Source organism: Ralstonia sp. 1B3, from assembly GCF_036631435.1.
Window position 1 is genome coordinate 1 of record NZ_JAPNUG010000012.1, and the last position, 43,582, is coordinate 43,582.

Here is a 43,582-nt window from a genome sequence, read left to right on the forward strand (position 1 = left end):
TACGGCCCCTTCCCCGGCGCTGAAAACGTAGGCGGCGTGACCTACGACGGTCAGCACGTCTGGTTTGCTGCCGGCGGCCAGTTAAAGGAACTCGACCCCGAGAGCGGCCAGACGCAGCGCTCCATCGACGTGCCCGCTCATGCCGGTACCGCGTTCGACGGGCGCCACCTGTTCCAGATTGCCGAAGACCGCATTCAGAAGATCGACCCGCAAACCGGCACCGTGCTCGCCACGATTCCAGCGCCCGGTGCGGGCGGAGACTCAGGCCTCGCCTGGGCCGAAGGCACGCTGTGGGTCGGTCATTACCGCGAGCGCAAGATTCGCCAGATCGATCCGGACACCGGCAAGGTGCTGCGCACCATCGAATCCAACCGCTTCGTGACCGGCGTCACCTGGGTCGACGGAGAACTCTGGCACGCGACGTGGGAAGGCGATACGAGCGAGCTGCGCCACATTGATCCGCAAACCGGTGAAGTGCTGGAGCAGCTTGATATGCCGGCCGGCATCACTGTGTCGGGGCTGGAATCGAACGGTGCCGATCAGTTCTTTTGCGGCGGCGGCACCACGGGGAAGATTCGCGCGGTACGGCGGCCCCGCAAGCAGGCGGCATAGGCGAGCCGTGGCGCATGCGTTTAGCCGAAAAACCCCGCGATGCGGGGTTTTCTTGGCAGATGAACGACCGATCAGATCGCTTCGATCTTCGTGGCAGCCGGGCCCTTCTGGCCAACGCCTGCAACGTAGCGAACCTTCTGGCCCTCTTGGAGGGACTTGAACCCGCTGCCCTGAACTTCAGAGAAGTGAGCGAAGAGATCGTTGCCGCCTGCGTCCGGGGTGATGAAGCCGAAGCCCTTGGAGTCGTTGAACCACTTTACTGTGCCGGTTTCCATGTTGGATATCCTAAAAAGTTCTGTATGAGCCTGTGCTCACCAGGCACGACAATCAAGGAAGAAACATGGAGCAAAGGAAGTACCGCGTGGCGTGACGACCCAGAACATCGGAGTAACTGCTTGAAGATCCTGCGGGGATTGGTTCTACAGGTGTTCCGTGGATGTGTCAACAAATATTACATAGCGCGCCGCCGTCGGCCGTCCCGGCGCAGATGCTGGACAGAAAAAGCCCGCGTCATGCGGGCTTCTTTCCACTTGGGGAGAAAACCTCACTCCCACTCAATCGTCGCAGGCGGCTTGCCCGACACGTCGTACACGACGCGGCTCAAACCACGCACTTCATTGATGATGCGGTTCGACACGCGGCCCAGCAGCGTGTACGGCAGATGCGCCCAATGTGCGGTCATGAAGTCGGTGGTCTGCACGGCACGCAGCGCCGTCACGTAGTCATACGTGCGGCCATCACCCATCACGCCGACGGACTTGATCGGCAGGAACACCGCAAACGCCTGGCTGGTCAGGTCGTACCAGCTCTTGCCCACATCGCCTTCGCCGCAGAGGCCAGCGGCAGCGTCCTGCGCCGTGGCCTTGGTACCGCGCAGCTCTTCGATGAAAATGGCGTCGGCACGGCGCAGCAGGTCTGCATATTCGCGCTTGACCTCGCCCAGAATACGCACGCCCAGGCCCGGCCCCGGGAACGGATGGCGATAGACCATTTCGTGCGGCAGGCCCAGCGCCACGCCCAGCTCGCGCACTTCATCCTTGAACAGGTCGCGCAGCGGTTCGAGCAACTTCAGGCCGAGCGTTTCCGGCAGGCCGCCCACGTTGTGGTGGCTCTTGATCGTCGTTGCCTTCTTGGTCTTGGTGCCGCCCGATTCCACCACGTCCGGGTAGATCGTGCCCTGCGCCAGCCACTTGGCGTTGCTGAGTTTCTTGGCTTCGGCCTGGAACACCTCAACGAACTCGCGGCCGATGATCTTGCGCTTGGCTTCAGGGTCCGTCACACCGGCCAGATGGCCGAGGAACTGCTCAGACGCGTCCACGTGCACGACCTTGGCGTGCAGGCGGCCGGCGAACATGTCCATCACCATCTTGCCTTCGTCCAGGCGCAGCAGGCCGTGGTCGACGAACACGCAGGTCAGCTGGTCACCGATCGCGCGGTGAATGAGCGCCGCCGCCACCGACGAATCGACGCCGCCCGACAGGCCAAGGATCACCTCCTCATCGCCCACCTGCTCGCGGATGCGCTTGACGGCTTCCTCGATGTGGTCGCGCATGATCCAGTCTGGCTTGGCACCGGCGATCTCCAGCACGAAGCGCTCGAGCATCGCGCGGCCCTGCACGGTGTGCGTGACTTCCGGGTGGAACTGCACGGCGTAGTAGCCACGCGCCTCGTCGGCCATGCCGGCGATGGGGCAGCTTGGCGTCGAGGCCAGCAGCTTGAAGCCCGGGGGCAGCTCGGCCACCTTGTCGCCGTGGCTCATCCACACCTTGAGCATGCCGTGACCTTCCGGCGTAGCGAAATCCTGGATGTCCTTGAGCAGGCGGGTGTGGCCATGCGCGCGCACTTCGGCGTAACCGAATTCGCGGTGGTCGCTCCACTCCACCTTGCCGCCCAGCTGCACGGCCATGGTCTGCATGCCGTAGCAGATGCCCAGCACCGGCACGCCCAGGTCCCACACGGCCTGCGGAGCGCGCAGCTGATGGTCTTCGTAGGTGCTGGCGTGGCTGCCGGACAGGATGATCGCCTTGGGCGCGAACTCGCGCACGAAGGCGTCGGACACGTCGTTCGGATGGATCTCGCAATAGACGTGTGCTTCACGCACGCGCCGCGCAATCAGTTGCGTGACCTGCGAGCCGAAATCAAGAATGAGGACTTTGTCGTGCATGTTGTGGAGGAATGGAATCGGCAATCGTGTCGACTTCAGTGCCGGGGCCGTAGCCCGGAGGCGGCATGTAGCCAGGTTCTTTGCGTTGCGCCTTTTCTGCGCGTTCGCGTTCGCGCGCGGCCGCGGCATCTTCACGGGCCTTCTGCGCGCGCACGCGCTCATGGGTGCGCACACGGCGCGAGGCGGGAATCTGCACTGCGGAAAACGCCGCGAGCACCGCGGCAAACGTCGGCAGCCAGATGCGGCCTGCGCCGTCCACCGGCAGGTGGAAGAACAGCAACCAGGCGATCACCAGCACGGCGACCGCCAGGTTCACATGACCGACCACCTGCGCCACGGCGGTCGTCAGTTGACCGTTGACGGTGGCGTGCCACAGCAGCCAAGCCACGCCAATCAGCGTGACGCCGAGCAGCTGACCGTACATCGCAGGCTCCGGCTGCGGCAATTGCAGCGCGCCGAAGATGGACGTCATCGGTGAAGCCAGCAGGACGAGACCGACGCACAGTGCGACAGCCGCATCCAGAAACAGAACGAGTCGCAAAAGCGCTTTCATCATCGTCTCCAGTTGCGGGCGGCCGCCCGTGCTTCGGCCGCCGGTTGATTCAGCCGGAGCGCCCGCGCACCCCGGCGGCAGTACTGCTTGCCTTCTATCTTGTTTGCGAAGATCGACAAGCGATCAGTCGCGGTGATAGTTCGGCGCTTCCTTCGTGATCTGCACGTCGTGCACGTGCGATTCGTTCATGCCGGCAGCGGTGATCTCGACAAACTGCGCCTTCTCGTGCCATTCGGCAATCGAGGCGCAACCGCAGTAGCCCATCGACGAGCGAACGCCGCCAGTGAGTTGATGCACGATCGGCAATGCGGAGCCCTTGTAAGGCACCCGGCCCTCGATACCTTCGGGCACCAGCTTGTCGACGTTGGCGGTGTTGTCTTCCTGGAAGTAACGGTCGGCAGCGCCGTCCTTCATCGCGCCCACCGAGCCCATGCCGCGGTAGCTCTTGTACGAGCGACCCTGGAACAGGAACACCTCACCCGGCGATTCGTCCGTACCGGCAAACATGCCGCCCATCATCACGGTGTGTGCGCCGGCAGCCAGCGCCTTGGCGACGTCGCCCGAGTAGCGGATACCGCCGTCGGCGATCAGGGGAACGCCGGTGCCCTTCAGTGCCTCGGCCACATTGGACACGGCAAAGATTTGCGGCACGCCCACGCCAGCAACGATCCGCGTCGTGCAGATCGAGCCCGGGCCGATACCGACCTTGACGCCATCCGCACCGTGGTCGACCAGGGCCTTGGCCGCGTCGCCCGTGGCGATGTTGCCGCCAATCACCTGCACTTGCGGGTAGTTGTCCTTGATCCAGCGCACGCGGCTCAGCACGCCCTGGCTGTGACCGTGCGCGGTGTCCACCACGATCACGTCCACGCCGGCCTTGACCAGCAAGTCGATACGCAGATCGTTATCCGGGCCCACGCCCACCGCCGCACCCACGCGCAGCGAACCGCGCTCGTCCTTCGACGCCAGCGGGTATTCGGTGGCCTTCTGGATGTCCTTGACGGTGATCAGGCCGCGCAGCTCGAAAGCCTCGCCCACCACCAGCACACGCTCCAGGCGGTGCTTGTTCATCAGGCGCTTGGCCTCTTCCAGCGAGGCGCCTTCCTTGACGGTGACGAGCTTCTCGCTCGGCGTCATCTTGGCGCGCACCGGGGCGTCCAGTTCCTCTTCGAAACGCAGATCGCGGTTGGTGATGATGCCCACAACCTTCTTGCCTTCCAGCACCGGGAAGCCCGAAATGCCGTGCTGGGCCGACAGCGCCATCACGTCGCGGATCTTCATGTCCGGACCGATGGTGATCGGGTCACGCAGCACGCCCGATTCAAAGCGCTTGACCTTGGCGACTTCGCGCGCCTGTTCTTCCGGCTTCAGGTTCTTGTGGACGATACCGATGCCACCTTGCTGCGCCATGGCGATGGCGAGCCGCGCTTCCGTGACCGTATCCATGGCGGCGGAGACGAGCGGAATGGCGAGTTCGATCGAACGGGTGAGCTTGGTGCGAAGGGACGTATCGCGGGGCAGGACGGCCGAGTAGGCCGGGACGAGCAGCACATCATCGAACGTGAGTGCTTTCTGGACAAGACGCATAGCAATTTCCTCTAGGCGCAAAATCGGATTATACGGGAATTCGCCCCACGGTTGTAGAGACCCGTGCTATGCTCGATAAATTTTTCTTCGCGCACGCACCTCCAGCGCCCTGCGCCGCCAGCGGCCGCGCCGAATCAGCCTCGCGAGTGTTCGAATGGGAATTGGCGTATTGTGCGCCCTGCTGGCCGGGGCGAAGTGGGGCATGGTCTTTATTGCGCCCCGCGCGCTGCCCGCCTTTTCACCGTGGGAACTGACCCTCGGCCGGTACCTCGCCTACGGCCTCATCGCCGCCATTGCGGCCGGCCCGATCCTCCCCCGCATTGCCCGCAAGATAACGCGCGCCGATTGCCTGGCGCTCGTCCGGCAATCCTGCAGCGGCAACCTTGTCTATTACGTACTTCTGGCCTTCGCCGTGCAACTGGCCGGAGTCGCGCCCACCTCGCTGATCATCGGCATCTTGCCCATCACCGTCACGGTTCTGGGGCGGCGCGACCACGGCGCTGTGCCGCTTTCCCGGCTGATCTGGCCGCTTCTCGTGGTAGCTGCCGGCATTGTCTGCATCAATGTCGACCTGTTTGGACATCAGGCCACGGCCGCGGCGGCCAATGTCCGGCCGATCTGGCAGCGCATTGCCGGCATCGTCTGTGCGGCCGGCGCGCTGTGCAGCTGGACGTGGTACGCCGTCGACAACGCCCGCTACCTGCAGCGCAATCCGCATTTTTCCAGCAACGAATGGTCTGCCCTATATGGCATTTCGAGCGGCATTCTGTCGGCAGCGTTGATCACGGTGGCTCTGCTCACGGTCGGCACAGCATGGATGAGCGCCGGCGGACGTATCTGGGGCACGTTCTGGGCGGTCAATGCGGCCGTGGCGCTCGGCGCGTCGCTGATCGGCAACAACCTGTGGAACATCGCCTCGCGGCGGCTGCCGCTCACGCTGTCGGGCCAGATGATCGTGTTCGAGACGCTGTTTGCGCTGGCATATGGCTTTGTGTACGACAGCCGCTGGCCACGCCCGCTTGAGATCGCCGCAATCGCCTTGCTGATCCTGGGCGTCGGCTGGTCGGTGCGCTTGCATGCCAACGACAAGTCTGCATAAACTGGGCGCCTTGCCGGGGGCGAGTCGACAGGCCGAGCCAGGCCGTCGGCGTAGATTGGCGAGTGGCGATCACGCCACCGGGCTCCCGTGCGCGTCGAGGGGCCGTCGTCGGGTCGGCCAGCGCGCCGTCGGCAGTCCACGAACGAGAACTCCATGAAACGACTGCACGTCCTGTTGCCTGCCACTGCGGCCCTGATCGCCCTTGCCTGCCCGGTTGCCCAGGCGCAATGGGCCTGGCAATGGCGCGACGACAAGGGCCACATGGTCTACAGCGACGCTGCACCGCCGCCGTCGGTGCCGCCCAGCCGCATCATCCGCAACCCGAACAGCCGCACGGCCACGGCCTATGAAGCGCTGTCCGCACCTGCCTCGGGCGTCAAGGCGGCAGACCCGAACGCAGCCGCGAAACCCCGCCAGCCGGCCTCCGGCGTCGCCGCGTCCAACCCAGACGAAGAATTGCGCAAGCGCATGGCCGACCGCGCCAAGAAGGAACAGGACGAGGCCAAGCAGGCGGAGCAGGCCCAGCGCAAACAGGCAGAATGCCAGCGCCTTCGCGCCGACACCGCCTACCTCCAGGGCGGTCGCCGCTATGCCACGCCGCAGCCGGATGGGTCGCTTTCGTATATGGATGACAACCAGCGCGCCCAGGCCATTCAGCGCAACCAGGCCGTGCTGGACCAGAACTGCGGCTAAGACTAAGACTTACTCGAGGACGTCGTCTTTGGGCGGCGCCTCGTTGCGCAGCCACTTCAGCCCTTCGCGCGTGCCCGTGGCCCGCACCTTCTGCACACGCCGCCGGCGTGCGGTCTTCGGATCGGCGATCAGCGGACCCAGGATTTCCACCCGGTCACGCGCATGCAATGCGGCATCGGGGGTCTTGCGCTTGCCGTAAACACCCAGCCGGCAGGTCTCGATCGTCAGATCCACGCCGCTGAGCAAGCCGGACGCCCGCACGGCGTCGGCCACCGTCGCCTGCGCCGGCACTTGCACGTTGACAAGCCGCGGCGGCGTGACCGTCGCCAGGCAGACCATCACGTCAATCACGGAATTGGGTTCAGGACTCGCCATACACAGCCTCGGCGCGTTTGACGAATGAGTCGACGAAGGTGTTGGCGATCATGCTGAACACCGGGCCGATGAGCTTTTCCAGAATCACACTGGAAAACTCGTAATGCAGGTGGAAATTGATCTTGCAGGCATCCGCGCGCAGCGGCGTGAAGATCCAGAAACCGGTGAACGACTTGAAAGGCCCGTCTGCGAACGTCATATCGATGCGGGTGGGCCGCGTTTGCACGTTGCGCGTGCGAAAGAATTGATGGATGCCCTTGAAGGCGATATCGACACGCGCGTCGAGTGACGTTTCCGTCTGCTCGTAGATTTCCACGCCGCCGCACCAGGGCAGAAAGTTCGGATAGTCCTTGACGTCGGTGACCAGGTCGAACATCTGTTCGGCCGAGTAGCCAATCAACACGGTTTTTTCAACGTCTGCCATGCGTCATCCGAAAGCTTTGCGCGCCGCGCCCCGGTTGGGATTGCGGCGGATTTGTTAAACTCGCCATTTTATCGCAGCGCATGCAGGGATCATCACCCCAATGCGCGCACCGCATATTCCAACGTATGACCATCGCCGACAACAAGAAGGCCTTCTTCGATTACTTCATCGAGGAGCGCTACGAGGCAGGCATGGCTCTCGAGGGCTGGGAGGTGAAAGCCATCCGAGCCAACCGTGCGCAGATCAAGGAAGGCTACGTCGTCATTCGTAACGCCGAGCTGTTCCTGATCGGGGCCCATATCAACCCGCTGCAATCGGCCTCCACGCATGTCAATCCAGACCCCGTGCGCACGCGCAAACTGCTGCTGCACGCCGAAGAGATCAGGAAGCTCATCGGCAAGGTGGAGCAGCGCGGCTACGCTCGTGCCGCTCAACCTGCACTACACGCGCGGCCGCGTGAAATGCGAAATCGGCTTGGCGAAGGGCAAGCTCTTCGACAAGCGCGAAACCGAAAAGGACCGCGACTGGCAGCGCGAAAAAGCGCGCCTCATGCGCGAGAAGGCCTGAGCCCTCGCGCTTGCCGACCTTTACGCGCTCGGCCGCTGCTGCTTCACAATCGTCAACGCTGACGCAATCATCGTGCTCAGGTCGCCCATGTTGCCCGGCACGATGAGCGTGTTGCCCTGCTTGGCCAGGTTGCCGAACGCGCTCACATACTCTTCCGCCACTTTCAGGTTAACGGCATCGACACCACCCTCGGTGCGAATGGCCTGACCGATCTTCTGGATCGCCTGTGCGTTGGCTTCGGCCACCGCCAGAATCGCCGCCGCCTCACCCTGCGCCTTGTTGATGGCAGCCTGCTTTTCACCTTCGGATTTCTGGATGGCAGCCTCGCGCGCACCAGATGCCAGGTTGATCTGCTCCTGACGTTTACCCTCCGATGCGGCGATGAGCGCACGCTTTTCGCGCTCGGCCGTAATCTGCGCCTGCATGGCATGCAGGATTTCCTTCGGCGGGGTTAGATCCTTGATCTCGTAACGCAGCACCTTCACGCCCCAGTTCGATGCCGCCTCATCCAGCGCATTGACGACGCTGTGGTTGATGAAGTCACGCTCTTCAAACGTCTTGTCCAGTTCCAGCTTGCCGACCACCGAGCGCAGCGTCGTCTGCGCGAGCTGCGTGATGGCGATCACGAAATTGCTGGAGCCATACGATGCCCGCATCGGGTCGGTCACCTGGAAATACAGGATGCCGTCCACCTGCAGTTGCGTGTTGTCCTTGGTGATGCAAATCTGGCTCGGCACGTCGAGCGGGATTTCCTTGAGCACGTGCTTGTAGGCCACGCGATCGACAAAGGGCAGCACGATGTTGAGCCCCGGCGAGAGCGTCGCGTGATACTTGCCCAGCCGCTCCAGAATCCAGGCGTGCTGTTGCGGCACGATCTTGATGCCTTGCGCGATGAGCACGATGGCGGCAAACAGGACGATGATCGCGAGAGTCCCCAGCTCGAACATAGAACCTCCGTGGTTGAGCTTGTTGGTTGTTTTGAGTGCGATGTGCGTGTTATTTGGGCGCGACGACGAGCACGTTGCCGCGCACTTCGACGATCCGGAACTCGCCACCTGTGGCGGGCGCGTGCGGTGCAAGTTCGACATCCCAGGCGGCGCCGCGATACTGCACGCGCGCGCGCGCTCCGGCGACCAGGCGTCGACGCGCAGGGTCTCGCCGATATCCAGATTGACGTTGCGATTACGGGCGGCGTTCTCGCGCGTCGCCCGCCCGTAGCGCGTGCGCCGCAGCCCGACGATGCCAAACACCGCCACGATGGCGGCCACGATGGCCTGCGCAGGAAATGCGAGGCCGATCAGCGCAGCAAGGCCGCCGGCAATCAGCCCAATCGCCACCATCAGCAGATAGAAGGTCCCCGTCATCAGCTCGCCGATGACGAGCAGCACGGCCAGAGAAAACCAGACGGTCTGAGCCGACATACTCCCTCTCCCTGAATCCCATAAAAAACCCCGCGACGCTGTTCGTCTGCGGGGGCATGTCGCTCGGCCCCCGCCAGCACTGGACGCCGCCGGGCACTTCGCGTTCTTGTTGGCGCGCACCCGTCAGGATACGCGCCTTGTCTTACGACATTCGTTGTAACGCTCTAGTTCAAGCTCAAGCCGAACCGAGCTTCTGCCATGTGTCGACCACCGAATCCGGGTTCAGCGAGATTGACGAGATGCCTTCCTTCGCCAGCCACTCGGCAAAATCCGGGTGATCGGACGGGCCCTGACCGCAGATGCCGACGTACTTGTTCATCGACAGCGCCGTGGAGATGGCGCGCTGCAGCATGAACTTGACCGCCGGATCGCGCTCATCGAAGTCCTTGGCCAGCAGTTCCATGCCGGAGTCGCGGTCCAGACCGAGCGTGAGCTGCGTCAGGTCGTTCGAACCGATCGAGAAACCGTCGAAGTACTGCAGGAACTGTTCGGCCAGGATCGCGTTGGACGGCACTTCGCACATCATGATCAGACGCAGGCCGTTCTCGCCGCGCTTCAGGCCGTACTTGGCCAGCAGCTCGACAACCTTCTCGGCCTGGCCCAGCGTACGCACGAACGGCACCATCACTTCGACGTTGGTCAGGCCCATCTCGTCGCGCACGCGCTTCATGGCACGGCACTCCATCTCGAAGGCTTCGGCAAAGTCTTCGGCGATGTAGCGCGAGGCGCCGCGGAAGCCCAGCATCGGGTTTTCTTCGTCCGGCTCGTAGCGCGAACCGCCGATCAGCTTCTTGTACTCGTTGGACTTGAAGTCCGACAGGCGCACGATCACGGGCTTCGGATAGAACGCCGCCGCGATGGTGGCGATGCCCTCGGCCAGCTTGTCGACGTAGAACGCGCGCGGGCTGGCATGGCCACGGGCCACGCTTTCCACGGCCTTCTTCAGATCGCTGTCGACCTGCGGGTAGTCGAGAATCGCCTTCGGGTGAACGCCGATGTTGTTGTTGATGATGAATTCCAGACGGGCCAGGCCCACGCCGCCGTTCGGAATCTGGCAGAAATCGAACGCCAGCTGCGGATTGCCGACGTTCATCATGATCTTGGTGCTGATCGTCGGCATTTCGCCGCGCTGGACTTCCGTGATTTCGGTTTCCAGCAGACCGTCGTAGATCTTGCCTTCGTCGCCTTCGGCGCACGAGACCGTCACGAGCGTGCCGTCCTTCAGCAGGTCGGTCGCATCGCCGCAGCCGACCACCGCCGGCACACCCAGCTCACGTGCGATGATGGCCGCGTGGCAGGTACGACCGCCGCGGTTCGTGACGATGGCCGAGGCGCGCTTCATCACCGGTTCCCAGTTCGGGTCGGTCATGTCGGCAACCAGCACGTCACCCGGCTGCACACGTTCCATTTCAGCCGGATCGTTGATCACGCGCACCGGGCCCGTTCCGATCTTCTGGCCAATGGCGCGGCCGGTGGTCAGCACCGGCGCCGAGCCCTTCAGGCGGAAACGCTGCTCGACCTTGCCGTGTGCCTGGCTCTTCACCGTCTCCGGGCGGGCCTGGAGGATGTAGATCTTGCCGTCCTTGCCGTCCTTGCCCCACTCGATGTCCATCGGGCGGCCGTAGTGCTTTTCGATGATGACGGCGTACTTCGCCAGCTCTGCCACGTCGGCATCGTTGATGGAGTAACGGTTGCGGAGTTCGCCCGGCACGTCGACGGTCTTCACGCGGCCTTCTTCGCCCGGCGCGGTGAATTCCATCTTGATCAGCTTCGAGCCGATCGAGCGGCGGATGATCGGGTACTTGCCGGCGGCCAGCGTCGGCTTGAAGACGTAGAACTCGTCCGGGTTCACGGCGCCCTGCACCACCGTTTCGCCCAGGCCGTAGCTGGAGGTGATGAAAACGACATCCTGGAAGCCCGATTCGGTGTCGATGGTGAACATCACGCCCGAGGCGCCGCAGTCCGAGCGGACCATGCGCTGGATACCGGCCGACAGGGCGACCACGTCATGGGCGAAGCCCTTGTGCACTCGGTACGAAATCGCGCGGTCGTTGTACAGCGAGGCGAACACGTGCTTGATCTTGTCGAGCACGTCGTCGATGCCGAGCACGTTGAGATAGCTCTCTTGCTGGCCGGCAAACGAAGCGTCCGGCAGGTCTTCCGCCGTGGCCGAGGAGCGCACGGCGAACGATGCCTCGGCGCCTTCGCGGGCGGACACGCGAGCATACGACTCGCGAATCTCCTGCTCCAGACGCGGCTGGAACGGCGCGGTGGCGACCCATTCGCGGATCTCCTTGCCGGCGACAGCCAGCGCCTTGACGTCATCGACGTCGAGGCTGGCCAGACGCTGCGAGATGCGCTCGGTCAGGTTGTTGTGTGCAAGGAAATCGCGGAACGCCAGTGCCGTGGTGGCAAAACCGCCCGGAACGCGCACGCCGGCGCCATCCAGCTGGGAGATCATCTCGCCCAACGAAGCATTTTTACCGCCGACGACCTCGACATCGGTCATCCGCAATTGCTCGAACGGCAGCACATAGGCGCCGTCTTGCGACAGGTTAGTCATACAAGCCCCTAAACTAAGTGAAAAACCGGTCGGATCCGCACGGGGCTTTCTTCTTGTCGTCTGGCCGTACGAATCGCTTGGCTAAATCATCCGGAAGCCATGCCAGGATTGCCGCTGCGGCAGCGCCCGACAGGCGATTGGCCCGAATTGCTTAGCTAAACGATCGCCGCTATTCTACCGTGCCGCAGCACGATTTCCTGCCGGCGTGCTGGAAAAACCCCTCGTTTTCGATGACCGACCTCGCCTCCGCATCTCCCAACCGGACACCTTTCCGGACCGTTTTCATCGTGTCGGATGGCACCGGGATCACCGCAGAAACCTTCAGCCACTCGATCCTGGCGCAGTTTGAGATGAAATTCCGCCAGGTGCGGATTCCGTTTGTCGACACGATCGACAAGGCGCATGTTGCGGTCGCCAAGATCAACGAGGCGTTTCACGTCGAAGGGGTGAGGCCGATCGTCTTCACCACGTTGGTGGATGCCGAGGCAAACGAGATCGTCCATCGGGCCAAGGCCACCATCCTGGACATGTTCCAGACCTTCATCGAGCCGCTCGAGAGGGAGCTGAACCTCAAGTCCACGCATGCCATCGGGCGTTTTCACCAGAACGCCGACACCGAGGCGTACAAAAACCGCATCGAAGCGATCAATTTTTCACTTGCCCACGATGACGGCCAGTCACACAAGAACCTGGCCGAGGCAGATGTGATTTTGGTGGGGGTATCGCGCAGCGGCAAGACGCCGACCAGCCTGTACCTGGCGATGCAATATGGCGTGAAATCGGCCAACTACCCGCTCATTCCGGATGATTTCGAGCGCGGCAAGCTCCCCACCGTGCTGTACGACTACAAGAGCAAGATTTTCGGGCTGTCGATCGACCCTCAGCGCCTGTCGGAAATCCGCAATGAACGTCGCCCAGGCAGCAAATACGCCGCGCTGGAAAATTGCCGCTACGAGATCAACGAGGCCGAAGCGATGATGCGGCGCGAGGGCATCAAGTGGCTGTCGTCAACGCACAAGTCGATCGAGGAAATTGCCACGACGATCCTGCAGGACATCAAGATGGAGCACGGCAACTACTGAGCGTAGGACGCCAAAGCACAAGCAAAACGGCCGGCATTGCACCGGCCGTTTTGCTTTTCTGTGCCGGTCAGGCGCGATCGCGCACCCAGTTGCCGCCGTGCGCCGCAGCTTGCGCGGCTGGCGATGTTTCCAGATAGGCCAGCGCCTGTTCGGTCGAGCCTTCGTGATGCGGCGTATAGCTGGGCCGGAAGTAGCGCAGCGCGGCTCCCAGCATTTTCCAGAACGAGGGCAGGCAGTTACGCCGCGAGCCATGCCACCAGCCGCGGATGAAGCCGGGAAACCTGCCCGCGTCCGGATCGCGCTTGTACATGAAACGGAAGCCGGTCATCAGGAAATACAGCAGTAGCAGGATCGTGGTCAGCATGTGGAAGCAGCGCTCGAGATACGTGCCGCCCATGTGGCGGAAGATGTCGAACGCGACGGTACGGTGCTCGACTTCCTCCGCGCCGTGCCAGCGCAACAGGTCCAGCATGACGGGATCGGCGCGGGCCGCGTCCAGCCCCTTTGCGTTGAGGACCCAGTTGCCCAGATAGCCGAAAAAGTGCTCGAGCGCGGCGATGATGCCGAGTTGCTGCCGCAGCCAGAAGCGCGTGTGGCCGATCTTCAGACCGAGCGGCTGTTCGCCGAGCACCTTGGAGAACAGCCAGTCGAGCCGCTTCGTGAAAGGCTGGGTATCGATGCCGTGGTCTTTGTAGTAATGCGTCAGCACGCCGCCATGCGAGCGCGAATGGACCGCCTCCTGGCGCAGAAAGCCTTCGGCGTCGGCGCGCAGCTTCGCGTCGGTAATCAGCGGCAGCGCCTTGTTGTAGACGCGGCAGAACCACAATTCGCCGGCGGGAAACAACAGATTCAGGATGTTGATGATGTGCGTGCTGGACGGATCGCCAGGAATCCACTGGATGGGCGTGTCCTTCCAGTCGAAACGGACGTGGCGGGCCTTGATGAAGTAATCGGGCGCGGTCATGGTGGTCTCCTGATGTTCTTGTCGGCGCGGGTTCAATGCCCGGCCATGCTCACGCGCGCGATCAGCCGGCTGAGCCATTGCGCATAGCGCGAGATGAAGCGTGACGAATGCGCCTCGATACCGATCGTGACAACGGGCTTGTTGTGCTGAATCGCGCCAAGCATCGCTTTCGCGACGGTCTCGGGCTTGAGGCCACGCAGCTGGTAGAGCTTCGTCGCGCGGGCGCGCAGCTGCGCCTGCTGTGCCTCGGTTGTGCCGGTGTAGACCGTGGAGGCCATGATTCCTGTCTCGGCAAAACCCGGACAGATCGCTGACACGCCAATGCCCTGCCCGGCCAGCTCTCCGCGCATGCATTCGGACAGCATCAGCACCGCGGCCTTTGTCGTCGCATAGGCGGCAAGATCACGCGATGGCGCAAAGGCCGCTGCCGATGCGGTGTTCAGGATGTGCCCGCCCTGCCCGCGCGCCGCCATTTGCTTGGCGAACAGCCGGGCGCCGTGAATCACCCCCACACGTTCACGTGCAGGATGCGTTGCCAATCGCGCTCGGACGTATCGACAATGCCGCCCGCCATGCCGATGCCCGCGTTGTTGACGACGATGTCGGCGCCGCCCAGTTCCTTGCCGACCCAATCGACCAACGCGTCCATCTGCCCGGCGTTGCCGACGTCGACAGTACGCGCCCACGCCTTGCCGCCGGTGAGGCGGATCAGCTTGGCGGTGCGCTCTGCGTCTTCAGCACGAATGTCGACGGCGACAATGGCTGCGCCTTGCTCGGCGAATTCCAGTGCCGCGCAACGACCGATACCGCTGCCAGCCCCGGTGATGACGGCGAGCTTGCCGGAAAGCGGTTTGCGCTCGCCATGCTGACGCGCGCGCTGCAGTGCTTCGGATTCCGGCTTGCCCTCAGCGTGCTCGATCAGCTCGCGCGCCATCTCGGCCATGCGCGCGGCATGCGTGACCGGCAGCCAGTGCCGAGCCACAACTTCGCGGCGCCAATACTGCGGCACCCAGCGCGAGAGATCTTCGGACAACGCGGGGCTGACGTACTTGTCCAGCGTCGGCACGATCACCTGCACCGGCGCATGTGCGACACGCTTGCGCGGCGTGAACAGGCTGCGAATGAAGTTGGCGCGATACAGCGACACACCGTGCACGCCATCGGCCGTCTGCGTGGCGCGCGGCACGATGGCGGTCTTCTCGACACGGCGCAGCACACGCGGCCACGCGCGCCCCAGCCACAGGCGCCAGCTCAGTTCCGGCACGATGGGCAGATGGAACAGCAGCACGTACCACGAGCGCACGAGCTGCCCCAGCATCTTGCCCAGCGACGACGGCGTCGGACGCAGCAGTCGCGCGCGCATCCAATGCCCGACGTGGTCCAGGCACGGCCCCGAGCACGACGTGTATGACGCGATGCGCCCGCGCAGGCGCGCCTCCGTCACGAATTCCCACGACTGGATCGAACCCCAATCGTGCGCGATCAGGTGTACGGGCTTACCGGGGCTCAGCGCATCGATCACGGCGATGAAGTCGTCGGTCAACCGCGCGAAGGTGTAATTGCGCATCCCGCTGGGCGAACTCGACCGGCCTGCACCCCGCACGTCGTAGGCAACGACGTAGTAGTCGCGCGCGAGCAGCGGTGCCATCTCGTGCCAGACCTCGCTGTTGTCGGGATAGCCGTGCACCAGCACGACGGTCGGATGCGCCGGGTTGCCCCACGTTTTGACGGCGAGCGCGACGCTGCCGGACTGCACCATCCGCTCCGAATAGTCGTTGGGCGAAACCGCTGCGGGCGATTCGAACAACGCCAGCGGGGCCTCTTCAAGAAGCGTTTTCATCTGGGCCTCCGCGTGCGTCAGGCGGCGCGTTGCTGCGCGAGCTGACGCTGCTGCCAGCGGCGCACGTGCGGCAGATCGTCGTCGAGCCAGTAGGCGTCGTCTTCGGTGATGACGAGCAGTTCCTCGAACTTGGCCCCGACGCCGTGGAAACCCAGGTGCGGCTCGACGGCCCACAGGCCTGGCACCGGCGCGTGTTCGGATCGACGATCGATCGACCACAGCGGCGACCACCCTTCCTGCTTGCCGCTGCGCACCTGGTCAAGGATCAGGTTGCGCGTGGCGTTCAGCCCGAAACGCGCAACGAAACGCGGCTTCGATGGGCTGTCGAGCTTGGCCACGCGATGCGCCAGCACTTTGAACGGATACGCCTTGTGACGCGGCTCCACGCCCTGCTTCATGCAAAGTTGGTCCACCGCACGGGCCACATCGGCCATCGATCGACGCTCGCGGATCAAGCGCACGATCAACTCACGATGCGCCATCAGGTCGTCCTGCAGCTGCTCGAGGATGGCGTTTTCTCCGAGACACGTGGCATAACCGACATCGGCGATCACGCCATTACGCACGGGCGCCACGTCGAGAATGACCGGCATGTTCTCTTCCAACCGCCGCGACGACGGAAAGAACGCCAGGTTGAAGCCGGCCATATGCGTCAGGCCCGAAAAGCCCTGGAACGCGGTGCGGTCGCCAAACCACGCGAACGGCTTGTGCAGCCAGTCATGGACGCCGCGATCGCCAAGCCACTCGGTGAGCAGCTTGGCCGCGTCCTTCTCGGTCATGCCGGGGCGCAGCATGCCGCCGACGGCTTCGACGCACGCGTAAGCGAGCTGCTGGATTTCGCGAAACTGGGCGAGTTCGTCGACATGGACGCGCGCCAGGGTGGGGTTCGGCATGCCGGTCTCCTTGAGTCTGGGTATCGAGGGTGCTCAATGGCACCGCGCTCAATGTTCCATTACTCAATGTCAAAGTCAATGCGGGACTTTTCTGGCGTTTGAAAACGCCGCGTGACCGGTAATCGACAGAAAAAGAGAGGGCTAACCCGCGCGGCGTTGTCGCACGGCCTCAAACAGGCAGATCGCTGCTGCGGCAGCCACATTGAGCGATTCCATGCCGCCCGGCTGTGGAATCGTGACGGGCGTCGTCACGGCAGAAAGCCATTCCTCCGACACGCCCGCGCCTTCGTTGCCGAACACCCAACCCACAGGTGCATTGAGCGGCACATCGAACACCGCCTGCTTTGCGTGCGACGAGGTCGCCAACAGCGGCACCTGAAGCCGCGAATGCACGCTTTCGAAGGTGCAGTGCTCAACGATATTCAGGTGGAAATGCGCACCCATGGCGGCGCGCAATGTCTTTGCGGACCACGCGAACGCGCAGCCCGGTGTCATGAACACATCGCGCACGCCGGCGGCGGCCGCACACCGCAGGATGGAACCAACGTTGCCCGCGTCCTGAATGCCATCGAGGACGACGCAGTCTGCATCGATCGTCTGCGGCAACTTGCCCTCCGGCGTCTCGACCAGCGCCATCAGATCGACGCCGTTGACGACGGTGGTGAGTTGGCCAAACAGGTTGTCCGCCAGCAGGATGACGGTGTCCGGATCGACGCGATCGAGCACCGCGGCCACTTCCGGGTGACGGATATGGCGCTCCGAGACCAGGCATTGCGCCGGCATATGGCCCGCATCCAGATATGCCATGACGAGATGCACGCCATCGAGCACGGATTGCCCCGCGCGCCGACGATGCTGCGTCGAGCCCGAAAGCGCCTTGAGATGCTTGAACACCGCGTTGTCGCGGGAAGTGATGTGCTTCACGAATGGGCCCAGCGGAAAAAGGTCAGTCGTCCCAGGCGCTGCCTGCAGCGGCGGTTTCGATGCTGATCGCGCTCATCCCCTCCAACGCACGACGCACCGGTGCAAACGAGCGGCGATGATGCGGCGTTACGCCATGCAGGTCGATCGCGGCGAGATGCTGCGGCGTGCCATAGCCGGCATGGACGTCAAAACCGTAGAGCGGAAATTCGGTATGCAGCGCGGCCAACTGGCGATCGCGCGTCACCTTCGCCAAGATGGATGCCGCTGAAATGGCGGGTACCAGCGCATCGCCCTTGACGATGGCCTCCACCGCAAACGCCACTTGCGGGCAACGATTGCCGTCCACCTGGACGAGATCGGGCAGCGTGCCCAGCGCGGCCACGCCGTGTACCGCACGCTGCATGGCGAGCATGGTCGCGTGCAGGATGTTGATGCGATCAATTTCTTCGACGGTGGCTTCCGCCACGTGCCAGGCGAGCGCCTTTTCGACGATCTCGTCGTACAGAGCCTCGCGCTTCTTGGCAGTCAGGATTTTGGAGTCGGCCAAGCCCTTGATCGGCTTGCGCGGATTGAGAACAACCGCTGCAGCCGTCACCGGCCCGGCCAAGGGCCCGCGGCCAGCCTCATCCACGCCGCAGAGGATGCGACGCGCACGCTTGGCCGCCGGCTCTTGCGAGAGCAGCAAGCCAAGCTGATCGGGATTCGGTTTGCGGGAAGCCATGGGCTCAAAGCTTACCGCGACTGCGCAGCAGATCGACCACGACTTTTGCGCCGATCTCGGCCATGTTCTGTTTGAGCGTCAGATGCATCTGCGTGAAGTGTTCGCGCAGGAACGTGGCGTTGCCATGGTCGCTCAGTTGCAGCAGCGTTTCGCGCGCGAGGGCCTCGGGCGTCGCGTCATCCTGCAGCAGCTCCGGCACGACAAAGCGGCCGGACAGGATGTTCGGCAGCCCAACATACGGCAGATAGCCTTTGCGCTTCATGATCTGCGCGGTCAACCAGGGCACCTTGTACGTGATGACCATCGGCTTCTTGTACAGCGCCGCTTCCAGCGTTGCCGTGCCGCTCGCCAGCAGGATCACGTCAGCTGCTTCCATGGCGGCGTGCGACTGACCATCGACGACCCACAGATGCAGGCCCGGATGCTCCGCGCGCATGGCATCGATGCGCTCGCGCAGCGTCGCATTGGCCGCCGGCAGCACAAACGCCAGATCCGGCTCGACCGCCTGCATGCGCGACATCGCCGCAAACAGCGTCGGCCCGAGATGCTTCACTTCGGAATTCCGGCTACCCGGCAGCACCGCAACCACCTTGCGGCCCAACGGCAGCCCCAGGCGCGTGCGAGCGCCCTCCACGTCCGGCACCAGCGGAATCTCGTCCGCCAGCGGATGCCCGACGTACGTGGCCGGAATGCCGGCCTTGGCGTAAATCTCGGGCTCGAACGGGAACAAACAGAGGATATGGTCGACGGCGCGGGCGATCGTCTTGATACGGCCCGCTCGCCACGCCCAGATCGACGGGCTCACGAAGTGCACCACCGGCACACCCGCCTGCCGCATGGCGATCTCGACGTTGAAATTGAAGTCCGGCGCGTCCACGCCGATGAACGCCAGCGGGGGCGCAGTCACCAGGTTCTGCTTGAGTTCCTTGCGGATCGTGAGAATCTCGCGCAGTTGGCCGAGCACTTCCACGTAGCCGTTGACCGACAGCTTGTGCATCGGCCAGTTCGACTGGAAACCCTGCTCCGCCATGCGTGCCCCGCCGATGCCGTTGTAGGCGATGTCGGCAGGCAAGTGTGCGTGCAATCCCTTCAGCAGCAGCGAGGCCAGCAAATCGCCGGAAGCCTCGCCGGCCACCATGCCGATGCGGCGCACCGGCGTGGTGTTCTGTGGCTGCTCGCTCAACGCACGATGCCGCGCTTGGTGGCGGCAATGAAATCAGCAAACGCGGTCAACACCTCGCGGGTCGGTGCGTCATCCGCCTGAGCGATCTGCGCGGCGATTTCCGCCTTGGCCTGATCAAAGCTCAGATCGCTCTTGTAGAGCAGCTTGTACGCCTGGCGCAGCGCGGTGATCTGCTCGGCCGTAAAGCCACGGCGGCGCAGACCTTCCACGTTGATGCCGTGCGGTGCGGCCTTGTTGCCGCCCTTGTCGCTGGCGGCGATCACGAACGGCGGCACATCCTGCACCAGCGCCGATGCGCCCCCAGCATGGCATGCGCGCCGATGCGCACGAACTGGTGCACGCCGGACATGCCGCCGAGGATCGCCCAGTCGCCCACTTCCACGTGGCCCGCGATCTGCGCGTTGCTCGAGAACACCGTGTGGTTGCCCACGCGGCAATCGTGCGCGATATGCACGTAGGCCATGATCCAGTTGTCGTCGCCGATGGACGTGATGCCGGCATCCTGCGCCGTGCCGGTATGGATCGTGGTGAATTCACGGATGGTATTGCGATCGCCGACGATCAGCTGCGTCGGCTCGTCGCGATACTTCATGTCCTGCGGGCGGCCACCCACCGATGCGAAGTGGCCGATGCTGTTGTCACGGCCCAGCGTCGTGTAGCCCTCCACCACCGTGTGGTGGCCGACGCACGTGCCCGCGCCCATGCGCACGTTCGGGCCCACGACCGTGAACGCACCGATCTCGACGCTCGAATCCAGTTCGGCCTTCGGATCGATCTGCGCGGTCGGGTGGATCTTCTGTGCTTGCGTCATGCCTCGCCCTTGGACTTGTCTTCGCGCACGGCACACATGATCTCGGCTTCCACGGCGACTTCGCCGTCAACCTTGCCGTACACCTTGAACTTCCACATACCGCTCTTCGAGCGCAGCAGCTCAGCCGTCATCACAAGCTGGTCGCCCGGGATCACTTGCCGCTTGAAGCGCGCACCATCGATGCTCACAAACAGGTAGAGCTGGTTTTCCTTGCGCTCGTGGTCTGCCTCGCCGAAGGTCAGCAGCGCAGCGGTTTGCGCCAGCGCCTCAAGCATCAACACGCCCGGCATCACCGGGTGGCCGGGGAAGTGCCCGTTGAAGAACGGCTCGTTGAACGTCACGTTCTTGATGGCCGTAATCGACTTGCGCGGCTCCAGCGAGATCACGCGGTCAACCAGCAGCATCGGATAGCGATGCGGCAGCAGGTCGAGAATCTTCTTGATGTTGAAATCGCAGACGACGCTGGGGGTCGCGCTCGTCGCATTCGTTGCTTCGGTCATGATTGTTGCTGCAGGTCTTTGACCCGCTGTTCCAGTTGTTGCAACCGTTCGCGCATGCGCGTCAGGCCTCGGACGATGGCCGCGTTACGCTCCCAGTCGCCGTGCGGCATGAATGGGAAAACGCTGGTGAAATGGCCACCGGGCTTTGTGATGGATTTGGTAATGGATGTGCCGCCCGAGACGGTCACGCGATCCGCAATGGTCAGGTGGCCGGCAAAATTGGCCGCGCCGCCGATGATGCAGTAGCGTCCGATCTTCGTGCTGCCCGAAATGGCAGCGCAGCCGGCGATCACGGTATAGGCGCCCACGTGCACGTTGTGCGCGATCTGCACCTGGTTGTCGATCTTGCAGCCTTGCTCGACCACCGTATCGGCCATCGCGCCACGGTCGATGGCGGTGTTCGCGCCGATCTCCACGTCGTCGCCAATTACGGCCCGGCCGACCTGGGGAATCTTCACCCATTCGCCGCCTTGCGGACCGAAGTCGGGCGCAAAGCCGAACCCATCCGCGCCGATCACGACACCGCTATGCACAATGCAGCGCGCGCCGACCACGCAGCCGTGGTAAATCGAAACGTTCGCGTAGATCAACGTGTCGTCGCCAATACGCGCGCCGACGCCAACGAAACTGTTGCCGGCGATGCGCACCCGCTCGCCGAGCACAGCACCGGCTTCGATGGTGACGTTCGGACCGATGGAGCACGACGCCGGCACCGTGGCGCCCTCTTCCACGCTGGCGGTCGGATGAATGCCCGGCACCACGGGGCGCGCAGCCAGCGCAACAAAGCGCTGGGCGACACGGGCAAACGCAGCATACGGATTGGCCGCAATGAGCCAGTTCCGGCCAGCCGCGTGGCCTTGGCTCTCTAGCGTTTCCAGATCGCGGGGCGACACGATGATCGCGCCCGCGCCGGAACTCACAGCCTGATTGAGGTACAGCGGATTGGAGAGAAAGCGAGCTGATCAGCGCCCGCTTGATCCAGCGGCGCGATCGACTTGACGATCAGGCCTGCGTCACCCTGGACGGTCGCGCCAAGCGACGCAGCAAGTTCACCAAGCGAAAACGACATGCGAACAACCTCATTTGGCCGATTGCGAATTCAGCGCCTTCAGCACCTCGTCCGTGATGTCGATGCGCGGGTTCACGTACACGGCTTCCTGCACGATCAGGTCGTACTTACGCTGCTCTGCGATCGAGCGGATCACGCGATTGGCGCGCTCAAGCACCTGGGCCAGCTCTTCATTGCGGCGCTGGTTCAGGTCTTCACGGAATTCGCGCTGCTTGCGCTGGAAGTCACGATCCAGTTCCGACAGTTCACGCTGACGGCGGGTGCGATCGGAATCGGCCAGCACGGCAGAATCCTTGTCGAGCTTGTCCGACATGCCCTTCAGTTTGGCGGCCATGTCCTGCAGTTCGCGGTCGCGCTTGGCGAACTCCGTTTCCAGCTTTGCCTGGGCGGCCTTGGCCGGTTGCGAGTCGCGCAGGATACGCTCGGAATTGACGGCGGCGATGCGCGCTTCCTGCGCCGTGGCCGGCAGCGCGAAGCTGGCTGCGGCAAGTGCGGCGAAAGCAGCGGACACGCCCATGCGGGACAACGTGATGCGCGTGGATTTCATGATGAATGCAGTCATTAGAATGCAGTCCCGATCTGGAACTGGAAGCGTTGCGTTTGATCTTCGGTCTTGCGTTTGATCGGGAAGCCCATGCTGATCTTCAGCGGGCCGATCGGCGACAGCCACGACAGACCGAAACCAGTCGAGTAGCGCATGTCGCCCAGCTTGTACGGCTGACCTTCGGCGAACACGTTACCGTAGTCGAAGAACGTGAACAGGCGAACCGTGCGGTCCACGCCAGAACCCGGCAGCGGGAAGATGAATTCCACGTTGCCGACGAACTTGCTGGCGCCGCCAATGGCCACGCCGTTGGCGTCGCGCGGGCCCAGCGTGCTGGTTTCATAACCGCGCACCGAGCCGATACCACCCGCGTAGTAGTTCTTGAAGACCGGGAAATCCTTGCCGCCGTAACCGTGGCCGTAACCGATTTCGTTGTTGAACGCCATCGTGAACGACTTCGACAGCGGGTAGAAGTACTGGTGCTGGTAGTACGCACGGAAGTACTGCAGATCGCCGCCCGGGATACCGAATTCCAGGTTGGCCTGCTGATAGCGACCACGGGTTGGCACCAGAGCGCTGTCACGCTGATCCTTCGACCAGCCGATGGTGATCGGGAAGTTGTTGGTGATACGGCCGTTCTTCGCGACGTAATTCTGGTAAGCCAGCGGCGTGTTGGTCGTCACGTCGATGGTCGTGCGCTCGTAGCCGATGCCGAAGAACACGGTATCGGTTTCCGAGAACGGCACGCCAAACTTGACGTTGCCGCCTTGTTGCACAACGCGGTAGTCCTGGTCACCCGTGTAGTACAGCGGACGGTACGTGCGGTAGTACAGTTCGGTCGAACGGCTGATGCCATCCACCGTGAAGTACGGATCGAACTGCGTCACCGCAATCGTGCGGTTCGACTTGGACGTGTTCACATCCAGGCCGAGGCTCGTACCGGAGCCGAACACGTTGTCCTGACGAATACCAGCCGACAGCACCAGCTTGTCAGTTGACGAGAAGCCCACGCCCAGGTTGATCTGGCCAGTCGGCTTTTCGGTCACGTTGACGTTCACATCGACCTGGTCAGTCGTGCCGGGCACGTCTTCCGTCGTAATGTTGGCATCGGTGAAGTAACCGGTGCGGTTCACGCGATTCTGCGACAGCTGCAGTTTTTCGCCATCGAACCACGACGCTTCCATCTGGCGCATTTCGCGGCGCACGACTTCGTCGCGGGTCTTGCTGTTGCCGACGACGTTCACGCGACGCACATACACACGGCGGCCCGGATCCACGACCAGCGTGAGCGCCACCGTGCGGTCCGACTGGTTGATCTGCGGCTGCGGATTGATGGTGGCGAAAGCGTAGCCATACGTGCCGAGCAGGTCGGTAATCGACTTGGTCGTCGACGACAGCTTGGCCGACGAGAAGACATCGCCCTGCTTGAGCTTGATGAGCTTCTCCATCTCGGCCTGCTTGCCGAGCAGCTCGCCGGTCAGCTTGATGTCCGACACCTTGTACTGCTCACCCTCGTGGATGTTCAGCGTCAGGTAGATGTCCTTCTTGTCCGGCGTGATCGACACCTGGGTCGACTCGATGGCGAATTCCAGGTAGCCGCGATCCAGATAGAACGAGCGCAGTGCTTCCAGGTCAGCCGTGAGCTTCTGCTTGGAGTACAGATCGTTCTTGGTGTACCAAGACAGCCAGTTCGGCGTGGACAGCTGCATCTCGTCGCGCAGGTCACCTTCCTTGAAGGCCTTGTTGCCGACGATATTGATCTGGCGAATCTTGGCGGTCGGACCTTCGTCCACCGTGAAGGTGATCGACACGCGGTTGGCGTCGACCGGCGTAACAGTGGTCGTCACCTCGGCCGCGTAGTAGCCGCGCGAAACGTACTGGCGCTTGATTTCCTGCTCGGCGCGGTCGATGAGGGACTTGTCGTAGTAACGGGCCTCCGCCACACCCACGCCGCGCAGCTGCGACGCAGCGCTTCCTTGTCGAATTCCTTGAAGCCGATGAATTCGAGTTGCGAGATCGCCGGGCGCTCTTCCACGCGCACCACCAGCACGTTGCCTTCGGAGCGGATCTGCACGTCCTTGAAGAAGCCGGTGTTATAGAGCGCGCGAATCGATTCGGCGCCCTTCTCGTCGGTGAAGGTCTCACCCACCTTCACGGGCAGATAGCCGAACACGGTGCCCGGCTCGACGCGCTGCACCCCCTCCACGCGAATGTCCTTGACGACGAACGGCTCCACTGCATGAGCCTGACCGGCAGTGACGGTCAGCACGGGAAGCCGCCAGCACGCTGAGCGGGAAGCGATGTTGTCTGATCAATCTAATCCCCTAGTTGGATTCAATCGGAATCCACTTCTGAGTGTTTTCAAAACCCTGAGTTGCCCGCTCACGCCGGTGGCAACGATACGGCTGACCGACCCAATTTGAATACGGTCTAGCCTCGAGTCAAAAACAACCGACTCAAATCGTTGTACAGGGCGAGCGAAGTGAGAAGCAGGATGCAGGCGACGCCGATCTTCTGAAGGACTGCTTGCCAGGATTCCGGCACGGGTCGGCCAGTCAAAAATTCCACGCAATAATACAGCAAATGCCCCCCATCCAATACCGGAACGGGCAATAAGTTCAGCACGCCGAGACTGACGCTGATCAACGCGAGAAAGCTCACAAACGTCTGCCAGCCAAGGCTTGCCGCCTTGCCCGCAAAGTCCGCCACCGTGATCGGCCCGCTCAGGTTCTGCAGCGATGCCTGACCGACGATCATCTTGCCGAGCACCTGCAGCGACAGCACCGAAGTCCGCCAGACCTCGCCCACGGCATGACGCAAGGCGGCGACCGGCTCGTCCCGGATCATCGCCGTTTCCACCTTCTGGTTGAGTTGTGCGCCCAGCTTGCCAATCTTGGGGCCCGTCGGGTTCTTGGGATCAGCGTCTGCATCCGGGCGAACGGGCAACGTCATGGGCTGATCGTTGCGCAGGATATCGATCGAGGCGTTCTGCTCGGGCATGGCGCGAATCTGACGGATGAGGTCCATCGCCTGATCGGCGGGCTGGCCCGCGAAGCGCACGATCTGGTCACCCGCCCGCAACCCCGCGCGTGCCGCGGCACTGCCCGGCAGGACGTCGACGATGGTGACGGGGCCGCCGAGCAGGCGCAAACCGATCTGGTCAATCACGTCGGCCTGCGGCGTACGGGCGGCACTCGGCAAGCCCTGCAGGCGGACGGTACGTTCGACTCCATCCGTGCCGCGCACTTGCACAAGCGCGTCGCGCCCGGCGATGCCAGCCGAGTACAAACGCATGCGGACATCGCTCCAACTGCGCACGGCGGCCGGCGCTTCGCCGTCCGTGCCGATCGCGATCACGCGGTCCCTTGCGCGCAGGTCGGCCTGCGCTGCGATGCTGCCCGGCGGCGGGGCGCCCAGAATAGGCACCGGCTCGATCGCACCCACCCATGCCAGCACTGCATAGAGCGCAATGGCCAGCAGGAAATTGGCGATCGGGCCCGCAGCGACGATGGCAAATCGCTTGTAAACCGGCTGGTGGTCGAACGTGCGCGGGAGATCTTCCGGGAGGATGGGCGGGTCTTTCTCCGGGTCTCGCGAGCCCTCGCCGAGCATCTTGACGTAGCCGCCCAGCGGAATGGCGCAGATGGTCCATTCGGTGTGGTCGGGCCCACGGCCGACACGGCGGAACAGCACCTTGCCGAAGCCAACGGAAAACCGGAGCACCTTGACGCCGCACAGGCGCGCGACGCTGTAGTGGCCCAGTTCGTGAATGACGATCAGTACCGCGATCGCAAAGACAAACGCTAAAACGGTCTGCAAAACCTTCTCCGGATGCACTGAAGGGCACGCGCGGGGCTGGCCCGCGCGAAGCCGCTATGTTACCCGCTTGCTCTGACGGGGCGCTTTCACGCGGCCGGCAGTTGCGCGCATACGGTCGCGATATAGCGCTCGGCCTGCTGACGCGCTTGGGCGTCGGCAGCAAAAACGGTGTCGAGCGAGTCGGCGGGCACGACAGACGTGCGGGCGAGCGTGTCGCCCACCACGGCAGCGATCTCTGTGAACCGGATGCGGCGCTGTAAAAATGCTTCGACAGCCACCTCGTTGGCCGCATTCAGCGCAGCAGGTGCCGTACCACCGGCGCGCAGCGCGTCGAAGGCCAGCGCCAGGCACGGGAAGCGGCGTAGATCTGGCGCCTCGAACGTCAGTGCGCCCGTGGTGACGAGATCGAGCAGCGGAACGCCAGCTTCAATGCGGTCGGGATAGGCCAAGCCGTAGGCAATCGGCGTGCGCATGTCTGGGTTGCCGAGCTGCGCCAGCACCGAGCCATCGTCGTAGCCAACCATCGAATGGATGACACTCTGCGGGTGGATCAGGACTTCGAGATGCTCGACCGGCACGCCGAACAGCCAGTACGCCTCGATCACCTCCAGCCCCTTGTTCATCATGGTGGCGGAATCGACTGAAATCTTGCGCCCCATCACCCAGTTCGGATGCGCGCAAGCCTGATCTGGCGTGACATCAGCAAGCGAATCGACGGCGCGCGTGCGGAACGGACCACCTGATGCCGTCAGCACGATGCGCGACACGCCGCGCCCAAACTGCGGAACTTGCTGCGGCAAGCATTGGAAGATGGCGTTGTGCTCGCTGTCGATCGGCAGCACGGTGGCACCATGCTGACGCACGGCGTCCATGAAGAGCGCGCCCGACATGACCAGCGCCTCCTTGTTGGCCAGCAGCACGCGCTTGCCGGCGCGCACAGCCGCGAGCGTCGGGCGCAACCCCGCTGCGCCGACGATGGCCGCCATCACGGCATCGCAGCCGGGGTGGCCCGCAGCCTCTTCCAATGCCTCGCTGCCGAAACGGATGTCGATGCCGGCGGCCGCCGCGCCCAGCTGGTCACGCAATGCATCCGCCGCGACCGCCGAACCAAGCACCGCCATCTTCGGGCGAAACTCGCGGCAGAGCACCGCGAGCTTGTCGGCCTGCGCGTTGGCGGTCAGCGCAAAAACGCTGTACTTGTCGGGATGACGGCGCACCACGTCGAGCGTGCTGTCGCCAATGGAGCCGGTGGCGCCAAGAACGGTCAAACGCATCATGTTCAGACGCCTCAGGAAATCAGCAGCGCAGCCAGCGGAAACACCGGCAGCAGCGCGTCGATACGATCGAGCACGCCGCCGTGGCCGGGCAACAGGCGGCTGCTGTCTTTCATGCCGACCTGACGCTTGAGCAGGGATTCAAACAAATCGCCACCCACGCTTGCCGCCACCAGCAGGATGGTCAGCACCAGGGCGACGACGGCGCCGCGCTGGTCGAACTGGTGCGAAAACCACGTCGGCGCAAACCAATGCGTGATGCCGGCCACGGTGGCGATCACGGCGACCAGCACGGCACCGCCGATCGCACCTTCCCACGACTTGCCAGGGCTGATGGTCGGCGCAAGCTTGCGGCGGCCAATGGCCTTGCCGACAAAATACGCGCCCACATCGGCCGCCCACACGAGCAACGCGACCGACAGCAGAAAGGCGACGCCGTGCGTGCGCAATTCAATGGCGCCATGCACAAACGCCGGCAGCATCACCAAGCCCAGCAGCGTGAAAACGACCCTGCGTGTGCCGTGCAACTCGCGCACGCCCCCGGCCAGCAGCGCCCAGGCGATCACCCAGGCGATGATTGCTCCGTGGAACAGCGGCTGCACATCGCCACGAACGGGAATGTCGTGCCAGGCGATCGTCAGCATGACGACAACAACGGCATAGAGAATCGGCCCCCACCAGCCGGGCAGGCGGACGAGACGCCCCCACTCCCACGCGGCGAGGGCTGCAAATACCGTCACCAACCCGGCCAGGCCGGCGGGCGGCGCGAAGAACAGAATGGGCAGGATGACAATCAGCAGGCAGACAGCGGTAATGACGCGAGTCAGCAGCATGTGTCAGGCTCCGGCGGATAGCGCGGGGGGAACGTCGGGCTCGAGCTGCGCGCTGGTGCGGCCAAAGCGGCGCTCGCGGTTGCGATACCACGCAAAGGCGCGATCGAGTTCTGCTGCATCGAAGTCGGGCCAATAGCGATCGGTGAAGTACAGCTCCGAATAGGCAAGCTGCCACAGTAAGAAGTTGCTGATGCGCTGCTCACCACCGGTGCGGATGAACAGATCGGGCTCCGGCGCGTAGGACAGTGCCATATACGGCGCCAGCATCTCTTCGGTAATGGCCTCAGGCGCAATGCCAGGCTGCGCCGCCAACAAGGCGCGCATGGCTTGCAGGATGTCCCAGCGCCCGCCGTAGTTGGCGAGGATCGTCACCGTCAGACCAGGGTTGGCAGCCGTCTTGGCCTCAGCCTCGCGAATCAAAAGCTGGATGCGCGGGCTGAACGCCGCCAGATCGCCCACCACGCGCAAGCGGATGCCGTTGTCGTGGAGCTTGCCCACTTCGCGGCGCAATGCCGTCATGAAGAGCTTCATGAGGAAGGTGACTTCCTCGGCCGGACGACGCCAGTTTTCGGAGCTGAAGGCAAACAGGGTCAGGTAACCGACGCCACGGCGTGCCGCGGCTTCAACGGTTGCGCGCACGGCATCGAGGCCGCGGCTATGCCCGGCCACGCGCGGCAGGTGCCGTTCGGTGGCCCAGCGGCCGTTGCCATCCATGATGACGGCAACGTGGCGCGGCGTGTCGGCGGTGTCTGGCACCGCCAGTGTGGAACTGATATGCATGAATCGGGCTTCCCGCCACCTGCGCCCAATGCGCCGGCGACGGGAGACGGCCTTACACCGTCATGATTTCCTTGTCTTTCTCGGCGACCAGTTTGTCGATTTCGGCGACGAACTTGTCGGTGAGCTTCTGGACTTCGTCACCACCGCGACGCTCGTCGTCTTCCGAGATGGCCTTGTCCTTCACCAGCTTCTTGAGCTGTTCATTGGCATCGCGACGCAGATTGCGCACGGCAACCTTGGCATCCTCGCCCTCGCCCTTCACGACCTTGGTCAGCTCCTTGCGGCGCTCTTCGGTCAGTGCGGGGGTCGGCACGCGAATGATGTCGCCCATCGTGGCAGGGTTCAGGCCGAGGTCCGCTTCACGGATGGCCTTCTCGACGGCTTGCACCATCTTCTTTTCCCACGGCTGCACGCCGATCGTGCGTGCGTCCACCAGCGTCACGTTGGCAACCTGGCTGATCGGCACCATCGAGCCGTAGTAGTCGACTTGCACGTGATCGAGCAGACCGGTGTGGGCACGGCCAGTGCGGATCTTGGCCAGATCCGCCTTGAGAGCCTCGATCGACTTCTGCATCTTCTGCTCGGCATTCTTTTTGACATCGGCGACGCTCATACTTCCTCCGAACGATAACGGCGGTCTGCCGAACTTGTGCCCCGGAACACGACACAGGGCACCGGCAAGACCAAAAAGACAATAGACGATTTTACATGGAAGCCGCTCGCCAACGCCATTCAAGCGGGGTCAGCGAACGGTAAAAAAGGCGCCTGCAACGAGGCTTGCCGGTGGCTTTAGACGTGCACCAGCGTGCCTTCGTCTTCACCCAGGATCACGCGCTTGAGCGCGCCGGGTTTCTGGATCGAGAAGACCTTGATCGGCAGCTTCTGGTCGCGGCACAGCGCGAAGGCGGTCGCATCCATCACCTGCAGGTTGCGCGAGATGGCTTCGTCGAACGTAATGGTGGTGTAGCGGGTGGCGCTCGGGTCTTTCTTCGGATCGGCGGTGTACACGCCATCGACCTTGGTGGCCTTGAGGACGATCTCGGCGCCGATTTCCGAGCCGCGCAGCGCAGCGGCGGTGTCGGTCGTGAAGAACGGGTTGCCGGTGCCGGCCGCAAAAATCACGATCTTGCCCTCTTCCAACTGGCGGATCGCACGGGGGCGGATGTACGGCTCGACCACCTGATCCAGACGCAATGCGGATTGCACGCGGCCTTCGAGGTTGGCGTGACGCATGGCGTCCTGCAGGGCCAGCGCGTTCATCATGGTGGCCAGCATGCCCATGTAGTCGGCCGTGGCGCGGTCCATGCCGGCCGCGCCGCCCGCGACACCGCGGAAGATGTTGCCGCCGCCGATCACCACTGCTACCTGCACGCCCAGCTTCACGATTTCAGCGATGTCGTTGACCATCCCTTCGATGGTGCTGCGATTGATGCCGAAGGCATCGTCGCCCATCAGGGCTTCGCCGGAAAGTTTGAGTAGAACGCGCTTATAGGCAGGCATGGAGATCCTCGTGACGATTCCTGGTACGGGAGACAGGAAAGGGGAAATGACGCTGCGGAGATGACAACGACGTGCAAAGCGGGGACTTCGCACATCCCGCAACCTTCTTGCGCGGAAGCCGTCGGGAAAATCCCCAACGATGCCCGCGCAAGCAGGCTGCACCTGCAAACAGGGCACCTTTCGGTGCCCTGTCTGTTTGGCATTATACGGCTGCGCCAACGGTGGAAACGCCCCCTGCCGGCCTGCGCCGGAAGGTGAATCGCCGCACCGTTGGAAACGGCCGCTGCAGCATTACGCCTGCTTGGCGGCGGCCACTTGGGCAGCCACTTCAGCAGCGAAGTCGTCTTGCTTCTTCTCGATGCCTTCGCCCACCACGTACAGCGTGAAAGCCTTCACGGTCGTGTTGGCCGCCTTGAGCATCTGCTCAACGGTCTGCTTGTCGTTCTTCACGAACGGCTGGTTCAGCAGCGAGACTTCCTTCAGGTACTTCTGCACGCTGCCTTCCACCATCTTGGCAACGATTTCAGCCGGCTTGCCCGATTCGGCAGCCTTCTGCTCAGCAACGCTGCGCTCCTTGGCAACCAGATCTGCGGGCACGTCGTCAGCCGACAGCGACACCGGCTTCATGGCGGCAACCTGCATGGCCGCATCCTTGGCCGCAACTTCGTCACCCTCGTACGCCACCATCACGCCGATGCGGGCGCCGTGCAGGTACGACGTCAGCTTGGTGCCGTCGAAACGCTGGAAGCGGCGGATCGTCATGTTTTCGCCGATCTTGCCGATCAGGCCCACGCGCACGTCTTCAACGGTCGGGCCGAAGCCGTCTTGCGACAGCGGCAGCGCGCCGACAGCGGCAACGTCAGCCGGGTTGTTCTTGGCGATCAGTGCAGCCACCGAGTTGGCGAAGGCCAGGAACGAATCGTTCTTCGAGACGAAGTCGGTTTCGCAGTTGATTTCGACCAGCGCGCCGGTCGTGCCTTCCACTGCAGCCGCCACCACGCCTTCAGCGGTGACGCGCGAGGCGGCCTTGCCTGCCTTGTTGCCCAGCTTCACACGCAGGATTTCTTCGGCCTTTTCCAGGTTGCCTTCGGCTTCGGTCAGGGCCTTCTTGCATTCCATCATCGGCGCATCGGTCTTCGCGCGCAGTTCTGCCACCATGCTTGCGGTAATTGCCGCCATTTCATGCTCCTTGTTTCAGATCGTCGTCCGGTCGCGCGCTGAAAGGTCTTTGCGTCTTCGCTGCACGCCGGCCTGTCGTCCGGTTTCCATCCGGTCGCCCCACGAGATACGACGCGTGTGGGACATCCGCATGACAAATTAAAAAAAGGGGCGTTTATTACGCGCCCCTGTCTGGCCTTCACCTCGGATGCACCGCCTTCGCAGAACATCACCGATATGGCCTGACGCGCTTCCCGCTCGGCAATGCGGCGGGCGCGCGCCTTCTTGTGTATTAGCCTTCTTGGACTTCGACGAAGTCGTCGCCGCCGCGAGCGGCTTCAACCACTTCCTGGACCGCGTTTGCGCGGCCTTCCAGGATCGCGTCGGCCACGCCGCGCACGTACAGCGCAACAGCCTTGCTCGAGTCGTCGTTACCCGGGATGACGTAGTCGATGCCTTCCGGCGAGTGGTTCGTGTCGACCACGCCGATCACCGGAATACCCAGCTTCGCAGCTTCGGTCACGGCAATCTTGTGGTAGCCAACGTCCACCACGAAGATGGCGTCCGGAATGCCGCCCATGTCCTTGATGCCGCCAATGGACTTCACCAGCTTGTCCATTTCGCGTTCGAACATCAGCGCTTCCTTCTTGCTCATGGTTTCGGTCGCGCCGGCTTCCTTGGCGACTTCCATGTCCTTCAGGCGCTTGATCGAGGTCTTGACCGTCTTGAAGTTGGTCAGCATGCCGCCGAGCCAGCGGCTGTCGACGAACGGCATACCTGCGCGAGCCGCTTCTTCAGCCAGGATCTCACGCGATTGACGCTTCGTGCCGACGAACAGAATGGTGCCCCGGTTGGCTGCCAGCTGGCGCACATACTTCAGTGCGTCCTGGTACATCGGCAGCGTCTTTTCCAGGTTGATGATGTGAATCTTGTTGCGATGGCCGAAGATGTAGGGGGCCATCTTGGGGTTCCAGAAGCGAGTTTGGTGGCCAAAGTGGACACCGGCTTCCAGCATTTCGCGCATGGTCACGGACATGAAATTCTCCAGTCGGGTTAGGTCTAAAGCCGCCTCAGACATTTTTCGCATGCGTTACGAAAAACACCCGCGGTGAAGCGGCTCGCGATTTCAAGCGCCACCGGCCACACGACCGGCAACTGCTTAGCCGGCGATTATAGCGGCAAAAAGCCAATCGACTCAATACCTTCCGAGCATTCGCGGCAAACGGGCCGAGGCTGGCGCGCAGCGCCCGAAAACCCCGGCCGGCGTGCTTTGGTGCGATAATTCATGCTTTAGCCACGACGCGGCGCTTTGCGCTTGCGTGCAGAAAGAGTCACAGCATGGCCGTTACCATTCACACCGCCGAAGACATTGCGCACATGCGCGTGGCCTGCCGGCTTGCGTCGGAAGTCCTGGATTACATCACCCCATTCGTCGTGCCCGGCGTGACCACGGGCAAGCTGGACCAGCTCTGCCACGCTTACATGCGTGACGTGCAAGGCACCGTGCCGGCGCCTCTGAACTATGCCCCGCCGGGCTATCCGCCATTCCCGGCATCGATCTGCACGTCGGTCAACGATGTGATCTGCCACGGCATTCCCGGCGACAAGGTGCTCAAGAGCGGCGACATCGTCAACCTCGACATCACCGTCATCACCAAGGAAGGCTATTACGGCGATACCAGCCGCACCTTCGTTGTGGGCGAAGGGTCGATTCTGGCCAAGCGCCTGACGCAGGTGACGTTCGAATGCATGTGGAAGGGCATTGCCGCAGTGCGCCCGGGGCCCGCCTCGGCGACATCGGCCACGTGATCCAGCAGCACGCCGAAGCCGCCGGTTACAGCGTGGTGCGCGAATATTGCGGCCACGGCATCGGCAAGAAATTCCACGAAGATCCGCAGATCCTGCATTACGGCCGCCCCGGTACCGGGATGGAGCTGAAGGCCGGCATGATCTTCACGATCGAACCGATGATCAACGCAGGTAAGCGCGACATCCGCACGATGCCCGACCAGTGGACCGTCAAGACGCGCGATCGCAGCCTGTCGGCGCAGTGGGAACACACGCTTCTGGTGACGGAAACCGGCTACGAAGTGCTGACTGTATCGGCATTGACGCCGCCGGCACCCGAATTCGTACACGAAGGCGCGCCGGCCACGGCCTGATCATCGCGGGCGAGCCGCGCCGCTAGCGGCAGCACCGTCACGCTGATCTCGCCCCACACCGGCTCAACACCAGCAGCGACCGGCTCGTTCCGGTCGCTGTTTCATTCACGCTCCACTCATGCCCTCCGCTGCCGCCGCCCCTGCCGAAGAAGTCCAACCGCGCGACGCCCTGAAAGCTGAGCGCGCGCAGCTGTTCGCGCAGTTCGACCAGCACGCCAATGTTCAGCAGCTCGTGACCAAGCTGGCACGCGCGGTGGACCGTGCGCTGGTGCGGCTCTGGCGGGAAGAGCAGATGCCAGCCGACTGCGCGTTGGTTGCCGTGGGCGGCTACGGGCGCGGCGAGCTGTTCCCGTATTCCGACGTCGACATCCTGCTCTTGCTGCCGGGCTCCGCAGACAAGGCATTGGAGGCTCGGCTGGAAGCCTTCATCGGCCGCTGCTGGGACATGGGGCTGGACATCGGCTCGTCGGTGCGCACGGTCGACGAGTGCATCAACGAAGCGGCACAGGACGTCACGGTACGCACATCGCTGCTGGAAGCGCGTCTACTGACCGGCGACGAAGGCTTGTACCGCACGTTCGAGACGCACTATCAGGGCCATCTGCACGCGGCCGACTTCTTCCAGTCGAAACTGCTGGAGATGCGTCAGCGGCATGCCAAGTACCAGGACACGCCCTACTCGCTCGAACCGAACTGCAAGGAAAGCCCTGGCGGTCTGCGCGACCTGCAAGTCATTCTGTGGATGACGCGCGCGGCCGGCTTCGGTTCGAGCTGGAACGAGCTGCTTGCCAACGGCCTGCTGACGCGCCGTGAAGCGCAGGAGCTGGCAAGCAATGAGCGCTTGCTCAAAACCGTCCGCGCGCGTCTGCACCTGCTGGCCGGGCGGCGGCAGGACGTGTTGGTGTTCGACCTGCAGACGCAACTGGCCGAGTCGTTCGGTTACCGCCCCACCACCGCCAAGCGCGCGAGCGAACAGCTCATGCGCCGCTATTACTGGGTCGCCAAGGCCGTCACGCAGCTCAATACCGTGGTGCTGCAGAACATCGAGGCGCGTTTGTTCCCGAGCGAGCTCGGTATCACGCGGCGGATCAACGATCGCTTTGTCGAGCGACAAGGCATGCTCGAGATTGCCGACGCCGATCTCTACCAGCGCGAGCCGACGGCGATCCTGGAAACCTTCCTGCTGTACGAGCAGACGCGCGGCATCAAGGGATTGGCAGCCAGCACGATGCGCGCGCTCTACAACGCGCGGACGTTGATGGACGCCAAATGGCGCAAGGATCCGGCCAATCGCGCGCTGTTCCTGTCGATCCTGCAGCAGCCCCAGGGCATCACGCACGCGCTGCGCCTGATGAACCAGACCAGCGTACTCGGCCGCTACCTGGTCAATTTCCGCCGCATTGTCGGGCAGATGCAGCACGACCTGTTCCACGTCTACACGGTGGATCAGCACATCCTGATGGTGGTGCGCAACATCCGACGCTTCTCCATCGTCGAGCACACGCACGAGTTCCCGTTCTGCAGCCAGTTGATGGCGAACTTCGACAAGCCGTGGGTGCTGACCGTGGCGGCGCTGTTCCATGACATTGCGAAGGGACGCGGCGGTGACCACTCCGTGCTCGGCATGTCCGACGCACGCCGCTTCTGCAAGGAACACGGCATCGCCAAGGAAGACGCAGACCTGATCGTCTGGCTGGTCGAGCATCACCTGACCATGAGCCAGGTCGCCCAGAAGCAGGACCTCGGCGATCCGGAAGTCATCCGCCATTTCGCCGATCTGGTCGGCACCGAACGTCGGCTGACCGCGCTGTATCTGCTCACCGTTGCCGACATCCGCGGGACCAGCCCGAAAGTCTGGAACGCCTGGAAGGGCAAGCTGCTGGAAGACCTGTATCGCATGACGCTGCGTGTGCTGGGCGGCGCCACCGCCGACCCGCACGCGGTGCTCGAAGGCCGCAAGGAAGAAGCGCGCGCTGCTGCGCCTGGCCGCACTCGACGACACCGCGCACGAGGCGTTGTGGAAACAGCTCGACGTTGGCGTGTTCCTGCGTCACGACGCGCGCGACATTGCCTGGTTCACGCGGCACTTCTACAACCGCGTCGACACGACAATCCCGATCGTGCGTGCGCGCATTTCGCCGGCGGGCGTTGGCCTGCAGGTGGCGGTGTATTCGCCGGATCGGCCCGATCTTTTTGCGCGCATCTGCGGCTACTTCGAGCGCAAGAGCCTCACGATTCTGGACGCCAAGATTCACACCACCAAACACGGCTACGCGCTCGACACCTTCCAGGTGGCCGACCCCAGCAGCGGCCTGGTGGAGCCCGGCCATTACCGCGACATCATCACGCTGGTCGAACACGAACTGGCCGAGCAGATCTCGCGCGAAACCGCCCTGCCCGAGCCGCCGCGTGGGCGCATCTCGCGCCAGTCGCGCAGCTTCCCGATCAAGCCGCGCGTCGACCTGCGTGCCGACGAGCGCGGCCAGTATTACCTGCTCTCCATTTCTGCGACAGACCGCACCGGTCTGCTCTACGCCATTGCCCGCGTGCTCGCACACCGTCGCGTGTCGGTGCACACCGCGCGCATCAACACGCTCGGCGAGCGCGTGGAAGACATCTTCCTGGTCGACGGCACTCGCCTGACCCAGGACAACAAACTGCAGCTCGAGCTTGAAAGCGAGCTGCTCGATGCGCTCGCCATCTGAGCGCCAGCCTTACCGGTCTAGATTCATGACTACCGATTCCGATGATTTTCCGGGCGACGACGACAAGCGCCGCGCCAGCGACCCGACGCAGCGCGCCACGCGCCCGGGCAAGCGCACCACGCTCGGCGTGCGCCGCGATGACGAAGGCAATGCCGTGCGTTCGACCGGCAAGCCGCTGCGCTCGTCCGACCTGAACCGCGAGCGCCAGCCGCTGCGCCCATCGCAACGCCGCCCCAAGCCGGAAGAAGGCGCCGGCAAGCCTGCGCGCCCGGCACGCCCGCCCCGCCGCGACGACGATGGCCAGACGCGCGACGCCAAGCCGCGCCGCATGCAAGGCGAGCGCCCGCCGCGACGCTTTGACGACGAGCGCCCGCCGCGCCGATTCAACGACGAGCAACGACCGCCCCGCCGCTCTGACGATGAGCGTCCGCCGCGTCGCTTCGAAGATCGCCCGCCTCGCCGGTTCGACGATGAACGTCCGCCGCGCAAGTTCGGCGACGACCAACGGCCGCCCCGTCGATTCGACGACGAGCGCCCGCGCCGCTATGGCGACGATCAACGCGCACCGCGCCGCGATGGCGACCAGCGTCCTCCACGGCGCTTTGACGATCAGAGCCCGCCTCGTCGATTCGACGATGAGCAACGGGCACCGCGTCGTTTCGACGACGAACGTCCTCCGCGACGGTTCGAGGATCGCCCGCCTCGCCGGTTCGACGACGAGCGTCCTCCGCGTCGATTCGACAACGAACGCCCGCCGCGCAAGTTCGGCGACGACCAACGGCCGCCACGTCGCTTCGATGACGAGCGCCCGCGCCGCTATGGCGACGATCAACGCGCGCCGCGTCGTGATGGCGACCAGCGTCCTCCGAGGCGCTTTGACGATGAGCGCCCGCCGCGCCGGTACGGTGACGACCAACGCCCGCCACGTCGATTCGACGACGAGCAGCGGCCGCCGCGCCGCTATGGCGATGACCGCGCACCGCGTCGTTTCGATGACGAACGCCCTCCGCGTCGTTTTGACAACGACCGTCCGCCGCGCCGCTTTGAAGACCGTCCGACGCGTCCGCAACGGCCCGAGCGCGAGCGTGAGGAGCGGGCCCCGCGTCATGCCGAGGAGCAGGCGCCGCGCCAGGCCGCGCAAACCGAATCGAGCGGACTGGTCCGTCTGTCCAAACGCATGTCCGAACTGGGTCTGTGCTCACGCCGCGAGGCTGATGAATGGATTCCGCGCGGCTGGGTATTGGTGGACGGCGAGCCCGTCACCGAGCTGGGTTCGCGCGTCAAGCCGGATGCGGTCATCGAAATCCACCAGGCAGCGCGTTCGGAGCAAGGCGAGCGCGTAACCGTGCTGATGCACAAGCCGGTCGGCTATGTGTCGGGCCAGGCGGAAGATGGCTATCAGCCGGCGGTGTCGCTGTTCGTGCCGGAAAACCAATGGGAAGGTGACCCTACACGCAAGCGCTTCGCGCCGTGGCAGCGTCGGGCGTTGGCGCCGGCCGGTCGGCTGGATATCGACTCCACAGGCCTGCTGGTGTTGACGCAGGACGGACGCGTGGCACGCCACCTGATCGGCGAGGATTCGACGGTCGAGAAGGAATACCTGGTGCGCGTGGTGTGGCATTCGCCGAACGGCGTGGTGGAGCGCGACATTTCCAAGGTCTTCCCCGAAGAGCTGATGGAAAAGCTGCGCTTTGGCCTGTCGCTCGACGGCGAAGCATTGAAGCCCGCGAAGGTGAGCTGGCAGAACGAAGAGCAGCTGCGCTTCGTGCTGCGTGAAGGCAAGAAGCGCCAGATCCGCCGCATGTGCGAACAGGTGGGACTGGAAGTGGTGGGCCTGAAGCGCATCCGCATGGGCAGCATCGTGCTGGGCGACCTGCCGGTCGGCCAGTGGCGGTTCCTGGGGCCGTTCGAGAAGTTCTGAGGCGCCTGTGCCCCAAAGAAAAACCGGTCAGCGCGCAATACGCTGACCGGTTTTTATGCCCGTCGCCTGAGTCAGAGACGCGGAGCCTGACAGGCTGCCCCGGTGGTGTTGGCCGATGCGGGCATGCCAAACACGGCTTGCGCGCCGCAACGCGAGCCGAACATCTTCGCCTGGTCGTGGCCTACGGCCACCACTTCGTGCGCCTGGTGGTTGACGCGCTTGCGCCCCGCCATGTGGTGTTCGTAGCGCCAGTAGTTGCGCGCGCGGTCCAGGCGCGTCGGGCCTTCGGCCTCGGCACCGCACAGCTTGTCGAGCACGCGGTGGTTCGGATCGTTGTCGTTCGTGCCGGCCAGGTAGGTCACGTGGCGCTGCGCGTATCGGTTGAACAACTGGCGGCCGGTCTTGCCGGCGGCATACGGCACCATGTCGACCATGCCGTACTTGTAATGGTCATAGTCTGGGCAGACGCTGGTGCTGTAGCGCGCAAAGCCCTTGCCGCGCGGGCGCTCCGGCGTGAAATACAGATATGACGAGGGATTGGCGACGACGTAGCGCAGGTCGATGCCGCGCTTGCGGATGGCCTCGTCCACGTTGTTGAGCACAGCGTAGCGCTGCACGATCTGGCCGCCGCCCGAATGGCCTGCCACCGTCACGCGCTTGACGTTGGGCGCACGCGCCGGGTCGGTCACGTAGCCGATCAGGTCGTCGAGCACCTTGAGCGAACTCAGGTCCGTGTACGGCGCGTTGGTGGCGTTGAAGCCGCCGATCCAACCATCCACGGACCACACCGGCATGCCGTCGAAACCCTTGCCTTCATCGGGCGTGCCGGGAAAGTTCGGGGCGATCAGCAGGACTTCCTCGGGATTGCGGCCGCTCGCCTGAAGCAGATCGGCCCCAGCGGTGTAGTAGTCGTTGCCGTTGCGCTGCAGGCCGTGCTGCACGAACACGACTTCGCGGATGCCGCGCAGGTCGCCATCAAGCGGATGGTTGGCGTAGACAGGGAAATCGTAGGCCATAGCATCCGCGCCCAGATGCACGCGTTGCCAGACCGGCCCCTGAGGCTTCTGGGCAACCGGTGCGGCCGCCGTCGTTTCGGGCGCCTGCGGCCCGCGCACGCAGCCAACCCCAGCATCGCCGTCATGGCGACCCCAAGCGCCAGCCCGCGCCAGCCCCTCAAACCATCGCGCTTCATATCGTCTCCGTGGTGGATGAAACACGCGCCTACCCGCCCCCGCAGGTGCGACGCTCCCGCAGTCGCGATCAGTCGTCGTGATTGGCGGGCAATTCCGGGAACAGCACTTCGGTAAAGCCGAAACGGGTGAAATCCTTCACGCGCATGGGGTACAGCACGCCCTGCAGGTGATCGCATTCGTGCTGCACGACGCGGGCGTGGAAGCCCTCAGCAATGCGGTCGATGGCGTGGCCGTGCTGGTCGAAGCCGGTATAGCGCAGGCGTGTATGGCGCGGCACGACGCCACGCAGGCCGGGCACCGAGAGGCAACCCTCCCAGCCGTCTTCCATCTCGTCCGACAGCGGCTCGATAGTGGGGTTGATCAACACGGTCTTCGGCACGGCCGGTGCATCCGGATACCGATCGTTGCGATCGAACCCGAAGATGACGACCTGGAGGTCCACACCGATCTGCGGCGCGGCCAAGCCTGCACCGCGCGCCGCATCCATGGTGTCGAACATGTCTTCGATCAGGGCAGTCAGCTCGGGCGTGTGAAAGCGCTCGACCCGCTTGGCCACCCGCAGCAGCCGGCTGTCGCCCATCTTGAGGATGTTTCGGATCATGACTGGTCTCCCGCCGGATTTTTTAACAGCGCGAGCATACCCGCTTCGTCCAGAACCTTCACGTTCAATTCCTGGGCTTTGGCGAGCTTGCTGCCGGCGTCTTCTCCGGCGACAACGAAGTCGGTCTTCTTCGACACCGAACCCGACACCTTGGCGCCGGCCGCTTCCAGCATGGCCTTCGCTTCGTCACGCGTGAGGTTCGGCAAAGTGCCGGTCAACACGACGGTCTTGCCGGCCAGCAGGCCTTCTTCGGCGGCTTGGGCGGGCATGGTGGCGAGCAACTCGTCGCGCAACGCGTCGAGCTTCGTCAATTGCGCGCGATGGTCGTGCGAGGCGAGCCATTCGAGCAGCGACGCAGCCACATCCGCCGGCAGGCCAGCCAACTGCTCGGGTCCCACGCTCGCCAGCTGGGCAAGCGTTGGCGCTGCCACGGCCAGTTGCTTCGCACGCGTGGCTGTCAGCTTGGGCACGCCGAGCGTGGCGTACAGCTCCGCCGGCTCCAGCTTCTCGCGCAGCTTCGCGTTGGGCGCGTGCTCGCCTTGCGGCGCGACACCGGCTTCGAGCAATGCATCCAGTGCCTGCTGATTCTTCGGCTCGGCAAAGAAGTCGGCGATGGCCTCAGCCACCGTGGCGCCCACGTCGGGCAGCGCGAGCAGCAGCGGCGCGGGTGCGCGCCGGATGATGGCCAGGCTGCCGAGCCAGTCCGCGAGTGTCTTGGCGGTCGACTCGCCCACGTGGCGAATGCCCAGCGCAAAAAGGAAGCGCGCCAGCGGCGGCGTCTTGCTGGCCTGGATGCCCTCGAGCAGGTTCTCGGCCCACTTGGTGGCGATCTTGCCGGCGGAAACCGTCTCGGGCGTCACGCCATCACGCTCATCCGCGCGGCGCTTCATCTCCAGGAAGTCTTCGAGCTTGAGCTTGTACAGATCGGCGATGCCGTGCACGTAATCCAGCTCGACGAGGTTGTCGATGTAACGCTCGCCCAGGCCTTCGATGTCCATCATGCGGCGGCCGGCAAAGTGGCGGATCGCCTCTTTGCGCTGCGCCGAGCAGAACAGACCGCCCGAGCAACGGGCCACCGCCTCGCCCTCTTCGCGCACGACATGCGAGCCGCACACCGGGCACGTCTTCGGCAGTTCGAACGGCGGGTACTTCGGCTGCTGCTTCGGATCGAACAAGTCACTGCCCGGCACGTCGTCCATCGGGCGGCGGTCGAGCACCACGCTCACCACCTCGGGGATCACGTCACCGGCGCGCCGGACGATCACGGTGTCGCCAACGCGAACGTCCTTGCGGCGCACTTCGTCTTCGTTGTGCAGCGTGGCGTTGGTGACCGTCACCCCGCCAACAAACACCGGCACCAGCCGCGCTACCGGCGTGATGGCGCCCGTGCGGCCAACCTGCACGCCGATCGACTCCACCGTGGTCAGCGCTTCCTGCGCCGGATATTTGTGCGCGACCGCCCAGCGCGGCTCACGCGTGCGAAAGCCGAGTTCGCGTTGCAGCGCGAGTGAGTTGACCTTGTAGACCACGCCATCGATGTCGAACGGCAAGCTGTCGCGCTTGGCACCGATGGCGTCATGAAACTCGACCAGCCCGTGTCCGCCCTTCACTGCAGCGCGTTCCGTGCTGACCGGAAAACCAAACGCCTGCAGCGCGTCGAGCATGCCGGAATGCGTATCGGGCATGCCCTTCCAGCCGACCACCTCGCCCAGCCCATAGGCGAAGAACGACAGCGGGCGCTCGGCAGCCATCTTCGGATCGAGCTGGCGCACAGCGCCGGCCGCGGTGTTGCGCGGATTGACGAAGGTCTTGTCGCCGCGCTCGCGCTGCCGTGCGTTGAGCTTTTCGAAGTCGTCACGGCGCATGTAGACCTCGCCGCGCACTTCCAGCACGTCCGGCACATGACCATCAACGGGCGACAGGCCCAGCGGAATCTGGCGGATCGTGCGGATGTTCTGCGTGACGTCTTCGCCCGTGGTGCCGTCGCCGCGCGTGGCCGCCTGCACGAGATAACCGCGCTCGTAGCGCAGGCTGATGGCCAGGCCGTCGAACTTCAGCTCGGCGGCATATTCGACGGGCGGGTCCGTGTCGTCGAGACCCAGTTCGCGGCGTACGCTCGCATCAAAGGCGCGCGCGCCGTTGGCGGTGGTGTCGGTCTCGGTGCGGATCGACAGCATGGGAATGACATGCCTGACCGCCGCAAACTCGGGCAGGACGGCCCCGCCGACCCGCAGCGTGGGCGAGTCGGGCGTCTTCAGCTCGGGATGTTCCGCTTCCAGCGCTTCCAGCTCACGATAGAGCCGGTCGTATTCAGCGTCGGGCACGCTGGGCTGGTCGAGCACGTAGTACTCGTGGGCGTAGCGGTTCAGCTCGGCGCGCAGCCAAGCTGCCCGCGCCTCGGGCGTGGCACCGGACGCGGGTTCTGCAATCTTGCGCATCGTGCGTCCGTCAGTGGCTGAACAAGCGCACCGCGGTGCTGGAACCGGCCGGGATGCCGCGCGATTCAAGCTTGTCGTACAGCACCCGCAGGTGCTTCTGGATGGCGACGAACGATTGCTCCGTCAGCGGACGCAGGTTGTCATCCACCACCTGTGCGCCCATGCGCTGCGACAGGGTGTAGGCGTATTCGCACACCAGCTTGAACGGCTTGCTCGCCTCTTCCGCCACCGGCACATCGAGCAACAGCGTGATCTGACGACCCGCCTTGACGGTCAGGTCATCGCGCAGGAAATTGGTGTCGCCAAACTGCAGGGTGAACAGCGCGCTGCACACCATCGGCACCGGCGTGGAAGCGCGTGAAGCGCGTGCCGTCGCGCGAGAGGACCAGCCCGTCTTGCGTAGCCACCGTCTGCACATACGCTGCCGACCACGGCGCCCCGTCGGAGATCACGCTCACGCCCAGTTGCACGTCGCACTCGGCGGCAAACGCGTCGAGTTCGCGCGCGTTGGAAATCGTCTCGTTCATGTCCGGCAGTTCCGGCACGGCATCGGCCGCTTCCGACAGCGGATCGATGGCGTTGATGAATTCCGAGAACTCCAGCGCATTC

The 43,582-nt window shown here is 63.9% G+C and carries 31 protein-coding genes and 10 pseudogenes; 8 read left to right on the forward strand and 33 right to left on the reverse strand.

Translation table 11 applies throughout. From position 1 onward, the window contains the following. A partial coding sequence (locus OWR21_RS03320; RefSeq protein ID WP_332394609.1) for a Vgb family protein occupies positions 1–612 on the forward strand: 612 nt, incomplete at its 5' end. A 71-nt stretch (positions 613–683) separates the two neighbouring features. Here OWR21_RS03320 and OWR21_RS03325 read toward each other — a convergent pair. From OWR21_RS03325 to guaB, 4 genes are all read right to left on the reverse strand, one after another. Beyond that, positions 684–887, reverse strand: coding sequence for a cold-shock protein (locus tag OWR21_RS03325; protein ID WP_027677448.1), 204 nt, complete (start codon positions 885–887; stop codon positions 684–686). A 269-nt stretch (positions 888–1,156) separates the two neighbouring features. Continuing rightward, positions 1,157–2,776 carry a glutamine-hydrolyzing GMP synthase gene (guaA, locus tag OWR21_RS03330; protein WP_012761918.1) on the reverse strand — a complete coding sequence of 540 codons (1,620 nt, stop codon included), beginning with the start codon at positions 2,774–2,776 and terminating at the stop codon, positions 1,157–1,159. After that, complete coding sequence (locus tag OWR21_RS03335; RefSeq protein ID WP_332394610.1) at positions 2,751–3,329, reverse strand: hypothetical protein; 579 nt, start codon at positions 3,327–3,329, stop codon at positions 2,751–2,753. The genes guaA and OWR21_RS03335 overlap by 26 nt, the downstream gene beginning before the upstream one ends. Before the next feature lie 123 nt (positions 3,330–3,452). Next, complete coding sequence (gene guaB, locus OWR21_RS03340; protein ID WP_102067139.1) at positions 3,453–4,916, reverse strand: IMP dehydrogenase; 1,464 nt, start codon at positions 4,914–4,916, stop codon at positions 3,453–3,455. A gap of 154 nt (positions 4,917–5,070) precedes the next feature. Here guaB and OWR21_RS03345 point away from each other — a divergent pair, with 154 nt between their 5' ends. After that, positions 5,071–6,015, forward strand: a complete 945-nt coding sequence (locus tag OWR21_RS03345; protein WP_332394611.1) for a DMT family transporter — start codon at positions 5,071–5,073, stop codon at positions 6,013–6,015. A gap of 153 nt (positions 6,016–6,168) precedes the next feature. Next, positions 6,169–6,708 carry a DUF4124 domain-containing protein gene (locus tag OWR21_RS03350; protein WP_147218365.1) on the forward strand — a complete coding sequence of 180 codons (540 nt, stop codon included), beginning with the start codon at positions 6,169–6,171 and terminating at the stop codon, positions 6,706–6,708. Between the two features lie 9 nt (positions 6,709–6,717). Here OWR21_RS03350 and OWR21_RS03355 read toward each other — a convergent pair whose 3' ends face one another. Both OWR21_RS03355 and OWR21_RS03360 read right to left on the reverse strand, forming a co-directional pair. Further along, entirely contained in the window at positions 6,718–7,083 is a 366-nt protein-coding gene (locus tag OWR21_RS03355; protein ID WP_147218367.1) for an RnfH family protein, read from the reverse strand. Next, a complete protein-coding gene (locus OWR21_RS03360) occupies positions 7,070–7,507 on the reverse strand; it encodes a type II toxin-antitoxin system RatA family toxin (protein WP_009238217.1) in 438 nt (145 codons plus the stop codon). Before OWR21_RS03360 ends, OWR21_RS03355 begins: the two co-directional genes overlap by 14 nt. A 125-nt stretch (positions 7,508–7,632) precedes the next feature. On the opposite strand from OWR21_RS03360, the pseudogene smpB reads away from it, so the two are divergent. Next, a pseudogene (gene smpB / locus OWR21_RS03365) lies at positions 7,633–8,074 on the forward strand (SsrA-binding protein SmpB). Positions 8,075–8,094: 20 nt separating this feature from the next. On the opposite strand, the gene OWR21_RS03370 reads toward smpB, so the two are convergent. The 3 genes and pseudogenes from OWR21_RS03370 to ppsA form a co-directional block, all read right to left on the reverse strand. Beyond that, the gene (locus tag OWR21_RS03370; protein ID WP_102067135.1) at positions 8,095–9,021 is read right to left on the reverse strand and encodes an SPFH domain-containing protein; all 927 of its coding nucleotides are present in this window, start codon (positions 9,019–9,021) and stop codon (positions 8,095–8,097) included. A 49-nt stretch (positions 9,022–9,070) separates the two neighbouring features. Continuing rightward, positions 9,071–9,495, reverse strand: a pseudogene (locus OWR21_RS03375) (NfeD family protein). 175 nt (positions 9,496–9,670) lie between these two features. Continuing rightward, complete coding sequence (gene ppsA / locus OWR21_RS03380) at positions 9,671–12,058, reverse strand: phosphoenolpyruvate synthase (RefSeq protein ID WP_027677456.1); 2,388 nt, start codon at positions 12,056–12,058, stop codon at positions 9,671–9,673. A gap of 230 nt (positions 12,059–12,288) precedes the next feature. Between ppsA and ppsR the strand changes: the two genes are divergently transcribed. Then, positions 12,289–13,140: a posphoenolpyruvate synthetase regulatory kinase/phosphorylase PpsR gene (gene ppsR / locus OWR21_RS03385; RefSeq protein ID WP_147218375.1), complete on the forward strand. Its 852-nt coding sequence runs from the start codon at positions 12,289–12,291 to the stop codon at positions 13,138–13,140. A gap of 67 nt (positions 13,141–13,207) precedes the next feature. Here ppsR and OWR21_RS03390 read toward each other — a convergent pair whose 3' ends face one another. From OWR21_RS03390 to rpsB, 19 genes and pseudogenes are all read right to left on the reverse strand, one after another. Further along, positions 13,208–14,104: a metal-dependent hydrolase gene (locus OWR21_RS03390; RefSeq protein WP_332394612.1), complete on the reverse strand. Its 897-nt coding sequence runs from the start codon at positions 14,102–14,104 to the stop codon at positions 13,208–13,210. Between the two features lie 32 nt (positions 14,105–14,136). Further along, a pseudogene (locus tag OWR21_RS03395) lies at positions 14,137–15,944 on the reverse strand (SDR family oxidoreductase). Positions 15,945–15,961: 17 nt separating this feature from the next. Continuing rightward, complete coding sequence (locus OWR21_RS03400) at positions 15,962–16,837, reverse strand: M24 family metallopeptidase (protein ID WP_316887736.1); 876 nt, start codon at positions 16,835–16,837, stop codon at positions 15,962–15,964. Between the two features lie 141 nt (positions 16,838–16,978). Beyond that, positions 16,979–17,761: a TrmH family RNA methyltransferase gene (locus OWR21_RS03405; RefSeq protein WP_316901782.1), complete on the reverse strand. Its 783-nt coding sequence runs from the start codon at positions 17,759–17,761 to the stop codon at positions 16,979–16,981. A gap of 22 nt (positions 17,762–17,783) precedes the next feature. Next, the gene (rnhB, locus tag OWR21_RS03410) at positions 17,784–18,482 is read right to left on the reverse strand and encodes a ribonuclease HII (RefSeq protein WP_332394613.1); all 699 of its coding nucleotides are present in this window, start codon (positions 18,480–18,482) and stop codon (positions 17,784–17,786) included. A gap of 4 nt (positions 18,483–18,486) precedes the next feature. Beyond that, positions 18,487–19,620 carry a lipid-A-disaccharide synthase gene (lpxB, locus tag OWR21_RS03415; RefSeq protein ID WP_332394620.1) on the reverse strand — a complete coding sequence of 378 codons (1,134 nt, stop codon included), beginning with the start codon at positions 19,618–19,620 and terminating at the stop codon, positions 18,487–18,489. Positions 19,621–19,661: 41 nt separating this feature from the next. Then, a pseudogene (gene lpxA, locus OWR21_RS03420) lies at positions 19,662–20,476 on the reverse strand (acyl-ACP--UDP-N-acetylglucosamine O-acyltransferase). After that, complete coding sequence (gene fabZ / locus OWR21_RS03425) at positions 20,473–20,976, reverse strand: 3-hydroxyacyl-ACP dehydratase FabZ (RefSeq protein WP_092970542.1); 504 nt, start codon at positions 20,974–20,976, stop codon at positions 20,473–20,475. The pseudogene lpxA and the gene fabZ overlap by 4 nt, the downstream one beginning before the upstream one ends. Further along, positions 20,973–22,045: pseudogene (gene lpxD / locus OWR21_RS03430) on the reverse strand (UDP-3-O-(3-hydroxymyristoyl)glucosamine N-acyltransferase). Before lpxD ends, fabZ begins: the two are co-directional and overlap by 4 nt. A 10-nt stretch (positions 22,046–22,055) precedes the next feature. After that, on the reverse strand, positions 22,056–22,607 hold the full coding sequence (locus OWR21_RS03435) for an OmpH family outer membrane protein (RefSeq protein ID WP_332394614.1): 552 nt from the start codon (positions 22,605–22,607) through the stop codon (positions 22,056–22,058). Next, positions 22,607–24,904, reverse strand: a pseudogene (gene bamA, locus OWR21_RS03440) (outer membrane protein assembly factor BamA). The gene OWR21_RS03435 and the pseudogene bamA overlap by 1 nt, the downstream one beginning before the upstream one ends. A gap of 115 nt (positions 24,905–25,019) precedes the next feature. After that, positions 25,020–26,408: an RIP metalloprotease RseP gene (gene rseP, locus OWR21_RS03445; RefSeq protein WP_316876178.1), complete on the reverse strand. Its 1,389-nt coding sequence runs from the start codon at positions 26,406–26,408 to the stop codon at positions 25,020–25,022. Between the two features lie 86 nt (positions 26,409–26,494). Next, positions 26,495–27,685 carry a 1-deoxy-D-xylulose-5-phosphate reductoisomerase gene (ispC, locus tag OWR21_RS03450; RefSeq protein WP_332394615.1) on the reverse strand — a complete coding sequence of 397 codons (1,191 nt, stop codon included), beginning with the start codon at positions 27,683–27,685 and terminating at the stop codon, positions 26,495–26,497. An 11-nt stretch (positions 27,686–27,696) separates the two neighbouring features. Next, the gene (locus OWR21_RS03455; protein ID WP_332394616.1) at positions 27,697–28,515 is read right to left on the reverse strand and encodes a phosphatidate cytidylyltransferase; all 819 of its coding nucleotides are present in this window, start codon (positions 28,513–28,515) and stop codon (positions 27,697–27,699) included. Positions 28,516–28,518: 3 nt separating this feature from the next. Further along, positions 28,519–29,295: a polyprenyl diphosphate synthase gene (uppS, locus tag OWR21_RS03460; protein ID WP_147218392.1), complete on the reverse strand. Its 777-nt coding sequence runs from the start codon at positions 29,293–29,295 to the stop codon at positions 28,519–28,521. A 52-nt stretch (positions 29,296–29,347) separates the two neighbouring features. Beyond that, entirely contained in the window at positions 29,348–29,908 is a 561-nt protein-coding gene (gene frr / locus OWR21_RS03465; protein WP_147218394.1) for a ribosome recycling factor, read from the reverse strand. Positions 29,909–30,084: 176 nt separating this feature from the next. Next, a complete protein-coding gene (pyrH, locus tag OWR21_RS03470) occupies positions 30,085–30,795 on the reverse strand; it encodes a UMP kinase (protein WP_009238238.1) in 711 nt (236 codons plus the stop codon). A 291-nt stretch (positions 30,796–31,086) separates the two neighbouring features. Then, positions 31,087–31,974 (reverse strand): translation elongation factor Ts, encoded by an 888-nt coding sequence (tsf, locus tag OWR21_RS03475; RefSeq protein WP_332394617.1) that lies wholly within the window; start codon positions 31,972–31,974, stop codon positions 31,087–31,089. A 271-nt stretch (positions 31,975–32,245) separates the two neighbouring features. Next, on the reverse strand, positions 32,246–32,989 hold the full coding sequence (gene rpsB / locus OWR21_RS03480) for a 30S ribosomal protein S2 (RefSeq protein WP_009238240.1): 744 nt from the start codon (positions 32,987–32,989) through the stop codon (positions 32,246–32,248). Between the two features lie 302 nt (positions 32,990–33,291). Here rpsB and map point away from each other — a divergent pair. After that, positions 33,292–34,115 (forward strand): annotated as a pseudogene (gene map, locus OWR21_RS03485) (type I methionyl aminopeptidase). A gap of 37 nt (positions 34,116–34,152) precedes the next feature. Here map and OWR21_RS03490 read toward each other — a convergent pair. Beyond that, positions 34,153–34,329, reverse strand: a complete 177-nt coding sequence (locus OWR21_RS03490) for a hypothetical protein (protein ID WP_332394621.1) — start codon at positions 34,327–34,329, stop codon at positions 34,153–34,155. On the opposite strand from OWR21_RS03490, the pseudogene OWR21_RS03495 reads away from it, so the two are divergent. Together OWR21_RS03495 and OWR21_RS03500 are read left to right on the forward strand one after the other, a co-directional pair. Beyond that, positions 34,306–36,820, forward strand: a pseudogene (locus tag OWR21_RS03495) ([protein-PII] uridylyltransferase). The gene OWR21_RS03490 and the pseudogene OWR21_RS03495 overlap by 24 nt on opposite strands. Beyond that, the gene (locus OWR21_RS03500) at positions 36,804–38,741 is read left to right on the forward strand and encodes a pseudouridine synthase (protein ID WP_332394618.1); all 1,938 of its coding nucleotides are present in this window, start codon (positions 36,804–36,806) and stop codon (positions 38,739–38,741) included. Before OWR21_RS03495 ends, OWR21_RS03500 begins: the two are co-directional and overlap by 17 nt. Positions 38,742–38,812: 71 nt before the next feature. On the opposite strand, the pseudogene OWR21_RS03505 reads toward OWR21_RS03500, so the two are convergent. The 4 genes and pseudogenes from OWR21_RS03505 to OWR21_RS03520 all read right to left on the reverse strand — a co-directional run. Continuing rightward, positions 38,813–39,933 (reverse strand): annotated as a pseudogene (locus OWR21_RS03505) (alpha/beta fold hydrolase). A 68-nt stretch (positions 39,934–40,001) separates the two neighbouring features. Next, positions 40,002–40,535 carry a peptide deformylase gene (gene def / locus OWR21_RS03510; RefSeq protein WP_147219019.1) on the reverse strand — a complete coding sequence of 178 codons (534 nt, stop codon included), beginning with the start codon at positions 40,533–40,535 and terminating at the stop codon, positions 40,002–40,004. Then, positions 40,532–42,973, reverse strand: coding sequence for an NAD-dependent DNA ligase LigA (gene ligA / locus OWR21_RS03515; RefSeq protein ID WP_332394619.1), 2,442 nt, complete (start codon positions 42,971–42,973; stop codon positions 40,532–40,534). Before ligA ends, def begins: the two co-directional genes overlap by 4 nt. A gap of 10 nt (positions 42,974–42,983) precedes the next feature. Beyond that, a pseudogene (locus tag OWR21_RS03520) lies at positions 42,984–43,582 on the reverse strand (cell division protein ZipA C-terminal FtsZ-binding domain-containing protein); the annotation flags it as partial.

Coding starts and splice junctions, on each gene's coding strand:
- OWR21_RS03500 (WP_332394618.1), top strand. CDS start 36,804: ATGCGCTCGCCATCTGAGCGCCAGCCTTACCGGTCTAGATTCATGACT.
- tsf (WP_332394617.1), bottom strand. CDS start 31,974: ATGGCGGCAATTACCGCAAGCATGGTGGCAGAACTGCGCGCGAAGACC.
- rpsB (WP_009238240.1), bottom strand. CDS start 32,989: ATGTCCGTGACCATGCGCGAAATGCTGGAAGCCGGTGTCCACTTTGGC.
- ppsA (WP_027677456.1), bottom strand. CDS start 12,058: ATGACTAACCTGTCGCAAGACGGCGCCTATGTGCTGCCGTTCGAGCAA.
- frr (WP_147218394.1), bottom strand. CDS start 29,908: ATGAGCGTCGCCGATGTCAAAAAGAATGCCGAGCAGAAGATGCAGAAG.
- uppS (WP_147218392.1), bottom strand. CDS start 29,295: ATGCATATCAGTTCCACACTGGCGGTGCCAGACACCGCCGACACGCCG.
- OWR21_RS03345 (WP_332394611.1), top strand. CDS start 5,071: ATGGGAATTGGCGTATTGTGCGCCCTGCTGGCCGGGGCGAAGTGGGGC.
- rnhB (WP_332394613.1), bottom strand. CDS start 18,482: ATGGCTTCCCGCAAACCGAATCCCGATCAGCTTGGCTTGCTGCTCTCG.
- OWR21_RS03325 (WP_027677448.1), bottom strand. CDS start 887: ATGGAAACCGGCACAGTAAAGTGGTTCAACGACTCCAAGGGCTTCGGC.
- OWR21_RS03355 (WP_147218367.1), bottom strand. CDS start 7,083: ATGGCGAGTCCTGAACCCAATTCCGTGATTGACGTGATGGTCTGCCTG.
- OWR21_RS03455 (WP_332394616.1), bottom strand. CDS start 28,515: ATGCTGCTGACTCGCGTCATTACCGCTGTCTGCCTGCTGATTGTCATC.
- OWR21_RS03335 (WP_332394610.1), bottom strand. CDS start 3,329: ATGAAAGCGCTTTTGCGACTCGTTCTGTTTCTGGATGCGGCTGTCGCA.
- ispC (WP_332394615.1), bottom strand. CDS start 27,685: ATGATGCGTTTGACCGTTCTTGGCGCCACCGGCTCCATTGGCGACAGC.
- fabZ (WP_092970542.1), bottom strand. CDS start 20,976: ATGACCGAAGCAACGAATGCGACGAGCGCGACCCCCAGCGTCGTCTGC.
- OWR21_RS03350 (WP_147218365.1), top strand. CDS start 6,169: ATGAAACGACTGCACGTCCTGTTGCCTGCCACTGCGGCCCTGATCGCC.
- OWR21_RS03400 (WP_316887736.1), bottom strand. CDS start 16,837: ATGCCGAACCCCACCCTGGCGCGCGTCCATGTCGACGAACTCGCCCAG.
- OWR21_RS03360 (WP_009238217.1), bottom strand. CDS start 7,507: ATGGCAGACGTTGAAAAAACCGTGTTGATTGGCTACTCGGCCGAACAG.
- OWR21_RS03370 (WP_102067135.1), bottom strand. CDS start 9,021: ATGTTCGAGCTGGGGACTCTCGCGATCATCGTCCTGTTTGCCGCCATC.
- ppsR (WP_147218375.1), top strand. CDS start 12,289: ATGACCGACCTCGCCTCCGCATCTCCCAACCGGACACCTTTCCGGACC.
- lpxB (WP_332394620.1), bottom strand. CDS start 19,620: ATGGTGGCCGGCGAGGCTTCCGGCGATTTGCTGGCCTCGCTGCTGCTG.
- guaA (WP_012761918.1), bottom strand. CDS start 2,776: ATGCACGACAAAGTCCTCATTCTTGATTTCGGCTCGCAGGTCACGCAA.
- pyrH (WP_009238238.1), bottom strand. CDS start 30,795: ATGCCTGCCTATAAGCGCGTTCTACTCAAACTTTCCGGCGAAGCCCTG.
- OWR21_RS03435 (WP_332394614.1), bottom strand. CDS start 22,607: ATGACTGCATTCATCATGAAATCCACGCGCATCACGTTGTCCCGCATG.
- OWR21_RS03390 (WP_332394612.1), bottom strand. CDS start 14,104: ATGACCGCGCCCGATTACTTCATCAAGGCCCGCCACGTCCGTTTCGAC.
- guaB (WP_102067139.1), bottom strand. CDS start 4,916: ATGCGTCTTGTCCAGAAAGCACTCACGTTCGATGATGTGCTGCTCGTC.
- def (WP_147219019.1), bottom strand. CDS start 40,535: ATGATCCGAAACATCCTCAAGATGGGCGACAGCCGGCTGCTGCGGGTG.
- ligA (WP_332394619.1), bottom strand. CDS start 42,973: ATGCGCAAGATTGCAGAACCCGCGTCCGGTGCCACGCCCGAGGCGCGG.